Origin of the sequence: Streptococcus sp. CF8-6 (genome assembly GCF_024295845.1) — a bacterium.
GTDB classification, from domain to species: domain Bacteria; phylum Bacillota; class Bacilli; order Lactobacillales; family Streptococcaceae; genus Streptococcus; species Streptococcus oralis_BO.
On the sequence record NZ_JANCOF010000003.1, the window covers coordinates 173015 to 230685 of the forward strand.

53 protein-coding genes (2 of these 53 running past the window's edge) are annotated in these 57671 nt (G+C 41.4%); 32 read left to right on the top strand and 21 right to left on the bottom strand.

Annotation, left to right across the window (positions count from 1 at the left end; genetic code table 11):
* Window positions 1-2845, top strand: the 3' portion of a protein-coding gene (gene smc / locus NML69_RS05990) for a chromosome segregation protein SMC (RefSeq protein WP_254725654.1). The gene continues 695 nt to the left of window position 1, outside the view; the window shows 2845 of its 3540 coding nt (coding positions 696-3540); its start codon lies beyond the left edge, outside the window; the stop codon is at window positions 2843-2845.
* A 143-nt stretch (window positions 2846-2988) separates the two neighbouring features.
* Complete coding sequence (locus tag NML69_RS05995; RefSeq protein ID WP_000633642.1) at window positions 2989-3915, top strand: bifunctional riboflavin kinase/FAD synthetase; 927 nt, start codon at window positions 2989-2991, stop codon at window positions 3913-3915.
* A gap of 81 nt (window positions 3916-3996) precedes the next feature.
* On the opposite strand, the gene NML69_RS06000 is transcribed toward NML69_RS05995, so the two are convergent.
* From NML69_RS06000 to NML69_RS06010, 3 genes are read right to left on the bottom strand one after another with little or no spacing between them, the layout of a single operon-like run.
* A complete protein-coding gene (locus NML69_RS06000) occupies window positions 3997-4812 on the bottom strand; it encodes a TIGR03943 family protein (protein ID WP_254725657.1) in 816 nt (271 codons plus the stop codon).
* Complete coding sequence (locus tag NML69_RS06005) at window positions 4809-5714, bottom strand: permease (protein ID WP_254725660.1); 906 nt, start codon at window positions 5712-5714, stop codon at window positions 4809-4811. Before NML69_RS06005 ends, NML69_RS06000 begins: the two co-directional genes overlap by 4 nt.
* Complete coding sequence (locus NML69_RS06010) at window positions 5715-5846, bottom strand: SPJ_0845 family protein (protein WP_000268696.1); 132 nt, start codon at window positions 5844-5846, stop codon at window positions 5715-5717. It lies immediately after the preceding gene.
* Between the two features lie 130 nt (window positions 5847-5976).
* On the opposite strand from NML69_RS06010, the gene NML69_RS06015 reads away from it, so the two are divergent.
* The 5 genes from NML69_RS06015 to NML69_RS06035 all read left to right on the top strand — a co-directional run bounded on the left by NML69_RS06015 (window position 5977) and on the right by NML69_RS06035 (window position 11997).
* The gene (locus NML69_RS06015) at window positions 5977-8106 is read left to right on the top strand and encodes a Tex family protein (protein WP_254725662.1); all 2130 of its coding nucleotides are present in this window, start codon (window positions 5977-5979) and stop codon (window positions 8104-8106) included.
* A complete protein-coding gene (locus NML69_RS06020) occupies window positions 8093-8536 on the top strand; it encodes a SprT family protein (protein ID WP_254725665.1) in 444 nt (147 codons plus the stop codon). The genes NML69_RS06015 and NML69_RS06020 overlap by 14 nt, the downstream gene beginning before the upstream one ends.
* A 59-nt stretch (window positions 8537-8595) precedes the next feature.
* Complete coding sequence (locus tag NML69_RS06025; RefSeq protein WP_254725667.1) at window positions 8596-8868, top strand: PspC domain-containing protein; 273 nt, start codon at window positions 8596-8598, stop codon at window positions 8866-8868.
* Window positions 8869-9248: 380 nt separating this feature from the next.
* Window positions 9249-10007, top strand: coding sequence for an ABC transporter ATP-binding protein (locus NML69_RS06030; RefSeq protein ID WP_000173369.1), 759 nt, complete (start codon window positions 9249-9251; stop codon window positions 10005-10007).
* Between the two features lies 1 nt (window position 10008).
* Window positions 10009-11997 carry an ABC transporter permease gene (locus NML69_RS06035; RefSeq protein ID WP_125840810.1) on the top strand — a complete coding sequence of 663 codons (1989 nt, stop codon included), beginning with the start codon at window positions 10009-10011 and terminating at the stop codon, window positions 11995-11997.
* 39 nt (window positions 11998-12036) lie between these two features.
* Here NML69_RS06035 and NML69_RS06040 read toward each other — a convergent pair whose 3' ends face one another.
* On the bottom strand, window positions 12037-12732 hold the full coding sequence (locus tag NML69_RS06040) for a VIT family protein (protein WP_254725669.1): 696 nt from the start codon (window positions 12730-12732) through the stop codon (window positions 12037-12039).
* A 205-nt stretch (window positions 12733-12937) separates the two neighbouring features.
* Between NML69_RS06040 and NML69_RS06045 the strand changes: the two genes are divergently transcribed.
* From NML69_RS06045 to ftsY, 3 genes are read left to right on the top strand one after another with little or no spacing between them, the layout of a single operon-like run.
* On the top strand, window positions 12938-13729 hold the full coding sequence (locus NML69_RS06045) for a Cof-type HAD-IIB family hydrolase (RefSeq protein WP_254725672.1): 792 nt from the start codon (window positions 12938-12940) through the stop codon (window positions 13727-13729).
* Complete coding sequence (locus NML69_RS06050) at window positions 13729-14547, top strand: Cof-type HAD-IIB family hydrolase (protein ID WP_254725674.1); 819 nt, start codon at window positions 13729-13731, stop codon at window positions 14545-14547. The genes NML69_RS06045 and NML69_RS06050 overlap by 1 nt, the downstream gene beginning before the upstream one ends.
* A gap of 3 nt (window positions 14548-14550) precedes the next feature.
* Window positions 14551-15849, top strand: coding sequence for a signal recognition particle-docking protein FtsY (ftsY, locus tag NML69_RS06055; protein WP_254725678.1), 1299 nt, complete (start codon window positions 14551-14553; stop codon window positions 15847-15849).
* A gap of 44 nt (window positions 15850-15893) precedes the next feature.
* On the opposite strand, the gene zwf is transcribed toward ftsY, so the two are convergent.
* From zwf to NML69_RS06070, 3 genes are all read right to left on the bottom strand, one after another.
* Window positions 15894-17381: a glucose-6-phosphate dehydrogenase gene (gene zwf, locus NML69_RS06060; protein WP_254725681.1), complete on the bottom strand. Its 1488-nt coding sequence runs from the start codon at window positions 17379-17381 to the stop codon at window positions 15894-15896.
* Window positions 17382-17530: 149 nt separating this feature from the next.
* Window positions 17531-18271 (bottom strand): amino acid ABC transporter ATP-binding protein, encoded by a 741-nt coding sequence (locus tag NML69_RS06065; protein WP_001096337.1) that lies wholly within the window; start codon window positions 18269-18271, stop codon window positions 17531-17533.
* Complete coding sequence (locus tag NML69_RS06070; RefSeq protein WP_254725682.1) at window positions 18271-20436, bottom strand: ABC transporter substrate-binding protein/permease; 2166 nt, start codon at window positions 20434-20436, stop codon at window positions 18271-18273. Before NML69_RS06070 ends, NML69_RS06065 begins: the two co-directional genes overlap by 1 nt.
* 180 nt (window positions 20437-20616) lie before the next feature.
* Here NML69_RS06070 and uvrB point away from each other — a divergent pair, with 180 nt between their 5' ends.
* The 3 genes from uvrB (at window position 20617) to NML69_RS06085 (ending at window position 23650) form a co-directional block, all read left to right on the top strand.
* On the top strand, window positions 20617-22605 hold the full coding sequence (gene uvrB / locus NML69_RS06075; RefSeq protein WP_254725685.1) for an excinuclease ABC subunit UvrB: 1989 nt from the start codon (window positions 20617-20619) through the stop codon (window positions 22603-22605).
* Between the two features lie 16 nt (window positions 22606-22621).
* Window positions 22622-23110, top strand: a complete 489-nt coding sequence (locus NML69_RS06080) for a GNAT family N-acetyltransferase (RefSeq protein WP_254725688.1) — start codon at window positions 22622-22624, stop codon at window positions 23108-23110.
* A 72-nt stretch (window positions 23111-23182) separates the two neighbouring features.
* Window positions 23183-23650 (top strand): 8-oxo-dGTP diphosphatase, encoded by a 468-nt coding sequence (locus tag NML69_RS06085; RefSeq protein WP_254725690.1) that lies wholly within the window; start codon window positions 23183-23185, stop codon window positions 23648-23650.
* Here NML69_RS06085 and NML69_RS06090 read toward each other — a convergent pair.
* Together NML69_RS06090 and NML69_RS06095 are read right to left on the bottom strand one after the other, a co-directional pair.
* Window positions 23647-24162 carry a transcription repressor NadR gene (locus NML69_RS06090; RefSeq protein WP_000159158.1) on the bottom strand — a complete coding sequence of 172 codons (516 nt, stop codon included), beginning with the start codon at window positions 24160-24162 and terminating at the stop codon, window positions 23647-23649. The genes NML69_RS06085 and NML69_RS06090 overlap by 4 nt on opposite strands.
* 11 nt (window positions 24163-24173) lie before the next feature.
* Entirely contained in the window at window positions 24174-24701 is a 528-nt protein-coding gene (locus tag NML69_RS06095; RefSeq protein ID WP_049490650.1) for an ECF transporter S component, read from the bottom strand.
* 135 nt (window positions 24702-24836) lie between these two features.
* Here NML69_RS06095 and NML69_RS06100 point away from each other — a divergent pair, with 135 nt between their 5' ends.
* Window positions 24837-25196 (top strand): hypothetical protein, encoded by a 360-nt coding sequence (locus tag NML69_RS06100; protein WP_242747917.1) that lies wholly within the window; start codon window positions 24837-24839, stop codon window positions 25194-25196.
* Between the two features lie 42 nt (window positions 25197-25238).
* On the opposite strand, the gene NML69_RS06105 is transcribed toward NML69_RS06100, so the two are convergent.
* From NML69_RS06105 to coaB, 3 genes are read right to left on the bottom strand one after another with little or no spacing between them, the layout of a single operon-like run.
* A complete protein-coding gene (locus NML69_RS06105) occupies window positions 25239-25802 on the bottom strand; it encodes an ECF transporter S component (RefSeq protein WP_001042718.1) in 564 nt (187 codons plus the stop codon).
* Window positions 25786-26337, bottom strand: coding sequence for a phosphopantothenoylcysteine decarboxylase (gene coaC, locus NML69_RS06110; RefSeq protein WP_254725693.1), 552 nt, complete (start codon window positions 26335-26337; stop codon window positions 25786-25788). The genes NML69_RS06105 and coaC overlap by 17 nt, the downstream gene beginning before the upstream one ends.
* Before the next feature lie 11 nt (window positions 26338-26348).
* Window positions 26349-27038 carry a phosphopantothenate--cysteine ligase gene (coaB, locus tag NML69_RS06115; RefSeq protein WP_254725697.1) on the bottom strand — a complete coding sequence of 230 codons (690 nt, stop codon included), beginning with the start codon at window positions 27036-27038 and terminating at the stop codon, window positions 26349-26351.
* Between the two features lie 228 nt (window positions 27039-27266).
* Between coaB and NML69_RS06120 the strand changes: the two genes are divergently transcribed.
* The 3 genes from NML69_RS06120 (at window position 27267) to radC (ending at window position 32134) form a co-directional block, all read left to right on the top strand.
* Window positions 27267-28937, top strand: a complete 1671-nt coding sequence (locus NML69_RS06120; RefSeq protein WP_254725700.1) for a formate--tetrahydrofolate ligase — start codon at window positions 27267-27269, stop codon at window positions 28935-28937.
* 182 nt (window positions 28938-29119) lie between these two features.
* Window positions 29120-31411: a DNA helicase PcrA gene (gene pcrA, locus NML69_RS06125; RefSeq protein ID WP_198459569.1), complete on the top strand. Its 2292-nt coding sequence runs from the start codon at window positions 29120-29122 to the stop codon at window positions 31409-31411.
* Window positions 31412-31453: 42 nt separating this feature from the next.
* A complete protein-coding gene (gene radC, locus NML69_RS06130; RefSeq protein WP_000286942.1) occupies window positions 31454-32134 on the top strand; it encodes a DNA repair protein RadC in 681 nt (226 codons plus the stop codon).
* Here radC and NML69_RS06135 read toward each other — a convergent pair.
* From NML69_RS06135 to NML69_RS06165, 7 genes are all read right to left on the bottom strand, one after another.
* Window positions 32131-32820, bottom strand: a complete 690-nt coding sequence (locus NML69_RS06135) for a gamma-glutamyl-gamma-aminobutyrate hydrolase family protein (RefSeq protein WP_254725703.1) — start codon at window positions 32818-32820, stop codon at window positions 32131-32133. The genes radC and NML69_RS06135 overlap by 4 nt on opposite strands.
* Before the next feature lie 15 nt (window positions 32821-32835).
* Complete coding sequence (locus NML69_RS06140) at window positions 32836-33477, bottom strand: redox-sensing transcriptional repressor Rex (protein ID WP_000653409.1); 642 nt, start codon at window positions 33475-33477, stop codon at window positions 32836-32838.
* A gap of 82 nt (window positions 33478-33559) precedes the next feature.
* Entirely contained in the window at window positions 33560-33775 is a 216-nt protein-coding gene (locus NML69_RS06145) for a DUF4649 family protein (protein ID WP_254725707.1), read from the bottom strand.
* A gap of 6 nt (window positions 33776-33781) precedes the next feature.
* A complete protein-coding gene (locus NML69_RS06150; RefSeq protein WP_000863526.1) occupies window positions 33782-34129 on the bottom strand; it encodes a DUF1831 domain-containing protein in 348 nt (115 codons plus the stop codon).
* A 4-nt stretch (window positions 34130-34133) separates the two neighbouring features.
* Entirely contained in the window at window positions 34134-35249 is a 1116-nt protein-coding gene (locus NML69_RS06155) for a cysteine desulfurase family protein (protein ID WP_254725710.1), read from the bottom strand.
* A 9-nt stretch (window positions 35250-35258) separates the two neighbouring features.
* Window positions 35259-36218 carry a ribose-phosphate diphosphokinase gene (locus tag NML69_RS06160; protein ID WP_001283843.1) on the bottom strand — a complete coding sequence of 320 codons (960 nt, stop codon included), beginning with the start codon at window positions 36216-36218 and terminating at the stop codon, window positions 35259-35261.
* 111 nt (window positions 36219-36329) lie between these two features.
* Window positions 36330-36899, bottom strand: a complete 570-nt coding sequence (locus NML69_RS06165; RefSeq protein WP_254725713.1) for a CYTH domain-containing protein — start codon at window positions 36897-36899, stop codon at window positions 36330-36332.
* Between the two features lie 128 nt (window positions 36900-37027).
* Between NML69_RS06165 and NML69_RS06170 the strand changes: the two genes are divergently transcribed.
* The 8 genes from NML69_RS06170 (at window position 37028) to NML69_RS06205 (ending at window position 44590) form a co-directional block, all read left to right on the top strand.
* On the top strand, window positions 37028-37699 hold the full coding sequence (locus NML69_RS06170) for a GTP pyrophosphokinase family protein (RefSeq protein ID WP_000151553.1): 672 nt from the start codon (window positions 37028-37030) through the stop codon (window positions 37697-37699).
* The gene (locus NML69_RS06175; protein ID WP_254725715.1) at window positions 37683-38501 is read left to right on the top strand and encodes an NAD kinase; all 819 of its coding nucleotides are present in this window, start codon (window positions 37683-37685) and stop codon (window positions 38499-38501) included. Before NML69_RS06170 ends, NML69_RS06175 begins: the two co-directional genes overlap by 17 nt.
* Window positions 38498-39394, top strand: coding sequence for an RluA family pseudouridine synthase (locus NML69_RS06180; protein WP_254725718.1), 897 nt, complete (start codon window positions 38498-38500; stop codon window positions 39392-39394). The genes NML69_RS06175 and NML69_RS06180 overlap by 4 nt, the downstream gene beginning before the upstream one ends.
* 43 nt (window positions 39395-39437) lie before the next feature.
* On the top strand, window positions 39438-40412 hold the full coding sequence (gene pta, locus NML69_RS06185) for a phosphate acetyltransferase (protein ID WP_254725720.1): 975 nt from the start codon (window positions 39438-39440) through the stop codon (window positions 40410-40412).
* A gap of 82 nt (window positions 40413-40494) precedes the next feature.
* On the top strand, window positions 40495-41673 hold the full coding sequence (mutY, locus tag NML69_RS06190; protein WP_254725722.1) for an A/G-specific adenine glycosylase: 1179 nt from the start codon (window positions 40495-40497) through the stop codon (window positions 41671-41673).
* A 56-nt stretch (window positions 41674-41729) separates the two neighbouring features.
* The gene (gene yycF, locus NML69_RS06195; protein WP_220106883.1) at window positions 41730-42437 is read left to right on the top strand and encodes a response regulator YycF; all 708 of its coding nucleotides are present in this window, start codon (window positions 41730-41732) and stop codon (window positions 42435-42437) included.
* Entirely contained in the window at window positions 42430-43779 is a 1350-nt protein-coding gene (vicK, locus tag NML69_RS06200; protein ID WP_254725725.1) for a cell wall metabolism sensor histidine kinase VicK, read from the top strand. Before yycF ends, vicK begins: the two co-directional genes overlap by 8 nt.
* Before the next feature lies 1 nt (window position 43780).
* Window positions 43781-44590, top strand: a complete 810-nt coding sequence (locus NML69_RS06205) for an MBL fold metallo-hydrolase (protein ID WP_254725728.1) — start codon at window positions 43781-43783, stop codon at window positions 44588-44590.
* Between the two features lie 34 nt (window positions 44591-44624).
* Here the strand turns inward: NML69_RS06205 and NML69_RS06210 are convergent, their stop codons facing one another.
* On the bottom strand, window positions 44625-44972 hold the full coding sequence (locus tag NML69_RS06210) for a thioredoxin (RefSeq protein ID WP_254725731.1): 348 nt from the start codon (window positions 44970-44972) through the stop codon (window positions 44625-44627).
* Between the two features lie 110 nt (window positions 44973-45082).
* Entirely contained in the window at window positions 45083-46801 is a 1719-nt protein-coding gene (locus NML69_RS06215; protein ID WP_254725734.1) for a phospho-sugar mutase, read from the bottom strand.
* 410 nt (window positions 46802-47211) lie between these two features.
* Between NML69_RS06215 and NML69_RS06220 the strand changes: the two genes are divergently transcribed.
* The 7 genes from NML69_RS06220 to NML69_RS06250 form a co-directional block, all read left to right on the top strand.
* Window positions 47212-48366, top strand: a complete 1155-nt coding sequence (locus NML69_RS06220) for a DUF4352 domain-containing protein (RefSeq protein WP_254725737.1) — start codon at window positions 47212-47214, stop codon at window positions 48364-48366.
* Between the two features lie 78 nt (window positions 48367-48444).
* A complete protein-coding gene (locus NML69_RS06225; RefSeq protein ID WP_254725739.1) occupies window positions 48445-50346 on the top strand; it encodes an ABC-F family ATP-binding cassette domain-containing protein in 1902 nt (633 codons plus the stop codon).
* A gap of 3 nt (window positions 50347-50349) precedes the next feature.
* Window positions 50350-51213 (top strand): MutR family transcriptional regulator, encoded by an 864-nt coding sequence (locus NML69_RS06230; RefSeq protein ID WP_254725742.1) that lies wholly within the window; start codon window positions 50350-50352, stop codon window positions 51211-51213.
* A gap of 80 nt (window positions 51214-51293) precedes the next feature.
* A complete protein-coding gene (locus tag NML69_RS06235; protein WP_254725745.1) occupies window positions 51294-52472 on the top strand; it encodes an MFS transporter in 1179 nt (392 codons plus the stop codon).
* 89 nt (window positions 52473-52561) lie between these two features.
* Window positions 52562-54520: an NAD-dependent DNA ligase LigA gene (ligA, locus tag NML69_RS06240; RefSeq protein WP_254725748.1), complete on the top strand. Its 1959-nt coding sequence runs from the start codon at window positions 52562-52564 to the stop codon at window positions 54518-54520.
* A gap of 151 nt (window positions 54521-54671) precedes the next feature.
* Window positions 54672-56957 carry a type I pullulanase gene (pulA, locus tag NML69_RS06245; RefSeq protein WP_254725751.1) on the top strand — a complete coding sequence of 762 codons (2286 nt, stop codon included), beginning with the start codon at window positions 54672-54674 and terminating at the stop codon, window positions 56955-56957.
* Between the two features lie 197 nt (window positions 56958-57154).
* Window positions 57155-57671: the start of an NADP-dependent glyceraldehyde-3-phosphate dehydrogenase gene (locus tag NML69_RS06250; RefSeq protein WP_254725754.1), read on the top strand. It continues 908 nt past the right edge of the window; 517 of the gene's 1425 nt are visible here — the first part of the coding sequence; its start codon is at window positions 57155-57157; the stop codon falls past the right edge of the window.

Here is a 57671-nt window from a genome sequence, read left to right on the forward strand (position 1 = left end):
TCAAATCAAGGAAAACAAGGCTGAACTAGAGCTGACAGAAGAAGAGCTAACGCAGGTTCAGGAACTTTTGACTAGCTATTACCAAAAGCGTGAAGAGTTAGAAGAGGAAAATCAAACTCTTAAAAAGAAACGCCAAGATCTTCAAGCTGAAATGGCTAAAGATCAAGGAAGCTTAATGGATTTGACTAGTTTGATCAGTGACTTAGAGCGAAAACTAGCCCTGTCCAAACTGGAATCTGAGCAAGTAGCCCTTAATCAACAAGAAGCGCAAGCCCGTTTGGCGACTCTGGAAGATAAGAGAAAGGCTCTAAGTAAGGAAAAGGCTGAAAAAGAAGCGAACTTGGAACAGTTAGAGAAAAGTCTAGCTGAAAACAACAAGGAACTCAATCGCCTAGAAGCAGAGTTGTTGGCATTTTCAGATGATCCTGACCAAATGATTGAGCTCTTACGTGAACGTTTTGTGGCCCTTTTACAAGAAGAAGCGGATGTCTCAAACCAGTTGACACGAATAGAGAATGAACTGGAGAACAGCCGTCAACTATCTCAAAAACAAGCAGATCAACTTGAGAAATTGAAAGAACAACTGGCTACAGCTAAAGAGAAGGCCAGTCAGCAGCAGACTGAGCTTGAAACTGCCAAGGAACAAGTTCAGAAATTATTGGCAAACTACCAAGCTAGTGCCAAGGAACAAGAGGAGCAGAAAGTTTCCTTCCAAGCCCAGCAGAGCCAACTCTTTGACCGTCTGGACAGTCTCAAAAACAAGCAGGCTCGAGCCCAGAGTTTGGAAAATATCCTAAGAAATCATAGCAATTTTTATGCGGGTGTTAAGAGTGTTCTTCAAGAAAAAGACCGCTTAGGTGGGATTATTGGTGCAGTCAGTGAGCATCTAACTTTTGATGTACATTATCAAAATGCCCTAGAAATTGCGCTTGGAGCTAGCAGTCAGTATATCATCGTAGAAGATGAAAACGCGGCAACCAAGGCAATTGATTTCCTCAAACGTAACAGAGCTGGTCGTGCGACCTTCCTTCCTTTGACAACGATTAAGGCGCGTACAATATCTAGTCAGAATCAAGATGCTATCGCTGCAAGTCCAGGATTTCTGGGAATGGCTGATGAGTTGGTGTCGTTTGACAAGAGACTAGAAGCTATTTTCAAGAACTTGCTAGCAACGACAGCAATTTTTGATACTGTAGAACATGCACGTGCCGCAGCTCGTCAAGTTCGCTATCAGGTTCGCATAGTGACGCTTGATGGTACCGAATTGCGTACAGGTGGTTCCTATGCGGGTGGTGCCAATCGTCAAAACAACAGTATTTTCATCAAGCCAGAGCTGGAGCAATTACAAAGAGAAATTGCTGAAGAAGAAGCTAGTCTGCGTTCAGAAGAAGCGAGTTTGAAGACCTTGCAAGATGAGATGGCGGAATTGGCAGAAAGATTAGAAGCTATCAAGTCTCAGGGTGAGCAAGCTCGTATTCAGGAGCAAGGTTTGTACCTCGCCTATCAACAAACCAATCAGCAGGTCGAAGAGTTAGAAACGCTTTGGAAACTTCAAGAAGAGGAATTAAATCGCCTTACTGAAGGAGATTGGCAAGCGGACAAGAAAAAATGCCAAGAGCGCCTTGCTACTATTGCTAGAGAAAAGCAAAATTTGGAAGCTGAGATTGAAGAGATTAAGTCTAATAAAAACGCTATTCAAGAACGTTATCAAAACTTGCAGGAACAAGTAGCGCAAGCACGCTTGCTTAAGTCAGAACTGCAAGGACAAAAGCGGTACGAAGTGACTGATATAGAACGCTTAGGTAAGGAACTGGATAATCTGGATATCGAGCAAGAGGAAATCCAGCGCCTCCTCCAAGAAAAGGTTGATAATCTTGAGAAAGTGGATACGGATTTGCTAAGTCAGCAGGAGGAAGAGGCCAAAACTCAGAAAATAAACCTCCAACAAGGTCTGATTCGCAAGCAGTTTGAGTTGGATGATATTGAAGGTCAGCTAGATGATATTGCCAGTCATTTGGACCAGGCGCGCCAGCAGAACGAGGAGTGGATTCGTAAACAAACACGTGCTGAAGCTAAGAAGGAAAAGATCAGCGAACGCTTGCGTTATCTACAAGTTCAATTAACTGACCAGTACCAGATTAGCTATAATGAGGCGCTAGAAAAGGCTCATGAACTGGAAAATCTCACTCTGGCGGAGCAAGAGGTTAAGGATTTAGAGAAGGCTATTCGCTCGCTGGGTCCTGTCAACTTGGATGCTATTGACCAGTACGAAGAAGTTCACAACCGTCTGGACTTCCTCAATAGCCAACGAGATGATATTTTGTCTGCGAAAAATCTACTCCTTGAGACCATCGCAGAGATGAATGATGAGGTTAAGGAACGCTTCAAATCAACCTTTGAGGCTATTCGTGAGTCCTTTAAAGTGACCTTTAGACAGATGTTTGGCGGTGGTCAGGCAGACTTGATATTGACTGAGGGCGATCTTTTAACAGCTGGTGTGGAGATTTCTGTTCAACCACCAGGTAAGAAAATCCAATCTCTCAACCTCATGAGTGGTGGCGAGAAAGCCCTATCAGCTCTGGCTCTGCTCTTCTCAATCATCCGAGTTAAGACCATTCCTTTCGTCATCTTGGATGAGGTAGAGGCGGCGCTGGACGAAGCCAATGTCAAACGTTTTGGGGATTACCTTAACCGCTTTGACAAGGATAGTCAGTTCATCGTCGTAACCCACCGTAAAGGGACGATGGCGGCAGCGGACTCTATCTATGGAGTTACCATGCAAGAATCAGGTGTATCTAAAATTGTTTCGGTTAAATTAAAAGATTTGGAAGAAACAGTAGATTAGTTACCAAACGATAGCATCTCTTAGGAGGTGCTATTTTTTAAAACTAAAGCCCTAAATTTTCTCTTAAGGTCCGTTCAGGCGCAAAAAACGACATTTGGGATTTCCTCTTAGCGAAAAGACTTTCTCTATGATATAATAGTTTCATGATTACAACAGTACCTATTAAGAACGAAAAAGATATTGCAGTACCGGGTAAAACAGTCCTTGTACTAGGTTATTTTGATGGCATCCACAAGGGGCACCAGAAACTTTTTGAAGTGGCTAGCAAGGCTTCGATGAAGGATTATCTGCCAGTTGTCGTGATGACCTTTACAGAGTCGCCAAAACTTGCCTTGCAACCTTACCAACCTGAGCTTATGCTCCATATCGTCAATCACGAGGAACGGGAGCACAAGATGAAATGGCATGGGGTAGAGGCTCTTTTCTTACTTGACTTTAGTAGCAAATTTGCTAGTTTAACGGGTCAAGAATTCTTTGATACCTATGTTCGAGCTTTAAAACCAGCTATTATTGTAGCAGGATTTGACTATACTTTTGGCTCTGATAAGAAAACTGCGGATGACCTGAAGGATTATTTTGATGGAGAGATCATCATTGTTCCTCCGGTCGAAGACGAAAAGGGCAAGATTAGTTCTACACGGATTCGTCAGGCAATTCTTGATGGAGATGTAAAGGAAGTCAATCATCTGCTCGGCACTCCGCTCCCATCTCGTGGGATGGTCGTTCATGGAAATGCCCGTGGGCGGACTATTGGTTATCCAACAGCCAATCTAGTCCTAAGAGATCGAACCTATATGCCAGCAGATGGTGTTTATGTAGTCGATGTCGAGGTGCAACGTCAAAGATATCGTGGCATGGCAAGTGTTGGCAAAAATGTTACCTTTGATGGAGAAGAACCACGTTTTGAAGTCAATATTTTCGATTTTTCAGACGATATTTACGGTGAGACCGTCATGGTCTACTGGCTGGACCGTGTTCGCGATATGGTCAAATTTGACTCCGTAGAGGAACTGGTAGACCAACTCCAGAAAGACGAAGAGATTGCTCGGAACTGGAAGGATGGAGAGTAAGAGTTTGCTATTAATTCGAGAGAGAAGGTAGAATGAAATTCATATAATGGACAAAAAAAGTAGCCTTTGCAGGCTACTTTTTTAAAACACGCGATAGACATAAGGATTTTCTGGTTTGTCTACTTTTGTGAAACTCTCAACTTCTAGTGTTGGGAGTTTTTGTTTGAGTTCTTTATGGTAGTGGAGGGTCAGGGTTCCTCTAGCGGTGATCCAGGTATTGTCAGGATACTGACGAGAGTTTCCCTTGGTCAAGAGTCCGTATACACCAGAATCGGCAATGCAGTGGATGATTCCAAAGCGAAAGAGGAACTGGCTATCTGGATGGCTAGGATCGTTATAGACAAAGCCTGTAAACTCGATTTTCTTTCCTTCAAACTCCTGAGGATAGTCATAGAGAACTTCCATGGCCTCCATATAGTTTTCGTCTGTAACCTGGATGGTTGATTGGGCGAGGTATTTATCAGCTGTAGCCCTCATTTCCTTTTCATAAGCAGATTTGGAAAAATAGGTACTGGTATCGGGTTTGAGGTATTGACTGGATGTGCCTTCACTTGCCTGAATGGCTGTGTTGATTCCTTCAGCAAGTGGGAAATGATATCCCTTAGCAGATACGGTTCTCGAGTCCAAACTTACTGTCGGAAAGGCAACTCCAATCAATAGAGGTAGTGACAGTAAAAGGATGCTGATTCGTCTAGCTCGACGACTTTCTAAATGGCTGTGAGAGTTGATTTTCTTGATCCAGATGTAGAATTGGACCAGAGCCAACAGAAGAGAAAGAACCATAGAGATATAGACTAGATAGGAATAGTGGAGGTTGATGTAGTGACTGAGCTTGCCAGATAGCTTCAGATACAGAGTCAGAGCAAAATAGCCTAGTAGAATGAAAAATCGGGTCATATCATCACCCCCATCATGTAAGAATAAAGCAAGACAAGTACTGTCACAATGCCCATGAATTGCCAGATGAAACGCGCTTTGAGATAGTGCTTCATCATGAGGAGATTTTTGATATCAAGCATGGGGCCAATGACCAAAAAAGCAAGGACTGGTGCTAGGCCGAAGCTCGAGAGGAGAGAAGCGCCGATAAAGGCGTCCGCCTCGCTACAAAGAGAGAGAAGAAAGGCAAGAAACATGAGCAAGAGAATCGCAAGGACTGGACTAGCACTGATAGAGGTCAGGATCCGAGTCGGGACATAGACCTGTACGATGGCCGCAAAGAGACAGCCAAAGACCAAGTAACGCCCCATATCGAAAAACTCATCAATAGCTTGAATAAAGACCTGAAAGACTTTTCTAGGAGGAGTCAAGTGTGAAAAGTCATGTTCATGACAAGTAATAGAATTCTCTTTTTGAATGGGTTCCTTCCAGAAAAATCCTAGGAAAATCCCCAGAATCAAAGCAATCACAATAGCTCCCAGAGCTCGCAAGAAGGCAAGTTTTATTGAATTGCCAAAGGCAGAATATGTGGCTAAAAGAACGATAGGATTGATAATGGGAGCAGTCACCAGAAAAGGAACGGCCGTGTAGCTGGGCACTTTCTTTTCCAGAAAACGATTGATGATGGGAATGATTCCACACTCGCAGGATGGAAAGAGAAAGCCAATGAAGGTACCAAAAAAGATCCTCCCCCAACGATTGCGAGGAAGAAACTCATAAACTTTATCAGGTGTGATATAGACTTCAATCAACCCCGAAATAAGACTCCCAATCAGGACAAAGGGAAGGGCTTCAATCATGATGGAGAGAAAAATAGCTCCTGCTTGTAATACACTAGGAGGAAGAGATTGGAAACTCGTCATCTATTTTTTCTTCTCAACTTTTTCTTTTTTGTCTTTGTCATCTGGGAAAGTGACTTGTGTTAAGTCAGGAAGTTTGGCAAATTCTTCAAACATCTTGTCCAAGTCATCGGTTTTTGTAAATTTAACAGCCATAGGCCTACCTCTTTTCTACATTCTACCTCTATTATACTATTATTTTGTGGAAAAGGGATTATTTTGATAATTAAAGAGGTAAAAAAGGGTAGGGCGAAACAAGGGCTGTTCCTTATGGTATAATAGGTATATGGATAAAAAATATGAAAAAATCTCCCAAGATTTGGGTGTAACCTTAAAGCAAATCGATACTGTTCTAAGTTTGACAGCAGAAGGGGCGACAATTCCCTTCATCGCGCGTTACCGGAAGGACATGACTGGTAGTCTGGATGAGGTGGCGATTAAGGCTATTATTGACCTGGATAAAAGTCTGACAAATCTCAATGACCGTAAGGAAGCTGTCTTAGCTAAGATTCAAGAACAAGGCAAACTAACCAAGGAATTGGAAGAAGCTATTCGAAATGCTGAAAAGTTAGCAGACATAGAAGAACTTTACCTACCCTACAAGGAAAAGCGTCGGACAAAGGCAACTATTGCCCGTGAAGCTGGACTCTTCCCTCTCGCACGATTGATTTTGCAGAATGTAGATGGTTTAGAGAAAGAAGCTGAGAAGTTTGTCTGTGAAGGATTTGCGACTGGTCAAGAAGCCCTGTCTGGTGCGGTTGATATCTTGGTCGAAGCCTTATCTGAAGATGTGACCTTGCGTTCACTGACCTATCAGGAAGTGCTGAGACACTCTAAAATCACTTCGCAAGTTAAAGATGAAAGTCTCGATGAAAAACAAGTTTTTCAGATTTATTATGATTTTTCAGAGACAGTTGGCAACATGCAAGGTTATCGTACCTTGGCACTCAATCGTGGGGAGAAACTAGGGATTTTGAAGGTCGGCTTTGAACATGCGACGGACCGTATCTTATCTTTCTTTGCTGCTCGTTTCAAGGTGAGAAATGCCTATATTGACGAAGTTGTTCAACAGTCAGTTAAGAAAAAGGTCTTGCCTGCTATCGAACGACGCATTCGGACAGAATTGACCGAGAAGGCAGAAGAAGGAGCTATCCAACTCTTTTCAGACAACCTGCGCAATCTCCTATTGGTTGCTCCGCTGAAAGGGCGCGTGGTTCTAGGATTTGACCCTGCCTTTCGTACAGGTGCCAAACTTGCTGTCGTTGATGTAACAGGTAAAATGTTGACAACCCAAGTCATTTATCCAGTAAAACCAGCATCAGCTCGTCAGATTGAAGAAGCCAAGCGAGACTTGGCAGACTTGATTGGTCAATATGGAGTAGAAATTATTGCTATCGGAAATGGTACTGCAAGCCGTGAGAGTGAAGCCTTTGTGGCGGAAGTTCTGAAAGATTTTCCAGAAGTCAGCTATGTTATCGTCAATGAAAGTGGCGCTTCTGTCTACTCTGCCAGCGAACTTGCTCGTCAGGAGTTTCCAGAATTAACTGTTGAAAAACGCTCTGCTATCTCTATCGCTCGACGTTTGCAAGATCCGCTTGCCGAATTGGTTAAAATTGATCCCAAGTCAATCGGTGTTGGTCAATACCAGCACGATGTTAGTCAGAAGAAACTGTCTGAAAGTCTGGACTTTGTTGTCGATACGGTGGTTAACCAAGTCGGTGTCAATGTCAATACAGCCAGCCCAGCACTTCTCTCCCACGTAGCTGGACTCAATAAAACTATCTCTGAAAATATTGTCAAATATCGTGAGGAAGAAGGAAAAATCACTTCGCGCGCACAAATCAAAAAGGTTCCTCGTCTAGGTGCCAAAGCCTTTGAGCAAGCTGCAGGTTTCCTCCGTATCCCGGAAAGTAGCAATATCCTTGATAATACGGGAGTTCACCCAGAAAACTATGCTGCGGTTAAGGAGCTCTTCAAACGCTTGGATATCAAGGACTTGAATGAAGAAGCAAAAAATAAGCTTAAGTCCCTATCAGTCAAGGAGATGGCGCAAGAACTGGATCTTGGACCAGAAACGCTTAAAGATATCATTTCCGACCTTCTCAAACCAGGTCGAGATTTCCGTGATTCTTTTGATGCACCTGTACTCCGTCAAGATGTACTGGATATCAAAGACTTAAAAGTCGGCCAGAAGCTAGAAGGTGTGGTGCGTAATGTCGTTGACTTCGGTGCATTCGTTGATATCGGGATTCACGAAGACGGCCTCATTCATATTTCTCACATGAGTCGCAAATTTATCAAACATCCTAGTCAAGTGGTGTCTGTTGGAGATTTGGTAACAGTTTGGGTTAAAAAAATTGATACTGAACGTGAAAAAGTCAATCTGTCGCTCCTCGCTCCAGATGAATCTAACTGAGTACGTTCAGTCCGTTTCCCTCGAAGACTTTGGTAGACCTTTCACACACCAAGCCCAGTGGAATTCTCGTTTGCGAACGACAGGTGGACGATTTTTCCCTAAAGATGGGCATTTGGATTTTAACCCCAAGGTTTATAATGAACTTGGTTTGGCAGTCTTTCGCAAAATCGTGCGCCATGAACTCTGTCACTATCACCTTTATTTTCAAAAAAAGGGTTATCGCCATAAGGACCGAGATTTCAAGAAGCTTTTGAAAGAAGTGGACGGACTACGCTTTGTTCCCCCTTTGAAGAACCAAAGTAATTTCCTAGTTTATCAGTGTCAATCCTGCCAGCAACGCTATCAACGAAAGAGGAAGATTGATACCAAGTGCTATCGCTGTGGCGTCTGCCGTGGTAAACTCGTCATCCTAAATCGGCCTAAGGACTGATGTTTGTGCCCCCGTTTCATGATATACTACTTGTAAGAATACCGAAAGAGGAACAAATCATGAATACAAAATTTTATAAAATGAAACGAAATAGTATGGTATCGGGAGTTTTAGCTGGTTTATCAGACAAGTGGAATTTTGATGTAACTCTAGTCCGCTTTCTCTTTGCCATTTTTACCATATCAAATTTTGGGATTGGTGTGATTATCTACATCATCCTCGCCTCTATTCTGCCAACTAAGGAAGAGATTGAAGCAGAAATGTACGGAACAGGACCACGCAAACGTAAGGATGCTGAGGCCATTAATGACAATGATGGACGGTTTTGGTGAGTCGGATTTGGAAATAGTTTATAGATAATTTCCTTGTTTCTTGAAGAAATTAGAAAAAGTAGTGAATCCTAACCCTTGCATCCGCAAGGGTTTTCTTCTTGCCTTTCTTTTATGGTAAAATATTGATAGCGAAATTGCTTGATATTCTTCAATCTTACAAAAATGTAAGATTAAAGTCTCTTTTGTAAGGTTAGGTTATGGCAAGCCACCTTTTTTTGCGATAAACTAGACTCATAAAGAATAAAGGAGCAAAACCATGAAAAGAATCTTACAAAAGAAAACAAGAAAACCAAGTCAAAAAGATATCGAGCGTGTTCAACTGGGATGCGCTATGATGCAAGCACAGTTTCAAATGATGGGATATTAAGAAGGAGATAACAATGACACTTTTAGATGTAAAACACGTTCAAAAAATCTATAAAACACGTTTCCAAGGCAACCAAGTAGAGGCACTCAAAGATATTCACTTTACCGTAGAAAAGGGTGACTACGTTGCCATCATGGGTGAGTCTGGTTCTGGGAAATCAACCCTACTTAACATCCTAGCTATGCTGGATAAACCAACTCGAGGTCAGGTTTACTTAAACGGAACAGACACAGCCACTATTAAAAATTCACAGGCTTCGAGTTTCCGTCGTGAGAAGTTGGGATTTGTCTTCCAAGACTTTAACTTGCTAGATACCCTGTCTGTTAAGGACAATATCTTGCTTCCGTTAGTTCTATCACGAAAACCTATTACGGAGATGATGAAGAAATTGGTAGTGACAGCTGAAAATTTGGGCATCAACCAATTGCAAGAGAAGTACCCTTACGAGATTTCAGGTGGTCAAAAGCAGCGGGTAGCAGTAGCACGCGCCATCATCACTGAACCTGAAATTCTCCTTGCGGATGAGCCAACAGGAGCCCTTGACTCCAAGTCATCTGCAGCCTTACTCGATGTATTTGATGAAATCAATGAGCGCGGTCAAACCATTCTCATGGTAACCCACTCAACGGCAGCAGCAAGTAGGGCCAAGCGTGTACTCTTTATCAAAGACGGCATTCTTTACAACCAAATCTACCGCGGAGACAAAACAGAGCGTCAGATGTTCCAAGAAATCTCTGATACTTTGACTGTTATGGCAAGCGAGGTGAATTAGTATGTTCCGATTAACCAATAAGTTAGCGGTATCCAACTTAATTAAAAACCGCAAACTCTACTATCCCTTTGCCCTTGCTGTTCTCTTAGCAGTGACCATCACTTATCTCTTTTACTCATTGACACTTAATCCTAATATTGGCAATATTCGAGGAGGGACAACCATTCAAGCCACTCTTGGATTTGGTATGGTGATTGTCACGCTTGCATCTGCTATTATTGTCCTTTATGCCAATAGTTTTGTCATGAAGAACCGTTCCAAAGAACTGGGTATATATGGTATGCTGGGTCTCGAAAAGCGCCATTTGATCAGCATGGTTTTTAAAGAGCTTCTTATTTTTGGAGCCTTAACGCTGACAGTTGGACTTGGCTTAGGAGCCCTCTTTGATAAGCTAATCTTCGCCCTTCTTCTGAAGTTAATGAAAATGAAGGTGGAGCTCGTTTCGACTTTTCAACCAATAGTCTTCATAATGGTCATCCTTGTTTTTGGAGCTATCTTCCTAGGTTTGATTTTTATCAATGCCTTTCGTATCGCACGAATGAATGCCCTTCAGCTCTCTCGTGAAAAAGCCAGTGGTGAGAAAAAAGGACGTTTCCTGGGCTTGCAAACGATTCTTGGATTAATCAGTTTGGGAGCTGGTTACTATCTAGCAGTGACAGTTAAAAATCCTTTAACTGCACTCATGATTTTCTTTGTGGCAGTTTTATTAGTAATTTTTGGAACCTATCTCTTGTTCAATGCAGGAATCACAGTTTTCCTACAAATCTTGAAGAAAAACAAGCGTTACTATTACCAACCTAACAACATGATTTCCGTATCCAATCTCATTTTCCGTATGAAGAAAAATGCGGTTGGTCTGGCAACGATTGCTATTCTCTCAACCATGGTCTTGGTGACTATGTCTGCTGCAACGAGTATCTTTAAAGGCTCTGAAACTTTCAAGAAAGTCATGAATCCACATGATTTTGGAATTACAGGACAGAATGTTGAAAAAGAAGACATAAATAAACTCCTAGACCAGTATGCTAGTGATAAGGGATTGACTGTTACAAAGAAAGAAGTCCTTACATACAGTAGCTTTGGTGTAGCAAACCAAGAAGGTACGAAATTAACCATTTTTGAGAAAGGTCAAAATCGTGTTCAACCGAAAACCGTTTTTATGGTCTTTGACCAAAAAGACTATGAGAATATGACGGGCCAAAAACTTGCACTTTCAGGAAAGGAAGTTGGATTGTTTACTAAGAACAAAGAACTTCAAGGACAGAAAGAACTGACTCTAAATGACCAGACCTATACAATAAAGGAAGAAATCAAAAAAGATTTTATTCTTGAACATGTCCCAAATCAGTACAATATTCTAACTTCGGACTATAACTATCTGGTTGTTCCTGACTTGAAAGCCTTTCTTGACCAGCATCCTAATTCTTCCATTTTTAATCAATACTATGGTGGTATGAATGTAACAGCTAGTGAGGAAGAGCAACTCAAACTTGCAGATGACTATTCAAAATTCCTTGATGATTTTAATAGAGAATCAAGCAAAGAAGGAAGCTTTATTTACGGAAGCAATCTGGCTGATAGTAGTGCGCAGATGAGTGCTTTCTTTGGTGGGACCTTCTTTATCGGTATCTTCCTCTCCATCATCTTTATGGTGGGAACAGTTCTCGTCATCTACTACAAACAAATCTCTGAAGGCTATGAAGACCGTGAACGCTTCATCATTTTGCAAAAAGTTGGTCTCGATCAAAAGCAAATCAAGCAAACCATTAATAAACAGGTCCTAACTGTTTTCTTCCTCCCATTGCTCTTTGCCTTCCTACACCTTGCCTTTGCCTATCATATGCTTAGTCTCATCCTAAAAGTCATTGGGGTCCTAGATGCGACCATGATGTTGACAGTCACTCTGTCCATCTGTGCTATCTTCCTCATCGTCTATGTCTTAATCTTTATGATTACCTCAAGAAGCTATCGCAAGATTGTGCAAATGTAAAAAAGATACCTCGATGCTTGTCGAGGTATTTCTTTTATCTTAAATGCTAAAGAGTTGTCCCAAGAGGAAGGTTACACCCATGGTGAGAAGTCCGATACAGAGGTTACGGATCATAGCAGTTTTCGTAGGAGCCTTTCCTAGTTTAGCACTGGTATAGCCGGTAATAAGAAGGGAAAAGGCCACGATAAGAACAGTAGCAGGGATCCGAAAGTCACTTGGAAAGACGGTGATCGAAAGCATGGGAGGAAGACTTCCTAGTACAAAGGCAATAAAGCTAGAGATAGCAGCATGCCAAGGGTTGGTAAACTCTTCGTACTCAATTCCATATTTTTCTTCGACCAAGGCTTTGAGTGGATTTTTCAAAAAGGCCTTGTTGGTCAAGAGTTGGGCAGACGTTTCACACTCACCATTTTGAAGATAAGCAGCATAGAGGGATTGTTTTGCAGATTCGATATCTTTATCCAAGAGTAATTGCTCTCTAGCGACAGCGGCTTCTTCTGTGTCTTTCTGAGTGGATACAGAGACATATTCGCCACCTGCCATAGAAAAAGCACCAGCGAGAATAGCGGCTAATCCAGATAAAAAGATAATCCAGATGTTGCTTGTCGCACTAGCAACCCCGATAACCACACCTGCAATGGAAATAATTCCATCATTGGCTCCCAAAACACCTGCGCGTAGGATATTGAGTCGGCCTGCAAAGTTTGTATCAATTTCATGTTTTATTTCAGTCATAGTCATCTCCTTTCTCTCCATTATATAGAAAAGAGTAGGGGAATACAAACTTTTTAAACTATCTGAAAAAAGTTCTACGATTCTAATTTTTAGGCCCTTTGAAGTTTCTCCGAAAAAGTAGTGCTATCCTACTGTACTGGACCTTTTTAAACTTATCTATGGTATAATAGAAGGTAGATTTATCAATTGGAGAATGAAGGATTTTATGATTAAACTTGTAGCAACCGATATGGATGGAACCTTTCTAGATGGAGAGGGGCGGTTCGATATGGAACGCCTCAGAAATTTGCTTGTTTCCTACAAGGAAAGGGGAATTTATTTTGCTGTGGCTTCAGGTCGTGGTATTCTGTCACTGAAAAAGTTGTTTGCGGATGTGCGTGATGAAGTGATTTTTATAGCTGAAAATGGGAGTTATGTTGAGTTTCATGGAGAGGATCTGTACGAGGCTACTATGTCTCGGGATTTTTACTTGAGCACTTTTAAAACTTTAAAGAAATCGCCCTATTTTGATGAAAGAAAAATGCTCCTGACTGGGAAAAAAGCTTGTTATGTATTGGATACAGTCGATGAGACCTATCTCATGTTTAGTCGTCACTACAATGAAAACATTCAAAAAGTAGCGAGTTTGGAAGCTATCAGAGATGAGATTTTTAAATTTACCACGAACTTTACTGAAGAAACGATAGAGGCTGGAGAGTCCTGGGTCAACGAAAATGTTCCTGGTGTGAAAGCCATGACAACTGGTTTTGAATCTATTGATATTGTTTTGGACTACGTTGATAAGGGAGTGGCTATTGTTGAGCTAGCCAAAAAACTTGGTCTAACCATGGATCAGGTCATGGCGTTTGGAGATAACCTCAATGACCTTCACATGATGCAGGTTATCGGACATCCAATCGCTCCCGAAAATGCGCGACCAGAGATTTTAGAATTAGCAGAAGTAGTGATTGGTCATCACAAAGACCAGTCAGTGATGGCTTATATGGAGGGCTTGTAATGGCAGATATTAAATTGATTGCACTGGATTTGGATGGTACCTTACTGACAACGGATAAAAGGCTGACAGATCGAACTAAGGCAGTTTTAAAAGCCGCGCGTGACCGTGGTATCAAGGTCGTTCTGACAACAGGTCGTCCTCTAAAGGCTATGGATTTCTTTCTCCATGAGCTAGGGACTGACGGTCAGGAGGATGAGTACACCATCACCTTTAATGGTGGTCTGGTGCAGAAAAATACAGGAGAGATTCTCGATAAAACGGTTTTTTCAATTGACGATGTGGCACGCTTGTACGAGGAAACTGAAAAACTCGGATTACCGTTAGATGCCATTTCAGAAGGAACAGTCTATCAAATCCAGTCGGATCAAGAAAGTCTCTATGCCAAGTTCAACCCAGCCCTGACTTTTGTGCCTGTCGCTTTTGAAGATCTATCTAGTCAGATGACGTATAATAAATGTGTGACTGCCTTTGCCCAAGAACCTTTGGATGCAGCGATTCAACAGATTTCTCCAGAATTGTTTGACCAATATGAAATCTTCAAATCGCGTGAACTCTTATTGGAATGGTCACCGAAAAACGTCCACAAGGCAACAGGTTTAGCGAAATTAATTGGACATCTAGGCATTGACCAAAGTCAAGTTATGGCTTGTGGGGACGAGGCCAATGACCTTTCCATGATTGAGTGGGCTGGTCTGGGGGTTGCCATGCAAAATGCAGTTCCAGCAGTTAAGGCAGTTGCCAATGTGATTACCCCGATGACCAACGACGAGGAAGCCGTTGCTTGGGCTATCGAAGAATACGTGTTAAAGGAGAACTAGAATATGGGATTATTTGACCGTCTATTCGGAAAAAAAGAAGAGCCAAAAATCGAAGATGTTGTAAAAGAAGCACTGGAAAATCTTGATTTGTCAGAAGAGGTTGAAGAAAACCAAACGGCAGTCGAAGAAACAGCGACGGACAAAGTGGAAGAAACACCTGCTCAAGAAGAACTTCCTCAGGTCTCGACAGAAGAAGTTATTGAACCAGAACTGGTTGAGGAAACATACCAAGAGGAGCCTGAGCTAGAAGCTGATGAATTGGAGCAAATCCAAGAGACAGAAGAAGTTCTAGGAGTAGAGAGCCAAGAATCATCTCTAGAAACTGAAGAAGAACTAACGTCTGAAGTTGTAGAAGAAGAACTTCCTCAGGTTGAAGAAACCGTTCAGGAAAAATATGACCGCAGTCTCAAGAAAACTCGTACGGGATTCGGTGCTCGTTTGAATGCCTTCTTTGCCAACTTCCGTTCTGTCGATGAAGAATTCTTCGAGGAATTGGAAGAACTGCTCATCATGAGTGATGTCGGTGTGCAGGTCGCTTCGAACCTAACAGAAGAACTACGCTATGAAGCCAAACTTGAAAACGCTAAGAAACCTGACGCACTTCGTCGTGTCATTATCGAGAAATTGGTTGAACTCTATGAGAAGGATGGCAACTACGATGAACAAATCCATTTCCAAGATGGTTTGACCGTCATGCTCTTTGTTGGTGTTAATGGTGTTGGGAAAACAACTTCTATTGGGAAATTGGCTCATCGCTACAAACAAGCTGGCAAGAAAGTCATGCTGGTTGCGGCAGATACCTTCCGTGCTGGCGCCGTTGCCCAGCTAGCTGAATGGGGTCGTCGTGTGGATGTTCCTGTTGTGACAGGGCCAGAAAAGGCTGATCCAGCTAGTGTAGTCTTTGATGGAATGGAACGTGCTGTAGCAGAAGGGATTGATATCCTTATGATTGATACAGCAGGTCGTCTGCAAAACAAGGACAACCTTATGGCTGAGTTGGAAAAGATTGGTCGTATTATCAAGCGTGTCGTTCCTGAAGCACCTCATGAAACTTTCCTGGCACTCGATGCTTCAACTGGACAGAACGCCTTGGTACAAGCTAAGGAATTTTCTAAGATAACACCATTGACTGGAATTGTTTTGACAAAAATTGACGGAACTGCCCGAGGTGGTGTTGTTCTAGCCATCCGTGAGGAACTCAATATCCCTGTAAAATTGATTGGTTTTGGTGAAAAAATCGATGATATTGGGGAATTTAACTCAGAAAACTTTATGAAGGGTCTTTTAGAGGGTTTGATTTAATACAAAATAAATATCCTGCAAGATTGACTTGCAGGATATTTTTGCTATTCTAAACGTCCATCTTCACGATAGGCGATATCTGGTTGCCAGGTCCATTTGGCTCCATACTTTTCAAGTAAGTCAAAGCTAGCTTGTGGTCCCATGCTCCCAGATTTATAATCGTAGAGTGGAGCTCCGTTTTCTGCCCAGAGCTCTTCGATACGGTCAATCAATTTCCAAGAAGCACTTACCTCATCCCAGTGGCTAAAATTGGTTGAGTTGTTGTTCAAGACATCGTAGATTAATTTCTCGTATGGATCTGGTGAGGCTCCAGTAGCAGTAGCGTCAGTACGGTAATCCAGAGAGCTTGGTGCCAGGTTGAATTCTTCACCGACTTGCTTCCCATTTAGGCTGAGAGAGAATCCTTCAGTTGGTTGGATATAGATGGTCAAGATATTTGGTGCTAACGGTTCTCCAAAGATAGAGTCCATTTGCTTAAAGACGATATTGACATGAGTCCCTTTTTCAGTCAGACGTTTACCAGTACGGAAGAAGAAGGGAACTCCACGAAAGCGATCACTGTCTACAAAGAAGGCACCAGATGCAAAGGTTTCTGTTGTAGATTCAGGATCGACGTTTGGCTCGCTACGATAGGAAATGTATTTCATGCCATCAATTTTACCAGAGCGATATTGACCACGGATAAACTGTTCTTTCAATTCTTCCTCAGTTGGATGATAGAGGTTTTTAAAGACCTTTATCTTTTCAGCACGAATCTCATCTTTTGTAAAGCTAGCTGGTTTGTCCATGGCTAGAAGAGAGAGGAGTTGAAGTGTATGGTTTTGCACCATATCACGAAGGGCACCAGATTGATCGTAGTAGCCACCGCGTTCTTCAACACCCAAACGTTCCGCAAAGGTAATCTGAACATTATCGATGTGTTCGCGATTCCAAACATTCTCAAAGATCATGTTGGCAAAACGAACAGCAAAGATACTCTGAATCATCTCTTTGCCTAGGTAATGGTCGATACGGTAGATTTGCTCCTCATCAAAGGCCGCAAGGAGATCTTCATTGAGCTTGCTCGCTGTTTCGTAGTCTGTACCAAATGGTTTCTCAACGATCAAGCGCTCAAAACCTTTGCCATCGACAATGTTTTCAGATTTGAGGTGCTTGGCAATGGTTCCAAAGAACTGAGGTGCCATAGACAAGAAGAAGAGCTTATTGTGTTCAGCTTGGTATTTTTCATTCAGCTCAGCTTGTAATTGGCGCAAAGCAATGTAATGTTCCGTATCATTCACATCATGGCTTTGATAGTAGAAGTGGCTAGCAAATTCTTGGGCTTGCTCGGTACTATCTGCCAAGTCAAGGATGGACTCGACAACTACAGATTCAAAATATTCCTTACTCCAAGGTCTACGAGCTGTTCCGATAACAGCAAAATGCTCAGAGAGATTGCCTGATTTATAGAGTCTGAAAAGGGAAGGGTAGAGTTTGCGTTTAGCTAAATCTCCACTCGCACCGAAAATTGTAACAATAACCTTTGATGACATCTAGCTACCTAATTTCTATATTTTTTCCTAGTTGGACTAGGGATGAGATTTCCTCATTATCATAGTTTTTATTTTATCATAATTTTCAAAAAAAACAAAAAATCCAATACGCAATTAAAAAACTGTAAGGAGAACCTTACAGTTTTGTTTTATACATTTAAGACCTTATCCAAGAACTCTTTTAGACGAGGGTGTTGAGGGTTATCAAAGATTTGGTCAGGTGTTCCGTCTTCTAGGAACTCACCATCAGCCGTAAAGATAACACGGTTGGCTACCTGACGAGCAAATCCCATCTCATGGGTTACGATAATCATGGTCATGCCTTGTTCTGCCAATTCCTTCATAACATTCAGTACATCTCCAACCATTTCAGGGTCAAGAGCGGAAGTTGGCTCATCAAAGAGCATGATATCAGGATTCATGGCAAGTCCACGAGCGATAGCTACACGCTGTTTCTGACCACCTGAAAGGCTATCTGGGTTGGCATTAGCTTTATCTGCTAGTCCAACCTTTTCAAGCAACTCCATCCCCAATTTTTCAGCTTCTTCTTTGGTCATCCGTTTGTGCTCAATAGGTGCAAAAGTGATATTTTCTAGGACAGACATGTGAGGGAAGAGGTTGAAATGTTGGAAGACCATTCCGACGTTTTCGCGAACATGGTCGACATTGGTTGATTTTTCAGTCAAATCATAACCATTCACAGTGATGTGGCCACTCGTTACCTCCTCGAGAAGGTTAAGGCTGCGGAGGAAAGTAGATTTACCAGAACCAGAAGGACCGATGATACAGACAACATCTCCTTCATAGAACTTAGTAGTAATGCCTTTTAAGACTTCATTTTTTCCATAATACTTATGCAAATCATTTACATCAATTTTTAGTTTTGCCATTAACGAATCCTCTTTTCTAAGCGTTTCGCTAGTCTAGTCAAAAGCGTGATAATTACAAGATAGAAGATAGCAAGGATTGCATACATCTTGAAACTTTGGTAGTTACGGGCGATGATGATCTTACCAGTTTGGAAAAGTTCCACCAAACCGATAGCAGACACGATGGTTGTATCTTTAAGAGCGATAACAAATTGGTTGACGAAGTTTGGCAACATCAATTTAGTCGCTTGTGGCAAGATAATCTTACGCATGGTTTTTCCATAAGAAATACCAAGACTGCGACTGGCCTCCATTTGCCCAACTGGAACAGCTTGAATCCCACCACGAACAATTTCAGCGATATAAGCAGCTGCATTGAGTGAGAGCGCGATAGTACCAGCTACAAAGTCATTGATTGGACTTTGTTGGCCTGTAATGGACTCGATGAAGTTTGGAATACCCCAGAAGATGAAAGCTGCAAGAATCATCAATGGGATACCGCGAATAACGTCAACGAAAATCTCAGAGATCAGACGAAGAGATTTGTATGGGCTAACACTAAACATACCAAAGATAATCCCGATGACAATGGCAATTGCAAATGAAATAAGAGCTAGAGCAAGAGTGATTCCAAGTCCACTAAGAAGTTGTTTGTAGTTGTTTTGAATCAAGCCCCAGATAGTTGTTTCGTCAACCGTACTTGTAGAATCAGTTGAAGTTTCACTAGCTAGATACTTGTCAAGAATCTTTTGGAATTCTCCGTTAGCTTTGAGGTTCGCAAGTCCATTATTGAACATCTGGATCAATTCTGGGTTTGTTCCTTTTTTAACCGCAAAGGCAGTTTCACCGATTGGAGTTCCAGCGATTGGTGTTTTCAATTTTTGACCTTGGCTGATAGAATATTTGAGAACTGGCTCATCATCCATCACGGCATCAATAGATCCAGTATTCAGACTGTCATACATTGATGCGCCATCTGCGAAGGTTTTAATCTTATATCCGTATTTGTTTTGGTTTTCAGTAAGGAACGTTTGAGAAGCAGTCCCGTTTTTAACACCGACAGTTTTATCCTTGAGGTCTTCATAAGAAGCAATGGTGCTTGATTCTTTCACACCGAGAATCGTATTTGCTGTGTAGTATGATTCTGAGAAGTCGAAGGTTTCCTTACGGGCATCCGTTACAGACATACCAGCAATGATACCATCTGCTTGTCCTGCTTGAACAGCACTGATAGCTGCGTCAAATCCTGGGTTGGTAATTTCAATTTCAAAACCTTGATCTTTGGCAATGGCCTTGATAAGGTCCATATCAATACCGGTGTATTGATTGCTTGAATTTTGAAAGACGAATGGGGCAAAAGATGAATCGCTGGCAATAATGTACTTGCTTTTCACTGGAGTAGCTTTTTGTCCAGCAGCAGTAGTTGTCGTTGGGCTTGCCGTAGTTGTAGAAGCAGTCCATTTTTGGATGATTTGCTCTAAGCTACCATCCTTCTTCATTTGTGCTAGGGCTTCGTTAAACTCGGTAACCAAGTGTTCATACTTGCTCCCCTTCTTGACGCCAAAAGCAAAGCTTCCAACAGCCTCACCATCCATATTGATGCTGAGATCTTGTCCTTGGTTAATCGCATACTCAATAACAGGTTTATCATCCATGATGGCGTTCACAGCACCAGCACTTAGACTGTTATTCATCAAATCACCTGTATCAAAGGTTTTAATAGAGAAACCGTATTTATCTTTGATACTTTCGAGGAAACGTTGAGCGGCAGTTCCGTTCTTAACTCCAACTGTTTTCCCACTAAGTTCCTCATATTTGGTGATTTTATTTGCCTTTGTGGTAGCAATGATAACTTTTGTATCATAATAGGTATCAGACATGGTAAAGACATTTTCACGTTCTTTTGTTTTTGTCATACCTGCCATAATGGCATCTGCTTGACCTGACTGCACTGCATTTACAGCTGCATCAAAGCCAGGATAAGACATTTGGATGTTCCATCCTTTGATTTCTGCGACTTTATTGATAATATCAACATCAATTCCTTTATAGGTTTGATCTGAATCTTTAAACTCAAAAGGCGCGTAAGCTGTATCAGACACAACCTTAACAGTATCAGCTTTTGCCATACCTAGTGAGAAAATGGGAAATAAAATGAGCAAATATGCTAGTATTTTTTTCTTCATTTTTAGTCTCCTTTTCCGAATATTTTCCCATTATATCAGAAAATGAATGGAAAGGCAAATTTTATGAATTTTATGTAATGAAATGTAACATGAAATACTCGCTCTTATCAATTTAGAGTAGAGTCTGAAAAGTAAATTTATGGTAAAATAGAAGGATAGAAAAATGCAGATGAGGCAATCATGATAAATCGAATTACAGATAATAAATTTAAACTAGTATCAAAATATGAACCTTCAGGAGATCAACCACAAGCGATTGAGCAGTTGGTTGACAATATCGAAGGTGGAGAGAAGGCCCAAATTTTGATGGGGGCGACGGGTACAGGGAAGACCTATACCATGAGTCAGGTCATTTCCAAAGTCAATAAACCAACTTTGGTCATTGCTCACAATAAAACCCTAGCTGGTCAGCTCTATGGGGAGTTCAAGGAATTTTTCCCTGAAAATGCTGTTGAGTACTTCGTATCCTACTATGATTATTATCAACCAGAGGCCTATGTCCCTTCGAGCGATACCTATATTGAGAAGGATAGCTCGGTCAATGATGAGATTGACAAGCTTCGACACTCAGCGACTTCAGCTCTTCTGGAGCGTAACGATGTCATCGTTGTGGCTTCTGTCTCTTGTATCTATGGTTTGGGTTCGCCAAAGGAATATGCTGATAGTGTCGTGAGCCTACGTCCAGGTCTTGAAATTTCTCGTGATAAACTCTTGAATGACTTGGTTGATATTCAGTTTGAACGTAATGATATTGATTTCCAACGGGGAAGATTTCGTGTTCGCGGGGATGTGGTGGAGATTTTCCCAGCTTCCCGTGATGAACACGCTTTTCGAGTAGAGTTTTTCGGTGATGAGATTGACCGTATCCGTGAGGTTGAGGCTTTGACAGGTCAGGTACTGGGAGAAGTGGATCATTTGGCGATTTTCCCTGCCACTCACTTTGTGACCAATGACGACCACATGGAAGTTGCGATTGCGAAAATTCAAGCAGAATTAGAAGAGCAGTTAGCTGTCTTTGAGAAGGAAGGCAAACTGCTAGAAGCCCAGCGTTTGAAACAGCGCACAGAGTATGATATTGAGATGCTACGTGAGATGGGTTATACAAATGGGGTTGAGAACTACTCTCGTCACATGGATGGTCGTAGTGAAGGAGAGCCTCCTTATACGCTTCTCGACTTCTTCCCAGATGATTTCTTGATTATGATTGATGAAAGTCACATGACCATGGGGCAAATCAAGGGAATGTACAATGGAGACCGTTCGCGTAAGGAAATGCTGGTTAATTATGGTTTCCGTTTGCCGTCTGCATTGGATAATCGTCCTCTTCGTCGTGAGGAGTTTGAAAGCCATGTGCATCAGATTGTTTACGTTTCAGCAACACCAGGCGACTACGAAAATGAACAGACCGAGACAGTGATCGAGCAAATCATTCGTCCGACAGGCCTTTTGGACCCTGAAGTGGAAGTCCGTCCAACTATGGGACAGATTGATGACCTCCTAGGTGAAATCAATGCCCGTGTTGAAAAGAATGAACGGACCTTTATTACCACCTTGACCAAGAAAATGGCAGAAGACTTGACCGACTACTTCAAAGAAATGGGTATCAAAGTCAAGTACATGCACTCGGATATCAAGACCTTGGAACGGACAGAGATTATACGTGACCTGCGTTTGGGGGTCTTTGATGTCTTGGTTGGAATCAACCTGCTCCGTGAAGGGATTGACGTTCCTGAGGTAAGCTTGGTAGCCATTCTCGATGCTGACAAGGAAGGTTTCCTTCGTAACGAGCGTGGCCTCATCCAGACCATTGGACGTGCCGCCCGTAACAGTGAAGGTCATGTCATCATGTATGCGGACACGATGACTCAGTCTATGCAACGTGCTATCGATGAAACTGCCCGCCGTCGGAAAATCCAGATGGCTTATAATGAAGAGCACGGTATCGTCCCACAAACCATTAAGAAAGAAATCCGTGACCTGATTGCTGTGACCAAGGCAGTTTCCAAAGAAGAGGACAAGGAAGTCGATATCAATAGCCTCAACAAACAAGAACGCAAAGAACTCGTCAAAAAACTCGAAAAACAAATGCAAGAAGCCGTCGAAGTACTTGATTTTGAACTGGCAGCTCAGATCCGCGATATGATGCTGGAAGTGAAGGCATTGGGGTAATGAAGGAGAAAAATAAATGGACCTAACTATCAAACAGATGGAAACTCCTGAGGAGATAGAAGGTAAGTCCCTCGTTCATTGGCAGACGTGGAGAGAGGCTTATGATGACCTTTTACCTGCAGAATTTCAGGAGACGATAACATTAGAAAGGTGTCGACTCTTTAGTCAAAAGTATCTAGAAAATACATTGATTGCGATGGATGGTGTGAAGGTAGTTGGTTTTATCAGTTATGGAAACTTTCGTGATGAGACTATTCAAGCTGGTGAAATTTTTGCTTTATATGTTTTAAAAGATTATTACGGACAAGGAATCGCACAAAAGTTAGTGAGAGCGGCTTTGACTGCTCTTGATCATTTTTTTGAAATTTTCTTATGGGTATTGAAAGATAATAAGCGAGCCATTGCTTTCTATCAAAAAATGGGTTTTACTTTTGATGGACAAGAAAAGATACTTGAACTTGGAAAGCCTATAAAGGAAAAACGGATGGTATTCTATTCTAAATAGTTTTAAAAAGTAAAAGCTAATGGCTCTGGTACCAAGTCTTAAAATTTAATAACTTAGAAAGCGAGCAAATCTATGTCCCGTGCCCAAGCAACCATTTTAACCAACATCTGTCTGATTGAAGACCTCGAAACCCAGCGCGTGGTGATGCAGTATCGTTCACCCGAAAACAATCGCTGGTCTGGCTATGCCTTTCCAGGAGGACATGTTGAGAATGGCGAGGCCTTTGCCGAGTCTGTCATTCGTGAGATTTATGAAGAAACAGGTCTAACCATTCAGAATCCACAACTAGTCGGCATTAAAAACTGGCCCTTAGATACAGGTGGGCGCTACATCGTCGTTTGCTATAAAGCGACAGAGTTTACTGGAAATCTCCAATCCTTAGAGGAAGGAGAAGTATCTTGGGTGCGAAAAGACCAGATTCCAAATTTGGATCTGGCCTATGATATGTTGCCTCTGATGGAAATGATGGAAGCACCTGACAAGTCTGAGTTCTTCTATCGCCACCGCACAGAGGACGGCTGGGAAAAAGAAATTTTCTAGTCTTTTACTAAATAACCTAACTGATCCAAGGCCTCCTCGATATAGTGGAGGTCTTGTTGTGTCTCGGCTTCAACAAGGTGGTAATGAATGCCATCTGTCAATTCAGAAAGGGGTCTAAAGTCTGAATTCTCTACTTGTTCGAGAAAATGCTGGACATCTCGGCGGCAAGTGAGTTTGAGTAGGGTTTCAATTTCGCCATAAACGGGATGATCGATTAAGATATTTTGAACGCGTCCGCCGTTATCTACAATGGCTAGTAGTTCCTGACCGATTTCTTCCAGTTCATGTTTCACTTTAAAGAGTTTGTGGACATAGGGGCTGGCATCATTTTCTTTGTAGATATAACCACGATTGGTGGATAGGATAGGAGCTCCATCTGCTCGGAGAATAGCGATGTCCTGTACAATGACCTGACGCGTAACATGAAAGTGTTCAGCCAATGTTTGACCATTGAGAGCTTTTGGTGCCTCTTTTAATAGTTTGAGAAGAGCTTGTTTGCGATCCTTTGTCATAGTTTTTCCTTTTAGCGACGTTTTCGAAGCACTTTATAGACAGCTAGTGCTAATGTATAGTCTACCATACTATGGACGATTGTGCCAAAACCAACTAGGACAAAGAGAACATAAAACATATTTTCAACATTTGTCCCTGAAGTAGCATAAAAGATGATACAAGCTATTACTTCAGCGATAGCATGAACAACACCCAAAACAAAGTTAAAAATCCAAGATGCCTTTGGTTTATCCAAGGTTTCAGGGAATTTCTTTAAGTACAAAGCCCCCAAAGTGCCAAAAACAATGTGAGAGAAGGCACGGAGTACAATAACAGGCGGATAGCCTGCCATCAGAAAACCAAGACTAGAAGCAATAATCACAAAAGCAGCCATCAAAGGCGAAAGAAACATGGCGATAAAGATGGGGATATGACTTCCCAGGGTGTAAGAAGCCGGTGGGATAACGATTTTAAAAGGCATAATGATTGGAATCAAAATCGCTATTGCAGTGAGTAGGGCAGTCATAGTCATAAACTGCGTTTTTTTCCGTATATTCATAAGAACCTCCATTTATCTGTATATACACAAGTATAGTACAATAAATCACCAATCAAGTCAAGAAGCATTATTGATTTTTCAGGAAAATTTGGTTAAAATGTGGTAAAGAATAATAGGAACTGAGGAGAAAATGTGATGATACTTTTTGTTTACCTAATCGTGGTAATCGTGATGATGTCAAAACAGAAAAGTGAAGGGAAAGTAGTCTCAGGTTGGACTCGTTTCCTAGTTTATAGTTTATTGGTCCTTTCGCTACTCTCTCTATTAGCAAGCAGTCTGGCTGTTTCACTCTTTAGCCTTCCTTTATTAGGTTTTCTTTTGATGGCAGCAATACTCGAAATTGCTTATTTCGTCAGATTGGTGATTGCATTTGGTTTGGTTTTTCTATCACTAACCCTATACTTGGATAGTCAGAAAAGTCAGCAACCTACCCCTCTTTCGTATCATCTCCTGCGCTTTGGCTTTCACATTCTATTGATGTTTCTCATGTTTTAAATGCTAAACTCCACCTTCAGGACGAAAGTGGAGTTGTTTTTTTTATTTCTTCAAGGTTTCGAGACGTGGGACAATCGCTACAGTTAGGATAGCTGAGATAATCAATTCAGCGATTGAGTTTGTAGAGATGACAGTTGCTAGGAGTTTTTGGATATTGCCATCGAAGACATTTCCAAAAAGGAAGAAGATTCCTCCAAGTACAAAGACGGTGTTGGTAAGGGAACCAAGGGCACCAGCTAGGATTAGCCCAGTTTTATTTTTCATCAGTTTATAAACCAAGTAAGGTGTCAGACCGATCAAAATGCGAGGGACAATAGCAATAATCGCAGAATAGATGTTTCCGTTCGGTACGAATGGAGAGAAGAGGTAGCTGGTTGGTAGAATCGTAATCGTGTTTACCGTTAAGCTCAATAACCCCATAAGAAAACCAAGTGTAACTCCAACGCGAGGGCCATAGATGATACTAGCAATGATTACTGGAATATGAACGATAGTTGGTTTAATTGGGAATGGGAAAAGATTAAATAGGAGAGAGCTCAAAAAGTGGATAACGAGCATAACTGCAAAAAAGATAGCAATTGGGGCAATGTTAGAGCGTTTGTTCATTGAGGGTTTCCTTTATTCTTTCTAATATAGTATTCAGGTCAGCTAGGGCGCCTTTGCCGTGATCACCACAGGCTAGCAAAGATTCTTTTGGGGAGATAATCTGATAACCATAGGTCTCTAATGTTTTTAGATTAGCCTGAGTTGCCGGATGGTCATACATTTTTGTATTCATGGCTGGTGCGACTAACTTTTTGACGTGGTTTGGCAGGGCAAGTGCTGTACTTGTCACCATGTTGTCAGCAAATCCATGGGCTAACTTTGCGATGGTATTAGCAGTAGCTGGGGCTACAATAAAAAGGTCGGTCCTTTTGCCTAGTTCGATATGATTGACTTGATCAGGAGCAGGTTCCTTCATGACATCAAGGTGGACAGGATTTTGAGAGAGGACCTGTAGTGTTAACGGTTGGATAAACTCTCTCGCTGCCTCAGTCATTAAGACAGTGACCTGATGGCCTTGTTTTTTCAAGGAACTGACTAGGTCAGCTGATTTATAGGAGGCAATGGAACCTGTCACTGCGATGAGAATATTTGCCATGGCTTTCCTTTCTATGAATCGTATGCTTGAATTTTTTCAAGGAGGAGGTTTGCAATTTCCTCTTTGGTTTGAACGGTTTGGAGTTGCTCTTTCTCAACAAAGATTGCTTGATGCTGATTTGCTGAAATTTGAGTCAGGTCATTTGCGATGATTAAGTCTGCTTGGTTCTTGATAAGACTTTTTCTAGCAATCTCAATGAGATAATCCTCAGAGACATCAACCAATAGTTTGAAACCAATCAGATGAATAGCTGGATTCCATTCTTTGATTAGAGAGATGATTTTGGGTGTTTTTTTCAGGAATAAGACCTGAACCTCATCAGTTGAAGAAATCTTAGTCTGATGATTCTGCTTGCTTAAAAATTCTTCTAAATTAGGGCTAGCTTGTACCTCCTCAAGCCCCGTCATATAAACAGGAGTATAGTCGGACACAGCCATTGAGTGGATTAAGACTTGATATTCCTTAACAAGTTCTTGCATCACAACTAGAAGGTCGTTGGTATTGTCAATTTCTCGAATGCTTAGGTTGGGATGAGCTTCTGGCTTCAGAGCTCGTTTTGTCGTTATCAAACAAACTTCATGCCCCGCAGCAAGCAAGGTTTCTGTGATGATTTTCCCCAAGCGACCTGTAGAATGGTTAGTAATAGAGCGGACACTATCAATAGCTTCACTGGTACCGCCCGATGTGACTAAAATTTTCATAGCACTATTGTACACAAAAATAAACAGTAAGTAAAATGAAAGCGATAAATTTTTGCTAAAACAAAGCTACACTATAGTTTATAACTATAAAGCCATATAAAATTTTCCAAAGGGCCCTAAAAAACTTGAAATTCAGGATATTTACGAACGTTTAGAGAGTTTATGGATGTTAAAAATCTTGTTTTGTGTTATAATAAATTATCAAATTAGAGGCTAGAGGAGTTTTGAATGAAAACAGATATTGAAATCGCACAGAGTATTGAGTTGAAGCCAATCGTGGATGTTGTGGAGAAACTTGGGATTTCTTACGATGATTTGGAGTTGTACGGAAAGTACAAGGCTAAACTCAGCTTTGACAAAATTCGTGCAGTTGAGAGCAATCCAGTTGGAAAATTGATCTTGGTTACTGCCATTAACCCAACACCAGCGGGTGAAGGAAAGTCAACCATTACCATCGGTCTTGCAGATGCTTTGAACAAGATTGGTAAGAAAACCATGATTGCCATTCGCGAACCATCTCTTGGTCCAGTCATGGGGATTAAGGGTGGTGCTGCTGGTGGTGGTTATGCCCAAGTGTTGCCAATGGAGGACATCAACCTTCACTTTACCGGGGATATGCATGCCATTACAACAGCCAACAATGCTCTTTCAGCCTTGATTGACAATCACTTGCACCAAGGGAATGAACTAGGAATTGACCAACGTCGTATTCTTTGGAAACGTGTTGTGGACTTGAATGACCGCGCCCTTCGTCATGTGACCGTTGGTCTTGGCGGTCCTCTAAATGGTATTCCTCGCGAGGACGGTTTCGATATTACCGTTGCTTCAGAAATCATGGCCATTCTTTGCTTGGCTACGGATATTGAAGATTTGAAACGCCGTTTGGCTAATATCGTTATTGGCTATCGCTATGACCGTACCCCTGTTTCTGTAGGTGATTTGAAGGTTGAAGGTGCCTTGGCTCTAATCTTGAAGGATGCTATTAAACCGAATCTGGTTCAGACAATTTACGGTACACCTGCCTTTGTACACGGTGGTCCATTTGCCAATATTGCTCATGGATGTAACTCTGTCTTGGCAACAAGTACAGCCCTTCACTTGGCTGATTATACAGTCACTGAAGCTGGTTTTGGTGCGGACCTTGGAGCTGAGAAATTCCTTGATATCAAGACGCCAAACTTGCCAACTTCTCCAGATGCTGTTGTCATCGTAGCAACCCTTCGTGCCCTTAAGATGAATGGTGGTGTGGCTAAGGATGCTTTGACAGAGGAAAATGTTGAGGCAGTTCGCGCAGGTTTTGCTAACTTAAAACGCCACGTTGAGAACATCCGTAAATTTGGTATTCCAGCAGTCGTAGCTATTAATGAATTTGTCACTGATACAGAAGCTGAAATTGCAGCCTTGAAAGAACTCTGTGCTTCCATTGATGTTCCGGTTGAGTTAGCTAGCGTATGGGCTTATGGAGCAGAAGGTGGTGTAGCACTTGCCGAAACACTTGTCAAGACAATCTCTGAAAATCCAGTCAACTACACTCGTCTTTATGACAATGACCTTTCTGTCCAAGAAAAGATTGAAAAGATTGTTACTGAAATCTACCGTGGTAGCAAAGTGAACTTTGAGAAGAAAGCTCAAACGCAAATCGCTCAGATTGTTCAGAATGGTTGGGACAAATTGCCAATCTGTATGGCTAAAACGCAATATAGTTTCTCAGACAATCCAAATGCACTTGGAGCTCCAGAAAACTTTGAAATTACCATTCGTGAATTGGTACCAAAATTGGGTGCAGGCTTCATCGTTGCCCTAACTGGTGATGTCATGACCATGCCAGGTCTTCCAAAACGTCCAGCCGCTCTTAATATGGATGTGGAAAGTGATGGAACCGTTCTAGGTTTGTTCTAATGATATAGATTATTTTAAATGAGTTTGGAAAAGCTTTCCAAACTCATTTTCTTGTCTAGATATGAGGAGTTGTCTTCAGCTGATGAAAGAGGTGTCTTCTACAAGCAATCAGTCTAGGTAAAGATATTTTCCCTAATTTCTGATATAATAGAAACATTGACGTCAAGAGTAAGGAAGAGAAAATGAACGCATTATTGAATGGAATGAATGACCGTCAGGCTGAGGCGGTGCAAACGACAGAAGGGCCATTATTGATCATGGCTGGGGCTGGTTCTGGGAAGACTCGTGTTTTAACTCACAGAATCGCCTACTTGATTGATGAAAAGATGGTCAATCCTTGGAATATTTTGGCCATTACCTTTACCAATAAGGCTGCGCGTGAGATGAAGGAGCGTGCCTATGGGCTCAATCCAGCAACCCAGGACTGTCTGATTGCGACCTTTCACTCCATGTGTGTTCGTATCCTACGTCGCGATGCGGATCATATTGGCTATAACCGAAATTTCACTATTGTGGATCCAGGTGAACAGCGAACCCTCATGAAACGCATTCTCAAGCAGTTGAACTTGGATCCGAAAAAATGGAATGAACGGACCATTTTGGGAACCATTTCTAATGCCAAAAACGATTTGATTGATGATGTGGCTTATGCTGCTCAGGCTGGCGATATGTACACGCAAATCGTGGCTCTGTGTTATACAGCCTATCAAAAAGAGCTTCGTCAGTCTGAGTCCGTTGACTTTGATGATTTGATTATGCTGACCTTGCGTCTATTTGATCAGAATCCTGATGTTTTGACCTACTACCAGCAGAAGTTCCAGTACATCCATGTTGATGAGTACCAAGATACCAACCATGCCCAGTACCAATTGGTCAAACTCTTGGCTTCACGCTTTAAAAATATCTGCGTAGTCGGTGATGCTGACCAGTCTATTTACGGTTGGCGTGGGGCTGATATGCAGAATATCTTGGATTTTGAGAAAGATTACCCTAACGCCAAGGTCGTTTTGTTAGAGGAAAATTATCGTTCAACAAAAACCATTCTCCAAGCAGCCAACGATGTCATCAAAAACAATCAAAATCGCCGCCCCAAGAATCTCTGGACCCAGAATGCGGATGGAGAGCAGATTATTTACTATCGCGCAAATGACGAACAGGATGAGGCTGTTTTTGTAGTTAAAACTATAGATGAACTTGGTCGAACTCAAAACTTCCTCCACAAGGATTTTGCAGTTCTTTATCGGACTAATGCGCAATCCCGTACTATTGAGGAAGCCCTGCTTAAGTCCAATATTCCTTATACTATGGTCGGCGGGACCAAGTTCTACAGCCGTAAGGAAATCCGTGACATTATCGCTTATCTTAACCTCATTGCCAATTTGAGTGATAATATCAGTTTTGAGCGTATTATCAACGAACCAAAACGCGGAATTGGCCCAGGAACGGTTGAGAAAATCCGTGATTTTGCCAATATGCAAGAGATGTCGATGCTAGACGCTTCAGCCAATATCATGTTATCAGGAATCAAAGGAAAGGCAGCCCAGTCTATCTGGGATTTTGCCAATATGATTCTGGATTTGCGGGAGCAACTGGACCAATTAACCATTACAGAATTAGTTGAAGCAGTATTGGAAAAAACTGGTTATATCGATATTCTTACTGCCCAAGCGACCTTGGAGAGCAAGGCTCGAGTTGAAAATATCGAGGAATTCCTGTCCGTTACCAAGAACTTTGATGACAACCCTGATAGCCAGGAAGAAGAAACTGGTTTGGACAAACTCAGTCGATTCTTGAATGATTTGGCTTTGATTGCAGACACAGATTCAGGCAGTCAGGAGACATCGGAAGTAACCTTGATGACCTTACACGCTGCTAAGGGACTGGAGTTCCCAGTTGTCTTTATCATCGGGATGGAGGAAAATGTCTTTCCACTTAGCCGTGCAGCTGAAGATCCAGATGAACTAGAAGAAGAACGTCGTTTGGCTTATGTAGGAATTACACGCGCAGAAAAGATCCTCTATCTGACCAATGCCAACTCACGCTTGCTTTTCGGTCGTACAAACTATAATCGCCCAACTCGTTTTATCAATGAAATCAGTTCGGACTTGCTTGAGTATCAAGGTTTGGCCCGTCCAGCTAACACTAGTTTCAAAGCTTCGTATAGCAGTGGTGGAGTGGCCTTTGGTCAAGGAATGAGTTTGGCTCAGGCCCTTCAAGAACGGAAACGCAATGCCGCACCAAACTCTATCCAGTCAAGTAGTCTCCCATTTGGACAGTTTTCAGCCGGAAATGAAAAAGATTCGACTGATACAAGTTGGTCTATTGGAGATATTGCTCTCCACAAGAAGTGGGGAGAGGGAACTGTTCTAGAAGTCTCTGGTAGCGGTGCTACGCAGGAATTGAAAATCAATTTCCCAGAAGTAGGACTGAAAAAACTCCTAGCCAGTGTAGCCCCAATTGAGAAAAAAATCTAATTTTTCATCCTTCTCACGAATAATAAAGTGAGGAGGATTTTTATGTACAGTATTTCATTCCAAGAAGATTCACTCTTGCCTAGAGAAAGACTAGTTAAAGAAGGAGTAGAGGCTCTGAGCAATCAAGAATTACTAGCTATTTTGCTCAGAACGGGAACGCGTCAGGCTAATGTTTTTGAAATCGCTCAGAAAGTCTTGAATAGTTTGACCAGTCTAACCGATCTGAAAAAAATGACCCTGCAGGAATTGCAGAGTCTGTCTGGTATAGGACGGATTAAGGCTATTGAACTACAAGCAGTGATTGAACTGGGGCATCGTATTCATAAACACGAAACCCTTGAGATGGAAAGTATTCTCAGCAGTCAAAAGCTAGCCAAGAAAATGCAACAGGAACTTGGTGATAAAAAACAAGAGCACCTAGTGGCGCTCTATCTCAATACTCAAAATCAAATCATTCATCAGCAAACTATTTTTATCGGCTCTGCGACACGCAGCATCGCTGAACCACGGGAAATCCTTCACTATGCTTTGAAGCATATGGCTACCTCAGTGATTCTCGTTCACAATCATCCATCCGGTGCTGTATCTCCTAGTCGAAATGATGACCATGTCACTAAACTAGTCAAGGAAGCCTGCGAACTGATGGGGATTGTTTTCTTGGACCATTTGATTGTCTCACACTCGGATTACTTTAGTTACCGTGAAAAGACGGATTTGATTTAGAGTTCATTAACAACATAGTCAAACAACGTTTTATCTTTGGGGCGGTTTTCAAAGAGAAATTCAGGATGCCATTGGACGCCGAGAAATGGGATGTCATCTGTCGTTGTGACTGCCTCGATGATCTTATCCTTGGGATCATAGGCCACAACCTTTAAATTTGGAGCCAAATCCTTGATACTCTGATGGTGGAAGGAGTTGATATGAGAGATTTCTCCATAGATTTCTCGGAGAATGGTATCAGGTTGCGTTACGAGGCGTTGGGTCGTGTATTCGGCTGAACAGTCCTGCCAATGATCCTCGATATCTTGGTGTAGCGTGCCTCCCATGGCGACATTGAAAAGTTGAGTACCCCGACAAACAGAGAAAATTGGTTTCTTTTGCTTAATCGCTTCTTTGATAAGTGCTAGTTCAAAAATATCTCTTTGAAGGTGGTAGTCATCACTATCAATAGCCTTTGGTTCACCATAGTATTTTGGATCAACATTTTGCCCACCCGTTAGGATGAGCTTATCAATGATACTGATGTAATAGGCAGCCATTTCTTGATCACCAATCGGTAGGATGATTGGAATTCCGCCAGCGTCCTTGACTCCTTCAATAAAGCCCTTTGCTGCATAGCTCATCATGATGTCATCATCTGGATGAGCTTTTTCATTTCCTGTAATCCCAATAACTGGTTTTTTCATACATGCTTTCGCTTTCTAATCCTCTTTACGCATAAAATAGAGGAGGGTTTGGAGTTCGCTTGTCAAATCGACATACTGAACGACCACATCTTTTGGGAGGTGAAGGTGAACAGGGGAAAAACTGAGAATACCTTTTATACCTGCATCAACCAAAAGATTGGCAACTTCTTGTGATTTAACACTTGGAACTGTTAGGATAGCAGTTTTGACATCTGCTTCTTTGATTTTTTCTTTAATCTGTGAGATACCATAGATTGGAATTCCATCAGGTGTCTGGCTCCCAACTTCTGGATGGTCATCTAGGTCAAAGGCCATGATAATTTTCATCTTGTTACGCTCGTGGAAGCGGTAGTGGAGAAGGGCGTGTCCCATATTTCCGATTCCAACTAACATAACATTTGTAATGGAGTTATCATTTAGGAGATCAGCAAAAAAATTCATCAATTTTTTGACATCGTAACCAAAACCACGACGACCTAGCTCGCCAAAATAGGAAAAATCACGTCGAACTGTAGCAGAATCGATACCAATAGCCTCTGCAATTTGCTTGGAGTTGGCACGTTCGATTTTTTCTGCATGAAACCTCTTGAAAATTCGATAGTAAAGAGAGAGTCTTTTTGCTGTTGCTTTTGGAATAGCAGACTGTTTATCTTTCACAAAATCACAACCTTTCTATTCTTCTATTTTATAGAAACATTGTGAAAAAATCAACAAAAACAAGAAAAAACTAAGAAATTTCTTAGTTTTTATCTGAAAAATGAGCTTGTGATAGAAAACGGTAGAGATCGCCAACCAATCCTTGATAAATCACCTTATCATTCAGCGTTAAGGAGCTGATTAGGAGAGTATCAGGTAGAGTCACACAGCCTGATAGAGATAACATAAGCTCTTCGTAATCCTTATATTCAAGTGTACGTTCTACGTAATAGTTATCTTGATAGGTAAGTCGATACATAGTCAATTATCTTTCTTCTTTAGTGAAGATACCGCGTTCTACTAAACTGTCCATGAGGAAGTAGAATTTCTCCTGATGAATGTGGTGGTCTTCTGATTTAAAGATATTCACCAAACGAAGGCCAGACTTGTCAGTGATATTGAGTTTAGCACCTGTAAGGTCTTTATTGATGATGATTTTTAGCTTGAAACCTTCACCACTGTTAGGTACTTTTTCAAGTAAACGAGTCAGTTCGTAGTTTCCAACTTTTGTTTCAAAGAAAGTATTGTCTTTCAGTGTGAACTTTTTGACAGTTGGGCTAAGTGTGTAGTCGTAGCGGCAGTTTTGTAGTTTAATGGTTTTTTCGAATGCCATTAGATTAATCTCCAATAATATTTTTTAAGGTTTGTGCGAGTTGTTTCAGTTCCTCCTCAGTGTTAAGAGGAGAGAGACTGATACGGACAGATTCTTTCAATCGATGTGAATCTGGTCCATAAAATGCTTCAAGCACATGACTGGTTTGCACAATACCAGCAGTACAAGCTGAACCGGTAGAAATTGAAATTCCTTCAAGGTCTAACCGAAGCAAGAGCAAATCATTTTTTTGACTAGGAAAGCCAATGTTGACAACATAAGGTAGTTGGTGGTTACTTTCATTGAGATAGTAGTCGAGACCTGCAATTTCTTCTAGAAAAGCAGATTTGAGTGCACTTAGTTTTTGGTAATGCTTAGCTTGGTCATTTAAATCCTCTTTGAGAGCAGCGACCATGCCTACAATGGCAGCGAGGTTTTCTGTTCCAGCACGTTTCTTTTGTTCTTGGTCTCCACCGTGAAGGTAGGAATCAAAGTCCGCGGAAGAAGCATAAAGAAAGCCAACTCCTTTTGGTCCATGGAATTTGTGGGCAGAAGCACTGAGGAAATCAATTCCTAATTCCTCAGGATGGATAGGAACTTTTCCGATAGCTTGAACAGCATCAACATGATAAGCAGCGGGATGGTTTTTTAAAATATGTCCAATCTCAGCGATAGGTAAGAGACTCCCTGTTTCATTATTAGCATACATGGTTGAAACGAGGATGGTATCGTCACGTAAAGCTTCTTGAATTTGCTGGGCAGTTATTTCTTGATTTACTGGTTGGATGATAGTTGCTTCAAAACCAAAATGTTGAACCAGATAATCGATAGTCTCAAGCACAGAATGGTGTTCAATAGCTGTAGTAATGATATGTTTTCCACGTTCTTGATGACGGAGACAATAGCCGATAATGGCTGTATTGTTACTTTCTGTACCGCCAGATGTGAAAAAGATATGTTGAGGTTTGGTTCCTAGTAAGTGAGCTAAGTCCTGACGAGCTTCTCGTAAGAGTTTACCAGCCTGCCGACCATGACCATGAATACTAGAAGGATTACCATGAGTTTCTTTCATGACCTTGGTCATTTCTGCAATAGCTACTGCTGACATAGGAGTCGTTGCAGCATTGTCCAAATAAATCAAAGAATCACCTTATTTCTTTTTGTTGTAAGCAAAGAGTGGGCTGACTGGTTTTCTTTCATGGATGCGGACGATAGCATCTCCGATTAATTCGCTAGCAGTAATGTAGCATACATTTTCTGGAGTTCTTTCTTTGGTCGCTACGGAGTCTGTCACAAGGATTTCCTTGATGTTTGTAGCATCAAGAAGATCTGCTGCCCCTTCAACAAATAAACCGTGACTAGATACTGCATAAATCTCAGTTGCGCCTTCACGTTCAACGATTTTGGCTGCTTCAGAGAAAGTACGACCAGTATTTAGGATATCGTCAATCAAGATAGCCTTTTTGCCTTCAACATCCCCAATGATATAGCCTTCGTTACGATCAGAATCGTCTTGGGCGTAGTCAATGATAGCGATAGGAGCATCAAGATATTCAGCCAAACTACGTGCACGTTTAACACCAGAGTTCTTTGGACTGACAACAACAACATCAGAACCAAGAAGCCCTTTATCACAGTAGTGCTTAGCAAATAGAGGAACAGTATAAAGATTATCTACAGGAATATCAAAGAAACCTTGGACCTGAACAGCGTGGAGGTCCAGCGTTAGAACACGGCTTACACCAGCTTTGACAAGCATATTGGCAACCAGTTTCGCAGTGAGGGGTTCGCGAGAAGAAGCGATACGATCCTGACGCGCATAACCAAAGTAAGGAAGGACAACGTTGATACTATGTGCACTTGCGCGTACACAAGCGTCAACCATGATCAACAACTCCATCAAGTGGTTGCTAACAGGGTAGCTGGTTGACTGGATGATGTAGACATCGTAACCACGGACACTTTCTTCAATGTTGACCTGGATTTCGCCGTCAGAAAATTGTCGAGAGGATAATTTCCCGAGAGGTACACCAACTGTATCCGCAATCTTTTGAGCGATTTCATGATTAGAGTTTAGGGTGAAAAGTTTCATGTTGTTTCTATCTGACATTATAGACCGTCCTCTGTAAACTTTGCGAATCTTCTTTGAGAAACCTTTGTTTTTCAAAGCCAGATTCTTTTATTTTTATCTTTTCTATTTTACCAAAAAAAGGAGATTATTTCAGCTTTTTTTCATGCTTTTAATAAAACGAATTAATTTTGATGGAGCTTTCTGATAAGTAATCTGATTTTCATCTAAAAATCTCTTAAAATCAGCTTTCCCTTTTTCATGGTCGGTGACTTCAAGCTCGAGTTCATAGTCCGTCTGATCAAAGTAGTGACTTTCATCTAAGGCCATTAAGCCAATATCAGTTTTCATTTCATAACGAAGGGTTGAAAGACAGCCTAGGACAAGCCAGTCATGACTTTCGATGCCAATCTTAGCGAGCTTCTCTAGAACGAGCCCTTGAGGTAGTTTTTGCTTTTCTAGATATGATTCAGCTTCTGGAAGAGTTAGTTTCTGGTTGTATTCCATATTTCCTACAGTTTGAGGTACTTTCAAGGTTAACTCCGCCCAATCTGAAAAGGTGCGAATGCGCATGGCAACCTTCTTTTCGCGCAATTGGAAATCTGGCGTATCAATGTAGTAGTTTTTCTGAAGGACGGGTTGGATATGGGAAAACTGTTTTTTTAGATGCTCATAGTCCTCTTTTTTCAGAAGTGTTTTCAATTCTATTTCTAAATGTTTCATTTTTTCAACCTTTTCTATATCTTTGAAAGCGATTTATGGTATAATGGACAATGTATTTATTGTATACGAATGTACTGAAAAAATCAAAGATTTTCGACAGAGCAATCAAACATTACAAGGGAGAAAGTATGACCATAGAATGGGAAGAATTTTTAGATCCTTACATTCAGGCTGTTGGTGAGTTGAAGATTAAACTTCGAGGAATTCGCAAACAGTATCGTAAGCAAAATAAGCATTCTCCGATTGAGTTTGTAACGGGTCGTGTCAAACCAATTGAAAGTATCAAAGAAAAAATGGCTCGTCGAGGAATTACTTATGCAAGTCTAGAACATGATCTGCAAGACATTGCGGGTTTACGTGTCATGGTTCAGTTTGTTGATGACGTTAAAGAAGTAGTTGAGATTCTACGTAAACGCCAAGATATGAGAATCGTTCAGGAACGAGACTATATCACTCATCGTAAGGCTTCGGGTTATCGTTCTTATCACGTGGTTGTTGAGTACACGGTTGATACGATCAACGGGGCGAAGACGATTTTGGCGGAGATTCAAATACGGACTTTGGCCATGAATTTCTGGGCTACGATTGAACACTCGCTCAATTATAAGTATCAGGGCGATTTTCCAGAAGAAATCAGGAAAAGACTGGAAATTACGGCGAAAATAGCTTATCAACTGGATGAAGAAATGGGTAAGATTCGTGACGATATCCAGGAAGCGCAGGCTCTCTTTGATCCATTGAGCAGAAAATTAAACGATGGTGTAGGAAATAGTGACGATACAGATGAAGAATACAGGTAAACGAGTTGACCTCATAGCAAATAGAAAACCTCAGAGCCAGAAGGTTTTGCATGAACTGAGGGAAAAACTAAAGAAACAACATTTTATACTGAACGATACCAATCCCGACATCGTGATTTCGATTGGTGGTGACGGGATGCTTTTGTCTGCCTTTCACAAGTACGAGAATCAGTTAGACAAAGTTCGGTTTGTAGGTGTTCATACAGGGCATTTGGGATTTTACACAGATTATCGTGATTTTGAGCTGGATCAGTTGGTGACCAATCTTTTACTAGATACTGGTGCCAAAGTTTCTTATCCTGTTTTGAATGTCAAGGTAACGCTTGAAAATGGAGAAGTGAAAATCTTCCGAGCCTTAAATGAAGCTAGTATCCGTCGATCAGACCGGACCATGGTTGCGGATATCATCATTAACCACGTTCCGTTCGAGAGATTTCGTGGAGATGGAGTGACTGTTTCAACGCCGACGGGAAGTACTGCCTACAACAAGTCCTTGGGTGGAGCTGTCTTGCATCCTACTATTGAAGCCTTGCAGTTGACGGAAATAGCGAGTCTTAACAACCGAGTCTATCGCACGTTGGGATCATCGATCATTATTCCCAAAAAAGATAAGATTGAGCTCCTGCCAACACGCAATGATTACCACACAATATCAGTCGATAACAGCGTCTATTCTTTCCGTAATATCGAACGGATTGAGTATCAAATTGATTATCACAAGATTCACTTCGTAGCGACTCCAAGCCACACTAGTTTCTGGAATCGTGTTAAAGATGCCTTCATCGGCGAGGTGGATGAATGAGGTTCGAATTTATCGTAGATGAGCACGTCAAAGTCAAGACCTTCCTCAAGAAACATGAGGTTTCTAAGGGACTTTTGGCTAAGATTAAGTTTCGAGGCGGGGCTATACTGGTCAATGACCAACCTCAAAATGCGACTTATCTCTTAGATATTGGAGACAGGGTGACTATTGACATTCCAGCAGAGGAAGGATTTGAAACCTTGGAGGCCATCGATCGTCCACTGGATATTCTCTATGAGGATGACCATTTTCTAGTTTTGAACAAGCCTTATGGAATAGCTTCCATCCCCAGTGTCAATCATTCCAATACCATTGCCAATTTTATCAAGGGCTACTATGTCAAGCAAAACTATGAAAACCAGCAAGTTCACATCGTGACTAGGCTTGATAGAGATACATCTGGTTTGATGCTTTTTGCCAAGCACGGCTACGCTCATGCACGTTTAGACAAGCAACTGCAGCGAAAGTCTATAGAGAAACGCTACTTTGCTTTGATTAAAGGAGCTGGTGTTTTGGAGCCTGAAGGGGAGATTATTGCCCCGATTGCGCGTGATGAAGATTCCATTATCACGAGACGGGTTGCCAAAGGTGGGAAATACGCTCATACGTCTTACAAAGTTGTAGCGTCTTATGGAAATATTCACCTAGTTGATATTCGCCTGCATACTGGGCGAACCCACCAAATCCGAGTGCATTTTTCTCATATTGGTTTTCCTTTGTTGGGAGACGATCTCTATGGAGGCGGCCTAGACGATGGGATTCAACGCCAGGCCTTGCATTGTCATTATTTATCTTTTTATCATCCCTTTCTAGAGCAAGATTTGCAACTAGAAAGCCCCTTACCGGATGATTTCAGCAATCTTATTACTCAGTTATCAACTAATACTCTTTAAAATCTATTTGGAGTATAATTTATTTTCTTAAAGGAGAAAACTCATGGAAGTTTTTGAAAATCTCAAAGCCAACCTAGTTGGCAAAAATGCTCGTATTGTTCTCCCTGAAGGGGAAGAACCTCGTATTCTTCAGGCAACAAAACGCTTGGTAAAAGAAACAGAAGTTGTTCCTGTTTTGCTTGGGAACCCAGAAAAAATCAAAATTTATCTTGAAATCGAAGGGATCATGGATGGTTATGAAGTAATTGATCCCCAACACTATCCTCAATTTGAAGAAATGGTTGCTGCCTTGGTAGAGCGTCGTAAGGGCAAAATGACTGAAGAAGAAGCGCGCAAAGTTTTGGTTGAAGATGTCAACTACTTTGGTGTGATGCTAGTATACTTGGGATTGGTTGACGGTATGGTGTCAGGAGCTATTCACTCAACTGCCTCAACAGTTCGCCCAGCCCTACAAATCATTAAAACTCGTCCAAACGTTACTCGTACGTCAGGTGCCTTCCTCATGGTTCGTGGTACGGAACGTTACCTATTTGGTGACTGTGCCATTAATATCAATCCAGATGCAGAAGCCTTGGCTGAAATTGCGATCAATTCAGCAATCACTGCTAAGATGTTTGGTATTGAACCTAAAATTGCTATGCTAAGCTATTCCACTAAAGGTTCAGGCTTTGGTGAAAGTGTTGACAAGGTAGTGGAAGCAACTAAAATTGCTCACGACTTGCGTCCTGACCTTGAGATTGATGGTGAGTTACAATTTGACGCTGCCTTTGTTCCTGAAACTGCAGCTCTTAAAGCTCCAGGAAGTACGGTAGCTGGTCAAGCAAATGTCTTTATCTTCCCAGGTATCGAAGCCGGAAATATTGGGTATAAGATGGCAGAACGTCTCGGTGGTTTTGCGGCTGTCGGACCTGTTTTGCAAGGTTTGAACAAACCGGTTAACGACCTTTCTCGTGGATGTAATGCAGATGATGTGTACAAGTTGACCCTTATCACTGCAGCCCAAGCAGTTCATCAATAAGATTTAATCCTCTTTCCCTTGGGAAGAGGCTTTTTAGTACTGAGAAAAGGACAGTTAGAAGCTTCTATGTTATACTAGATATATGTTAGATTTGAAAGAATACGGTATCGTCATGTGGCCAGAGGAGAAGATCATTTCTTTTCGTGAGAAACTCCTTAATTGGTATGATGAAAACAAGCGAGATTTACCTTGGCGGAGAAGTAAAAATCCTTATCACATCTGGGTATCTGAAATCATGCTCCAGCAGACTAGAGTGGATACAGTTATTCCATACTACGAACGATTCTTGGACTGGTTTCCAACTGTTGAAAGTCTGGCGAATGCCCCTGAAGAGCGTCTGCTGAAGGCTTGGGAGGGATTAGGCTATTATTCTCGAGTACGCAATATGCAGGCTGCAGCGCAGCAGATTATGGCTGACTTTGGGGGTCAATTTCCAAACACCTATGAAGGCATTTCTAGTTTAAAAGGGATTGGCCCTTACACGGCAGGAGCCATATCCAGTATTGCTTTTAACTTGCCCGAGCCAGCGGTCGATGGTAATGTCATGCGAGTTTTGGCACGTCTGTTCGAAGTCAACCACGATATTGGCATTCCAAGTAATCGCAAAATTTTTCAGGCAATGATGGAAATCTTGATTGACCCGAAACGACCAGGTGACTTTAACCAAGCTCTGATGGATTTAGGGTCTGACATAGAGGCTCCAGTTAACCCTCGACCAGAAGAAAGCCCTGTTAAGGACTTTAGCGCAGCCTATCAGAATGGCACCATGGGTTGTTATCCGATTAAAGAACCCAAGAAAAAGCCTCTCCCAATTTATCTCAAGGCTTTAGTTGTACGCAATGACCGTGGTCAATATCTACTTGAGAAAAATGAAAGCGAGAAACTACTAGCCGGTTTTTGGCATTTCCCCTTGATCGAAGTTGATGATTTCTCAAGTGATGACGATCAGCTAGATCTCTTTTCTCAAGTCACAGAGGAAAGCAGAGCATTTGGACCAAGTCCTCAAGAAAACTTTGAGCAGGATTATGATTTAGAAGTGAATTGGTCCCAGCAAGTATTTGACCAAGTCAAGCATGTATTTAGTCATCGGAAATGGCACATTCAAATCCTAGCTGGTCAGGTGACAGAAACAAAACAGTTTTCAGACAAAGAAATTCGCTGGGTTTCTCCTCAGGAGTTTTCTGATTATCCACTTGCGAAACCTCAACAAAAAATTTGGCAGGCTTATAAAACAGCTCTTGAAGATGAAGGCCTACAGTAGCCATTTGTGCCTTCTTTACATTTTTTTGTTATAATAGATAAAGAAAAGGTGATAAAATGAAAAAAATATTAATTGTAGATGATGAGAAACCAATCTCGGATATTATTAAGTTTAATATGACCAAGGAAGGTTATGAAGTTGTTACAGCCTTCAATGGTCGTGAAGCAATTGAGCTATTTGAAGCAGAGCAACCAGATATTATTATTCTAGACTTGATGCTCCCTGAAATTGATGGTTTAGAAGTTGCTAAAGCTATTCGTAAGACTAGTAGCGTGCCGATTATCATGCTATCAGCTAAGGATAGCGAGTTTGACAAGGTTATTGGTTTAGAGTTAGGTGCAGATGATTATGTTACAAAACCTTTCTCAAACCGTGAGTTGCAAGCACGTGTCAAGGCTCTGCTTCGTCGTACAGACCTAGTTTCTGTGGATAGCCAAGAGTCTGATGAGAAGAAGACGCAGCCCTTACAAATTGGTGATTTGGAAATCGTTCCAGATGCTTACGTGGCTAAGAAATATGGTGAGGAATTAGATTTGACCCACCGTGAGTTTGAACTCTTGTATCACTTGGCATCTCATATTGGACAAGTGATTACGCGTGAACACTTGCTTGAGACTGTTTGGGGGTATGACTATTTTGGCGATGTTCGTACAGTGGACGTGACTATCCGACGTTTGCGTGAAAAAATTGAAGACACACCAAGCCGTCCAGAGTATATCCTCACACGTCGTGGTGTTGGATACTATATGAGAAATAATGATTGAAGATATTAGACAAACTATTCTGACCAGCGATTTTATCTTTATTCTGATTTTACTTGGCTTTATCCTGGTGGTGACCTTGCTGTTACTGGAAAATCGTCGGGATAATATCCGTCTGAAGGAGATAAATCAAAAGGTTAAGGACTTGATTGCAGGTGATTATTCTCAAATTTTGGACTTGCAAGGAAGTACAGAAATCACCAATATCACCAATAATCTGAACGATTTGTCAGAAGTTATTCGTTTGACCCAAGAAAATCTGGAACAAGAGAGTAAACGATTGAACAGTATTCTTTCTTACATGACAGATGGCGTTCTTGCGACCAATCGCCGTGGCCAGATTACTATGATCAACGATATGGCCAAGAAACAGCTCGGTGTACAGAAAGAAGATGTTCTGAATAAAAGCATCCTCGAATTACTAAAGATAGAAGATGAGTATGAGCTGCGTGACCTGATTACACAGATTCCTGAGTTGACGATTGACTCCCAGGATGTAAATGGGGAATACCTAAGCCTTCGTGTACGTTTTGCTCTGGTTCGTCGTGAGTCAGGTTTCATCTCTGGTTTGGTTGCCGTTTTACATGATACGACCGAGCAGGAGAAGGAAGAGCGTGAGCGAAGACTCTTTGTTTCGAACGTGAGCCATGAGTTGAGAACTCCTTTGACCAGTGTTAAATCTTATCTTGAAGCCTTGGACGAGGGAGCCCTGTATGATCCTGTTGCTCCTGATTTTATCAAGGTTTCACTCGATGAAACCAACCGTATGATGCGGATGGTGACAGATCTCTTGCATCTCTCTCGTATTGATAATACGACAAGTCAGCTAGATGTGGAATTGATTAATTTTACAGCATTCATCACCTTTATTCTCAACCGATTTGATAAGATGAGAAGTCAGGATGACGAGAAAAAATATGAACTTGTTAGAGATTACCCTATTAATTCAGTTTGGATCGAGATTGATACCGATAAGATGACTCAGGTGATTGATAATATTCTTAACAATGCCATCAAGTACTCACCAGATGGTGGGAAAATCACTGTTAGCATGAAGACCACTGATGACCAGATGATTTTATCCATCAAAGACCAAGGTCTAGGTATTCCAAAGCAAGATTTGCCGAAGATCTTTGACCGCTTCTACCGTGTGGATCGTGCAAGAAGTCGGGCTCAAGGTGGAACTGGTCTAGGTCTGGCTATCGCAAAAGAAATCATCAAACAACACAATGGCTTTATATGGGCCAAAAGTGAATACGGTAAGGGCTCAACCTTTACAATAGTGCTCCCTTATGATAAGGATGCCGTAAAAGAAGAAATATGGGAGGACGAAATAGAAGACTAGAATGAGTGAAATAGGCTTTAAATACAGTATTTTAGCATCAGGTTCCAGTGGAAATTCCTTTTATCTGGAAACCCCAAAAAAGAGAATCCTAGTAGATGCGGGCTTGTCTGGTAAGAAAATTACAAGTCTGCTAGCTGAAATCAATCGCAAACCTGAAGATCTGGATGCGATTTTGATTACGCATGAGCATTCAGACCATATCCATGGGGTCGGTGTCTTGGCTCGCAAATATGGTATGGATCTTTACGCCAATGAAAAGACCTGGCAGGCTATGGAGAATAGTAAGTATCTTGGCAAGGTAGACTCTTCGCAAAAGCATATCTTTGAAATGGGTAAAACCAAAACCTTTGGTGATATCGACATTGAGAGTTTTGGTGTTAGCCATGATGCGGCAGCACCACAGTTTTACCGATTTATGAAAGACGACAAGAGCTTCGTCATGCTGACCGATACAGGTTATGTAAGTGACCGTATGGCAGGAATTGTCGAGAATGCGGACGGCTACCTCATCGAGTCCAACCACGACGTGGAAATCTTACGAGCTGGATCTTATGCTTGGCGACTCAAACAGCGAATTCTATCGGATCTCGGTCACCTTTCTAACGAAGACGGAGCTGAGGCCATGATTCGTGCAATGGGAAATCGGACTAAGAAAATCTATCTTGGGCATTTGTCCAAAGAGAACAATATCAAGGAGCTGGCTCATATGACTATGGTCAACCAGCTAGCCCAAGCGGATCTGGGAGTTGGAGTAGACTTTAAGGTTTATGATACCTCACCAGATACTGCAACACCATTAACAGATATATAAAAAGAAGGCGGGTACCTTCTTTTTTATATATCTTTTACAATCCAGCAAATTCCTTGATTTCTTGTGCTGACATGGAAGAGTCGCAACGGACTTTGATTTGTCCATCCGCAATGTGAACAAATCCTGGTACGGTTGGGATTCCATAACGTGAGCGGAATTCTTGCAATTCATTGAGTTGGCTTGGTTCTTCACTGTTGATGAAGTAGATGTGGGCTTTAGTTTCAGCTACGACACCTGCCAATGTGCCAGCAAATTTACGGCAGTAAGGGCAAGTTTTACGGCCAATAAAGAAGGTTGCTGTTTCTTTATTATCGAGTGCTTCTTGTGCACGCGCAACTGTAGTGACTTCAAGGTCTTTGATGTTTTCTAAAAATTGTTCCATGAGATTACCTCGCTTTCATTGATAAGTCTAGTATGCCATAAAGTTTCTAAAAATGCTTAGATTTGATACGAAAAAAGATGAGATTGGTTGGTCTCATCTTTTATAGATTTTTATTTTACAAACGCATTGATTTCTGCTTCGATGTTGGCAATCTTAGCTTGTGAATCTTCATTACTTTCACCCACAACGGCAATGTAGAATTTGATTTTTGGTTCTGTACCTGAAGGGCGAACTGCAATCCATGAACCGTCAGCAAGTGTGTATTTCAAAACATCACTTGGAGGAGTTGTCAAGTTTGTAACAGTACCGTCAGCAGCAGTAGCAGTTTGAGCCTTGAAGTCTTCTACGACAGTGATAGCTGTTGTGTTCCATTCTTTTGGAGCATTGTTACGGAACTTAGCCATAATGGCTTTGATTTGTTCAGCACCATCAACACCAGAAAGGGTAACAGAGATGGTCTTTTCAGCGTAGTAGCCGTATTCTTTGTAGATTTCTTCGATACCGTCAGCAAGTGTCAAACCACGTGAACGGTAGTAGGCAGCAAGTTCAGCAACGACAAGAACAGCTTGAATAGCATCTTTATCACGTACGAATGGTTTAATCAAGTAACCGAAGCTTTCTTCAAATCCCATCATGTAAGTGTGATTGTGTTTTTCTTCAAATTCTTGAATTTTTTCAGCGATAAATTTAAAACCTGTCAAAACGTTGAACATGGTTGCGCCGTAGCTTTCAGCAATCTTCGTTACCAAGTCAGTTGATACAATTGATTTGCAAAGGGCTGCATTTTCAGGAAGAGTTCCAGCATTTTTGTGGGCTTCCAAGATGTATTTAGCCATGATAGCGCCGATTTGGTTACCTGAAAGGTTAAGGTAGCTACCATCTTTTTGAAGAACTTCAACACCAACACGGTCAGCGTCAGGGTCAGTTGCAACAAGAACGTCTGCACCAACTTGACGACCAAGTTCTTCAGCAAGGGCAAAGGCTGCTTGGCTTTCTGGGTTTGGAGATTTTACAGTTGAGAAATCTGGGTCAGCAGTTGCTTGCGCTTCAACAACTTGAACTGAGTCAAATCCTGCTTGGGCAAGAGCACGACGAGCCAACATTTCACCAGTACCATGAAGTGGTGTGTAGACAATCTTCATGTCTTTACCGAATTCTTCAATCAAGGTTGGGTTGATGTTTACGCCCTTAACCTCTTTAAGGTATTCTGCATCAACAGCTTCGCCAATGACTTCAATCAAGCCAGAAGCTTTTTCAGCTTCAACATCAGCAACTTCCACAGCGAATGGATTTTCGATAGCACGAATATAAGTAGTCAAAGCGTCTGCATCATGTGGAGGCATTTGTCCACCGTCTTCTCCATAAACTTTATAACCGTTAAATGGAGCTGGGTTGTGGCTAGCGGTAATCATGATACCTGCAAAACAGTTGAGGTGACGAACAGCGAATGAAAGTTCTGGAGTTGGACGAAGGCTTTCAAATACATAAGATTTGATACCATGTTTTGCAAGAACTGCAGCAGATTCAAAGGCAAACTCAGGTGAGAAGTGACGGCTATCGTAGGCAATCGCAACACCACGTTCTTTTTCATTTCCACCTTTTGACTCAATCAAACGAGCCAAACCTTCAGTTGCTTGACGAACAACATAGATATTGATACGATTTGTACCAGCACCAATCAGACCACGCATACCCGCAGTACCAAATTCAAGATTGGTATAAAAGGCATCTTCCTTCGTTTTTTCGTCCATGTTTTCTAAATCTTGGCGAAGGTAGTCTGGAAGGTCAGCAAAATCGACCCATTTTTGATAATTTTCTTGGTAAGTCATAGTGTGTCTCCTTTGTTTATTTGCTTTAATCGCTTTCATTATATCACGATTTGACATTTTAGTAAAACGTTAGCATAACTTAAAATGTAGGAAATTTACTTTTGCTTTTTAGCAGTTAAATGGTGAGTACTGTGCTTACTTATACTAAGTTAGCGATGAAAATTAATTATTAGATTCTTTATAAATTGAAAGTTTATAATTCATTTTGTAGGTTTGTTGAAGAAAAAAATCAAAAATATTCTTATATTCTATTTATTTTACAAAGAATCCTTTAATGTATCAAATGAACATATAGAAAAATTTAATGTAAAACTCTATAAATTTAAGATATTTTGAAAATATCTGGTTTCTGTTTTGAATTTTATAGTGCGTATGGTAAAATATAGTAAATCATTAAAGGAGAATCCATTATGAAAAAAATTCTTAAGCATTCTGCTTTGCTTTTATCAGCTTTAGCACTTGTTGCCTGTGGAGCTTCTAAAAAAGCAAGCGACAATGGTACTGCCTCGAACTCAAACTTTGAAGTTTCTGTCAAAGACGGTATGTTTGTATTACCTAAAGACGAAGATTCGTCTTCAAGCTACCTTGCACTCCAAGTCGAAATCAAGAATAATCGTGATAAACAGTTTAGTTTTACTAGCCAAGATATTACGCTTTATAATGAAAAAGATGAAAAATTACAACCAATTCAAATCTACGAAAGCGACAGTAAAACCAAGTTTATGTCATATGGAGACAGTCTTTCTAAAGGAAAGAGCGTTGCTGGTTATGTAGTGTATGAAGTCGATAAGAATGCTAAGTATGAACTTCACTTCGCACCTAGCTTTTATGATGACATCAAAGAAAATTCTAAAAAGAATAACGATGTAGCTATTAAGGTTGATCCAAGTCAATATGAAGACAATATTGATGAAGCAAAAGATGTAATGAAAAAATATGTCGATGCTGTTTACCTCAATGGGGAAAGTTCTGGTGGTGGAACGAACCTAAGTGCTACTGATAATAAGTCGCAAGTTGTTGCGCTTGCTGATGATAAAAAGTCTTCTGATGACAGCGCTGAGTTCACAAACGATGCGAAAGCTGATAAAGAAGAGTTTATCAAGAAATTTACAGAGTCATTCGGAAAAGGCTTCTATAACTACAAACCGTCTGATTCAGAACTTAGAACATTTGCAGATGCCTACATCAAAGCAAATGCTAAGAGAGCAAAAGTTGATTACAAGGTGAAGACATATTTGCCAGATTATGCTGTTGTATATGTTAGACCAGAAACAATTGACTTGGATAATTTGAATGTTCATGAATTGAGCCGTAAATTCTACGAAGAAAACAAAGGTAAATATAGCAACTACTCAGAAGCTATGAAAGCTGGTGAGAAGTACATTTTAGAAAATGCACCAAGTCAATTTGATTCAACTCCTCTAGATACAAGCGATAACATGAAAAAAGAGGGTTATGAAATTAAAATGGCTAAGAAAGATGGTAAATGGACCATCGATACCTCTTCTAAAAACTACGACTTAAAAGATATGGCTCGCACATTCCGTGGAGGCATTGGATACTAAGATGAAAGGTTCGAGTTTTTGACTCGAACTTTTTTTGTTGCAATTGTGCAAAAGAGAAAAAGATAGTAAAATAGATGTATGATTATTTTACAAGCTAATAAAATTGAACGCTCTTTTGCAGGCGAGGTTCTCTTTGATAATATCAATCTGCAGGTTGATGAGCGAGACCGGATTGCCTTAGTTGGAAAAAATGGTGCAGGTAAGTCTACTCTTTTGAAGATTTTGGTTGGAGAAGAGGAGCCAACTAGTGGAGAAATTAATAAGAAAAAAGATATTTCTCTGTCTTACCTAGCCCAAGATAGCCGTTTTGAGTCTGAAAATACCATCTATGATGAGATGCTTCATGTCTTTGATGACTTGCGTCGGACAGAGACACAACTGCGTCAGATGGAATTAGAGATGGGTGAAAAGTCCGGTGAAGATTTGGATAAACTGATGGCGGATTACGATCGTTTATCAGAGAATTTCCGTCAGGCTGGTGGCTTTACCTACGAAGCTGATATCCGTGCTATCTTGAATGGTTTCAAGTTTGATGAATCTATGTGGCAGACGAAAATTGCTGAGCTTTCTGGTGGTCAAAATACCCGTCTGGCACTTGCCAAAATGCTCCTTGAAAAGCCCAATCTCTTGGTCTTGGACGAACCAACCAACCACTTGGATATCGAAACCATTGCTTGGCTAGAGAATTACTTGGTGAACTATAGTGGTGCACTCATTATTGTCAGCCACGACCGTTACTTTTTGGACAAGGTTGCGACGGTTACATTGGATTTGACCAAGCATTCCTTGGATCGTTATGTAGGCAATTACTCTCGTTTTGTTGAGTTAAAGGAGCAAAAGCTAGCTACTGAGGCAAAAAATTATGAAAAGCAACAGAAGGAAATCGCTGCTCTAGAAGACTTTGTCAATCGCAATCTAGTCCGAGCTTCAACGACCAAACGTGCCCAATCTCGTCGTAAACAACTAGAAAAAATGGAGCGTTTGGACAAGCCGGAAACTGGCAAGAAATCTGCCAATATGACTTTCCAGTCTGAAAAAACGTCAGGTAATGGTGTCCTGATTGTTGAAAATGCGGCTATTGGCTATGATGGGGAAATATTGTCAGAGCCTATCAACCTAGACCTTCGTAAGATGAATGCTGTCGCTATCGTTGGTCCAAATGGTATTGGGAAATCAACCTTTATCAAGTCTATCGTTGATCAGATTCCTTTTATCAAGGGTGAAAAACGCTTTGGCGCTAATGTGGAGGTGGGTTACTATGACCAAACCCAAAGCAAGCTGACACCAAGTAATACAGTGCTGGATGAACTCTGGAATGATTTTAAACTGACACCAGAAGTTGAAATTCGTAACCGCCTTGGTGCCTTCCTTTTCTCTGGTGATGATGTTAAAAAATCAGTCGGTATGTTGTCAGGTGGCGAAAAAGCTCGTTTGCTTTTGGCTAAATTGTCCATGGAAAATAACAACTTCTTGATCCTTGACGAGCCAACCAACCACTTGGATATTGATAGCAAGGAAGTGTTGGAAAATGCCTTGATTGACTTTGATGGAACCTTGCTTTTTGTCAGCCACGACCGTTACTTTATCAATCGTGTCGCTACCCATGTTCTAGAATTGTCTGAAAATGGCTCAACCCTCTACCTTGGAGATTATGACTACTATGTTGAGAAGAAAGCAGAAGTAGAAATGACTCAGGCTGAGGAAGCTTCAACCAGCAATCAAGCCAAAGAAACAAGTCCAGCTAATGACTACCAAGCCCAGAAAGAAAGTCAGAAAGAAGCCCGCAAGCTCATGCGTCAAATCGAGAGTTTGGAAGCTGAAATTGAAGAGTTAGAAAGTCAAAATCAAGCCATTTCTGAACAAATGCTGGAAACCAACGATGCTGAAAAACTGATGGAATTGCAGGCTGAACTTGACAAAATCAGCCATCGTCAGGAAGAGGCTATGCTTGAGTGGGAAGAATTATCGGAGCAGGTGTAAGAAATGGAACATCTTGGAAAGGTATTTCGTGAATTTCGAACAAGTGGGAGGTACTCCTTAAAAGAGGCGGCAGGTGAATCATGTTCAACCTCTCAACTATCTCGTTTCGAGCTTGGGGAGTCTGATCTAGCAGTTTCTCGGTTCTTTGAGATTTTGGACAATATTCATGTGACCATTGAAAATTTCATGGATAAGGCTAGAGATTTTCAAAATCATGAACATGTTGCCTTGATGGCGCAGATCATTCCGCTTTACTACTCAAATGATATTGCAGGTTTTCAAAAGCTTCAAAGAGAACAACTTGAAAAGTCTAAGAGTTCGACAACTCCCCTCTATTTTGAGCTGAATTGGATTCTGCTACAAGGGCTGATTTGTCAAAGAGATGCTCATTACACGATGAGGCAGAGTGATTTGGAAAAGGTAGCAGATTATCTTTTTCAAACAGAAGAATGGACCATGTATGAGTTGATTCTTTTCGGAAATCTCTATACTTTCTACAATGTGGACTATGTGGCTCGGATTGGCAGAGAAGTTATGGAGCGAGAAGACTACTACAAGGAAATTGGTCGGCATCGTAAACTCGTTTTGATTTTAGCTCTTAACTGTTACCAGCATTGTTTGGAGAACCGTTCTTTTGCGAATGCGGACTATTTTGAGGGCTATGTAGAGAAGTTGATTGGAAATGGTATCAAGCTTTATGAGCGCAATATCTTCCATTATCTCAAAGGTTTCGCCCACTACCAGAGAAACTTGAAAGAAGAAGGTTGTAGCCAGATGCAGGAGGCTATGCATATTTTTAATGTGCTTGGACTTCCAGAGCAAGTGGCTTACTATCAGGAACATTATGAGAAATTTGTAAATCCTTAAATTTCCCAAATAAGGGAAAAACAAAGAGACTCCTTTCAGTTTTGATACAATAGTTTCAAAATTTGAGAGGAGTTTTTTATATGAATCGACATGCAATCCAGTTGATTAGTCGAGGGGCTATTAATAAAATAGGAAATATGCTCTATGATTATGGAAACAGTGTGTGGTTGGCATCAATGGGGACGATAGGACAGACTGTTCTTGGGATTTATCAAATTTCTGAGTTGGTTACATCGATTCTAGTCAATCCCTTTGGCGGAGTGATTTCAGACCGCTTTTCGCGTCGCAAAATTTTGATGACGACGGACTTGATTTGTGGCGTTCTTTGCTTAGCTATTTCTTTCATCAGAAATGATAGCTTGATGATTGCTGCCTTGATTTTTGCCAATATTGTTCAGGCAGTTGCCTTTGCATTTTCTCGTACAGCTAACAAAGCTATTATAACTGAGGTTGTAGAGAAAGACGAGATAGTGACCTATAACTCTCGCTTGGAGTTAGTTTTACAGGTTGTAGGAGTCAGTTCTCCGGTGCTTTCTTTTCTCGTTTTACAATTTGCCAGTCTCCATATGACGCTCGTTTTAGATGCCATTAGCTTTTTCATCGCATTTACTTTAGTAGCTTTTCTCCCCCAAAAAGAGACTCAGGAACAAGAGAAAAAGACTTTCAACTGGAAAAATATTTTTGCTGATATGAAAGAAGGGATTCACTATATTTGGCGCCAGCAAGAGATCTTTTTCCTTTTGTTAGTAGCTTCCAGTGTTAATTTCTTTTTTGCAGCTTTTGAATTTCTCCTCCCTTTTTCAAATCGTCTTTATGGGGTAGAAGGGGCTTATGCGAGTATTTTGACTATGGGCGCTATTAGTTCGATTATCGGAGCTCTTCTAGCTAGTAAAATAAAGGCAAGTGTTTATAATCTTTTGATTCTATTGGCTTTGACTGGAGTTGGAGTTTTTATGATGGGATTACCACTGCCAACTTTTCTTTCCTTTTCTGGAAATTTAGTTTGTGAACTGTTTATGACGATATTTAATATTCACTTTTTTACTCAGGTGCAAACCAAGGTTGAGGGGGAATACTTGGGGAGAGTGCTAAGCACAATTTTTACATTAGCCATCCTATTTATGCCGATTGCAAAAGGCTTTATGACAGTGCTGCCGAGTGTACATCTCTCTTCTTTCCTGATCATTGGAAGTGGGGTTATTGTCCTGGCTTGTTTATCCCTCGTTTATGTGCGAAGCCATTTAAAAAAAGAGTTATAATTTCTCTTTTTTAGAAAATATTTCTCTACAATCCATTTTTCAGCCCTTCTCTATTGTGAGGAGGGCTTGATTTATGGTAGAATAGTTTTATGAATGAAAGAATGAATGAGTTAGTTGCCTTGCTCAACCGCTATGCGACCGAGTACTATACGAGCGACAATCCCTCGGTGTCAGATAGCGAGTATGATCGTCTCTACCGAGAGTTGGTCGAATTGGAAGCCGCCTATCCGGATCAAGTTTTAGCGGACAGTCCGACCCATCGTGTTGGTGGTAAGGTTTTAGATGGTTTTGAAAAATACAGTCATCAGTATCCTCTATACAGTTTGCAGGATGCTTTTTCACGTGAAGAGTTAGAAGCTTTTGATGCGCGTGTTCGAAAGGAGTTACCACATCCCACTTATATTTGTGAGCTGAAAATCGATGGTTTGTCTATCTCACTTACGTATGAAAAGGGAATTTTGGTAGTCGGTGCGACACGTGGGGATGGTTCTGTTGGTGAAAATATCACAGAGAACCTCAAGCGTGTCAAGGACATTCCTTTGACCTTGCCAGAAGAACTTGATATCACTGTTCGTGGAGAGTGTTACATGTCACGCGCTTCCTTTGACCAGGTCAACCAAGCTCGCCAAGAAAATGGAGAGCCTGAATTTGCTAATCCTCGTAACGCAGCTGCAGGAACCCTCCGTCAGTTGGATACAGCAGTAGTGGCCAAACGCAATCTTGCCACTTTCCTCTATCAAGAAGCCAGCCCTTCTACTCGTGATAGCCAAGAAAAGGTCTTGGAGCACCTTGAACAGCTTGGCTTTGTGGTTAATTCTAAACGAATCTTGGCTGAAAGCATGGATGAGATATGGAATTTTATCCAAGAAGTAGGACAAGAACGGGAGAAACTACCTTACGATATCGATGGGGTGGTGATCAAGGTCAATGACCTAGCAGGTCAAGAAGAGCTCGGTTTTACCGTTAAAGCACCCAAGTGGGCAGTCGCCTATAAATTTCCTGCCGAAGAAAAAGAAGCCCAACTCCTTTCAGTTGACTGGACAGTAGGTCGTACTGGAGTTGTCACGCCAACTGCCAATCTAACACCCGTTCAGCTTGCTGGGACAACTGTTAGCCGTGCCACTCTTCACAACGTAGATTATATTGCTGAAAAGGACATCCGAAAAGACGATACGGTTATCGTTTATAAGGCTGGAGATATCATCCCTGCTGTTTTGCGTGTAGTAGAGTCCAAGCGTGTTTCTGAAGAAAAACTAGATATTCCGACTAACTGTCCGAGCTGTGACAGTCAATTGCTTCATTTTGAAGATGAAGTGGCTCTTCGTTGTATCAATCCTCGCTGTCCTGCCCAAATCATGGAAGGTTTGATTCACTTTGCCTCTCGAGACGCCATGAATATTACAGGCCTTGGCCCATCTATCGTTGAAAAACTTTTTGATGCCAATTTAGTCAAGGATGTGGCGGATATTTACCATTTGAAAGAAGACGATTTCCTCCTTTTAGAAGGTGTCAAGGAAAAATCAGCCTCTAAACTGTATCAAGCCATTCAAGCATCCAAGGAAAACTCTGCTGAAAAGCTCTTGTTTGGTCTGGGAATTCGCCATGTCGGAAGCAAGGCTAGCCAACTCTTGCTCCAACATTTCCACTCTATTGAAAATCTAGCCCAAGCAGACCCAGAGGAAGTAGCAAGTATCGAGAGCTTGGGTGGAGTGATTGCCCAAAGCCTTCAGACTTACTTTGCTACAGAAGGATCGAAGATTCTCTTAGATGAGTTGAAAGAAGCTGGAGTCAATCTGGACTACAAGGGACAGACAGTAGTAGCAGATGCGGCCTTGTCAGGTTTGACAGTTGTATTAACAGGAAAATTGGAACGTCTCACGCGCTCAGAAGCCAAAAGCAAACTCGAAAGTCTGGGTGCCAAAGTCACAGGCAGTGTTTCTAAGAAAACGAATCTTGTCGTAGCAGGAGCAGATGCAGGAAGCAAGCTCCAAAAAGCACAAGAACTTGGTATCGAAGTTCGAGATGAAGCTTGGCTAGAAAGTTTGTAAAGAATAGTTGAAAACTAGATGTTAGATAGTCTGGAACTATCTCTCCTGATGTGTTTTTATATCTATTAATGCTATTCTCTATTGTGCTGAAATTCCCGCTAAATTCTTCAGCACCACATAAAAAAATTGAAATTAGGAATTAGGAAAAGAAATGTATAGATACCCAGTAGTCATCCATTTTCACCGAAAGAATGGGGATTATGATGCTTGTTCATTCAGTAGAAAACAAGCAGATGTTAAAGAAAATTTGTATTATGAAAATGATTATTTTGGAGCAAAATTCTCCTTTACAGTTACAAGTGCAGAAAGACTCGATACTCTGACCTTTTCTGTCGAAATAGATGGAAAGACAAAAGACTATCTCCTACGGTTTAACTATTACCCACTGTTGACTGAGGTTTGGATTTTGGATGGTGATGAGACGGTTTATTATTCTGAAAATCCAGCCATTGCAAGTTCTTGCTATAAAGATCGAAACCCATTTGCTTTTGATAAAGCCTTTCACAGTGAAAGTTTTGATCACCATTGGGGATACCAAGGAGAGTTGGGGTATAGTATCTCTGACTACCAGACAAGCTTTAAACTCTGGGCTCCTACAGCTACAGCTGTACAGGTGGTTGTCTATGAAAATACCAGCAACGATGCTCCGATTTGGAAAACCTATAATCTAGAGCGTGGGAATAGCTATTCATATAGTCATAAGTACAATACTATTGGTGTTTGGAGTGTAGACCTGGATGAAAATCTTGCAGGTAAAGCCTATCAGTATCAGATTGAGTTTCCGCACCACCAGACCTTGATACGAGACCCATACACTATCGCTACAAGTCCTGATGGGAAACGTTCTGTCATCCTCTCTCAGCAAGATAGACAGGTAGAAGGATTTAAAGTCAAACATGGGACAGACGCCCCTTGGCGTTTGGAAAATCCATGTAAAGCCGTTATCTGTGAGATGCATATTCGTGATTTTACAAAATCGCCGACATCTGGAGTTCCAGAAAACCTTCGAGGGACCTTCCTTGGGGCTGCGCAGACAGGAACGATTAACCAGTATGGTCAAGCAACAGCCTTTGATTATATCAAAGAACTCGGCTGTAATTATGTTCAGCTCCAACCAATCTTTGATCGCCATAAGGAATATGACGAGGACGGGAATGCAACCTATAACTGGGGTTATGACCCTCAAAACTACAATGCACCAGAACCAAGTTTCTCTAGCAATCTAGATGATCCTGGACAGGTTATTCGAGACCTTAAGACCATGATTCAGGCATATCATGATGCGGGAATCGGTGTCATTATGGATGTCGTTTACAACCATACCTTCTCAACGGTTGATGCACCTTTCCAAACAACTGTTCCCGATTATTACTATCGTATGAATCCAGATGGAACCTTCCAAAACGGAACAGGTGTAGGAAATGAAACCGCAAGCGAACACGAAATGTACCGCAAGTATATGATTGACTCACTCCTTTATTGGGTGAAAGAATACAATATTGACGGTTTCCGTTTCGACTTGATGGGAATTCACGATGTTAAAACCATGCAGGCAATTCGTTGGGCACTTGATGAAGTTGATCCCCGTATTATCACCTATGGAGAAGGCTGGGATATGGGAACAGGTCTTGCACCTTATGATAAGGCCAAGAAGGACAACGCCTACCAGATGCCAAATATTGGATTCTTCAACGACGATCAGCGTGATGCCATCAAAGGAGGAGAAGTTTACGGCTCAATCAAGGCAGGATTTGTTAGCGGTGCAGCTACAGAACCGATTGTAGCCAAAGCTATTCTTGGTAGCCGAGAGTTGGGTTCATATCTTAGTCCAAACCAAGTTCTTAACTACGTGGAAGCCCATGATAATTACAACTTGCATGATTTGTTAGCAACCCTTCACCCAGATCACAGTTCAGATAAGATTATGCGTCAGGTCGAGACAGCAACAGCGATGAGCATTCTTATGCAAGGGATGTCCTTTATAGAGCTGGGGCAAGAATTTGGTCGCACCAAACTCCTTGCTACAGGAGAAAATGGTGAGCTGACTCCGGCAGATAGAGAACGGGCTATGAATAGTTACAATGCTCCAGATAGTGTCAACCAGGTCAACTGGGATTTAATCAATGAGAGACAAGAGAGCATTGACTTTATTCGCCAGATTATTCGCCTAAAAACACAAAGGCGGGCTTTCTCTTATCCTACATACGAAGAAGTTTATCGTCATGTCTTCGTCCATACAGCTGCTGAAAATAGTGGGTGGATTGTTTACGAAATTCACGGTGGATCAGAGCACTTATTGGTGGTATTCAATGCCAAGGGAACTTCCTTCTACTTTGAAAATGCAGGAAATCTAGAAATGCTGGTGTCCAATAGTCGTTCTCAAGAGTCTAATGTGATTGATGATATCAGCGTTGCAGTCTTGAAGGTACTTTCATAGTAAAAACTACAAAAAGGTTTAGTTAACTCTAGACCTTTTTTGATTTTTATTGAAAAACCAATATCTAATAGGAATAAATTTCAAATAATTTGAAGAATCAAGTTTGTGAAAAAAATATCAATATTTTCTAAAAAGGGGTTGTAATTTTCTGAAAATTTGATAAAATAAGGTTTAATCATTTTCAGGAGGAAGAGAATTTGACAAATTATCAGAATTTAGTGAATGGAAAATGGAAATCATCAGAGAATGAGATTGCCATCTATTCTCCCATCAATCAGGAAAAACTGGGGACAGTACCCGCTATGAGTCAGGCTGAAGTAGATGAGGCTATGGAAGCAGCGCGTACAGCTCTCCCAGCATGGCGTGATTTAGCACCAGTTGAGCGTGCAGCTTATTTGCATAAGACAGCAGACATTTTGGAACGTGATAAAGAAAAAATTGGTACCATTCTTGCTAAGGAGGTTGCAAAAGGGATTAAAGCAGCTATTGGAGAAGTAGTACGTACAGCAGATTTGATTCGTTTTGCTGCTGAGGAAGGTCTCCGTATCACTGGACAAGCAATGGAAGGTGGCGGTTTTGAAGCCGCAAGTAAAAACAAACTAGCCGTTATTCGTCGTGAGCCAGTTGGTGTCGTTTTAGCTATCGCGCCATTTAACTACCCAGTCAACCTTTCTGGATCCAAGATTGCCCCGGCCTTGATTGCAGGAAATGTCG

Bases quoted from the DNA above. Each gene is read 5' to 3' on its own strand.
- NML69_RS05995 (WP_000633642.1), top strand. From the start codon at position 2,989: ATGATTACAACAGTACCTATTAAGAACGAAAAAGATATTGCAGTACCG.
- NML69_RS06000 (WP_254725657.1), bottom strand. From the start codon at position 4,812: ATGACCCGATTTTTCATTCTACTAGGCTATTTTGCTCTGACTCTGTAT.
- NML69_RS06005 (WP_254725660.1), bottom strand. From the start codon at position 5,714: ATGACGAGTTTCCAATCTCTTCCTCCTAGTGTATTACAAGCAGGAGCT.
- NML69_RS06010 (WP_000268696.1), bottom strand. From the start codon at position 5,846: ATGGCTGTTAAATTTACAAAAACCGATGACTTGGACAAGATGTTTGAA.
- NML69_RS06015 (WP_254725662.1), top strand. From the start codon at position 5,977: ATGGATAAAAAATATGAAAAAATCTCCCAAGATTTGGGTGTAACCTTA.
- NML69_RS06020 (WP_254725665.1), top strand. From the start codon at position 8,093: ATGAATCTAACTGAGTACGTTCAGTCCGTTTCCCTCGAAGACTTTGGT.
- NML69_RS06025 (WP_254725667.1), top strand. From the start codon at position 8,596: ATGAATACAAAATTTTATAAAATGAAACGAAATAGTATGGTATCGGGA.
- NML69_RS06030 (WP_000173369.1), top strand. From the start codon at position 9,249: ATGACACTTTTAGATGTAAAACACGTTCAAAAAATCTATAAAACACGT.
- NML69_RS06035 (WP_125840810.1), top strand. From the start codon at position 10,009: ATGTTCCGATTAACCAATAAGTTAGCGGTATCCAACTTAATTAAAAAC.
- NML69_RS06040 (WP_254725669.1), bottom strand. From the start codon at position 12,732: ATGACTGAAATAAAACATGAAATTGATACAAACTTTGCAGGCCGACTC.
- NML69_RS06045 (WP_254725672.1), top strand. From the start codon at position 12,938: ATGATTAAACTTGTAGCAACCGATATGGATGGAACCTTTCTAGATGGA.
- NML69_RS06050 (WP_254725674.1), top strand. From the start codon at position 13,729: ATGGCAGATATTAAATTGATTGCACTGGATTTGGATGGTACCTTACTG.
- ftsY (WP_254725678.1), top strand. From the start codon at position 14,551: ATGGGATTATTTGACCGTCTATTCGGAAAAAAAGAAGAGCCAAAAATC.
- zwf (WP_254725681.1), bottom strand. From the start codon at position 17,381: ATGTCATCAAAGGTTATTGTTACAATTTTCGGTGCGAGTGGAGATTTA.
- NML69_RS06065 (WP_001096337.1), bottom strand. From the start codon at position 18,271: ATGGCAAAACTAAAAATTGATGTAAATGATTTGCATAAGTATTATGGA.
- NML69_RS06070 (WP_254725682.1), bottom strand. From the start codon at position 20,436: ATGAAGAAAAAAATACTAGCATATTTGCTCATTTTATTTCCCATTTTC.
- uvrB (WP_254725685.1), top strand. From the start codon at position 20,617: ATGATAAATCGAATTACAGATAATAAATTTAAACTAGTATCAAAATAT.
- NML69_RS06080 (WP_254725688.1), top strand. From the start codon at position 22,622: ATGGACCTAACTATCAAACAGATGGAAACTCCTGAGGAGATAGAAGGT.
- NML69_RS06085 (WP_254725690.1), top strand. From the start codon at position 23,183: ATGTCCCGTGCCCAAGCAACCATTTTAACCAACATCTGTCTGATTGAA.
- NML69_RS06090 (WP_000159158.1), bottom strand. From the start codon at position 24,162: ATGACAAAGGATCGCAAACAAGCTCTTCTCAAACTATTAAAAGAGGCA.
- NML69_RS06095 (WP_049490650.1), bottom strand. From the start codon at position 24,701: ATGAATATACGGAAAAAAACGCAGTTTATGACTATGACTGCCCTACTC.
- NML69_RS06100 (WP_242747917.1), top strand. From the start codon at position 24,837: ATGATACTTTTTGTTTACCTAATCGTGGTAATCGTGATGATGTCAAAA.
- NML69_RS06105 (WP_001042718.1), bottom strand. From the start codon at position 25,802: ATGAACAAACGCTCTAACATTGCCCCAATTGCTATCTTTTTTGCAGTT.
- coaC (WP_254725693.1), bottom strand. From the start codon at position 26,337: ATGGCAAATATTCTCATCGCAGTGACAGGTTCCATTGCCTCCTATAAA.
- coaB (WP_254725697.1), bottom strand. From the start codon at position 27,038: ATGAAAATTTTAGTCACATCGGGCGGTACCAGTGAAGCTATTGATAGT.
- NML69_RS06120 (WP_254725700.1), top strand. From the start codon at position 27,267: ATGAAAACAGATATTGAAATCGCACAGAGTATTGAGTTGAAGCCAATC.
- pcrA (WP_198459569.1), top strand. From the start codon at position 29,120: ATGAACGCATTATTGAATGGAATGAATGACCGTCAGGCTGAGGCGGTG.
- radC (WP_000286942.1), top strand. From the start codon at position 31,454: ATGTACAGTATTTCATTCCAAGAAGATTCACTCTTGCCTAGAGAAAGA.
- NML69_RS06135 (WP_254725703.1), bottom strand. From the start codon at position 32,820: ATGAAAAAACCAGTTATTGGGATTACAGGAAATGAAAAAGCTCATCCA.
- NML69_RS06145 (WP_254725707.1), bottom strand. From the start codon at position 33,775: ATGTATCGACTTACCTATCAAGATAACTATTACGTAGAACGTACACTT.
- NML69_RS06150 (WP_000863526.1), bottom strand. From the start codon at position 34,129: ATGGCATTCGAAAAAACCATTAAACTACAAAACTGCCGCTACGACTAC.
- NML69_RS06160 (WP_001283843.1), bottom strand. From the start codon at position 36,218: ATGTCAGATAGAAACAACATGAAACTTTTCACCCTAAACTCTAATCAT.
- NML69_RS06165 (WP_254725713.1), bottom strand. From the start codon at position 36,899: ATGAAACATTTAGAAATAGAATTGAAAACACTTCTGAAAAAAGAGGAC.
- NML69_RS06170 (WP_000151553.1), top strand. From the start codon at position 37,028: ATGACCATAGAATGGGAAGAATTTTTAGATCCTTACATTCAGGCTGTT.
- NML69_RS06175 (WP_254725715.1), top strand. From the start codon at position 37,683: ATGAAGAATACAGGTAAACGAGTTGACCTCATAGCAAATAGAAAACCT.
- NML69_RS06180 (WP_254725718.1), top strand. From the start codon at position 38,498: ATGAGGTTCGAATTTATCGTAGATGAGCACGTCAAAGTCAAGACCTTC.
- pta (WP_254725720.1), top strand. From the start codon at position 39,438: ATGGAAGTTTTTGAAAATCTCAAAGCCAACCTAGTTGGCAAAAATGCT.
- mutY (WP_254725722.1), top strand. From the start codon at position 40,495: ATGTTAGATTTGAAAGAATACGGTATCGTCATGTGGCCAGAGGAGAAG.
- yycF (WP_220106883.1), top strand. From the start codon at position 41,730: ATGAAAAAAATATTAATTGTAGATGATGAGAAACCAATCTCGGATATT.
- vicK (WP_254725725.1), top strand. From the start codon at position 42,430: ATGATTGAAGATATTAGACAAACTATTCTGACCAGCGATTTTATCTTT.
- NML69_RS06205 (WP_254725728.1), top strand. From the start codon at position 43,781: ATGAGTGAAATAGGCTTTAAATACAGTATTTTAGCATCAGGTTCCAGT.
- NML69_RS06210 (WP_254725731.1), bottom strand. From the start codon at position 44,972: ATGGAACAATTTTTAGAAAACATCAAAGACCTTGAAGTCACTACAGTT.
- NML69_RS06215 (WP_254725734.1), bottom strand. From the start codon at position 46,801: ATGACTTACCAAGAAAATTATCAAAAATGGGTCGATTTTGCTGACCTT.
- NML69_RS06220 (WP_254725737.1), top strand. From the start codon at position 47,212: ATGAAAAAAATTCTTAAGCATTCTGCTTTGCTTTTATCAGCTTTAGCA.
- NML69_RS06225 (WP_254725739.1), top strand. From the start codon at position 48,445: ATGATTATTTTACAAGCTAATAAAATTGAACGCTCTTTTGCAGGCGAG.
- NML69_RS06230 (WP_254725742.1), top strand. From the start codon at position 50,350: ATGGAACATCTTGGAAAGGTATTTCGTGAATTTCGAACAAGTGGGAGG.
- NML69_RS06235 (WP_254725745.1), top strand. From the start codon at position 51,294: ATGAATCGACATGCAATCCAGTTGATTAGTCGAGGGGCTATTAATAAA.
- ligA (WP_254725748.1), top strand. From the start codon at position 52,562: ATGAATGAAAGAATGAATGAGTTAGTTGCCTTGCTCAACCGCTATGCG.
- pulA (WP_254725751.1), top strand. From the start codon at position 54,672: ATGTATAGATACCCAGTAGTCATCCATTTTCACCGAAAGAATGGGGAT.